Source organism: Parachlamydia sp. AcF125 (genome assembly GCF_018342475.1).
GTDB lineage: Bacteria > Chlamydiota > Chlamydiia > Chlamydiales > Parachlamydiaceae > Parachlamydia.
Window position 1 is genome coordinate 288,358 of sequence record NZ_JAEMUD010000002.1, and the last position, 57,671, is coordinate 346,028.

The window sequence follows — 57,671 nt, forward strand, 5'->3', positions numbered from 1 at the left end:
ACGCATACAGAATCGCAAAGAGTATCTTTTTCACCTAATGGAAGAAAATTGCTGGTTGGGATGAAAGTTTTCGACTTCTATCGTGCCGAAAAAGGCAACTTTCAGACAGAGGAAATTATAGAAGATGAATTCACTGAAGAGCCTATTGACACTAGCAAGAAAAGAAAATCAGATTATATAGAAGGCCAACAAGCTAGTGGTAACGATTCAGCTAAAGAAGCAGAAAAAGTTCAGTCTTTGCCCAAACAAAAAAAGAAAAAAGAGGCATAATCTACGAGAAACCTTTTATAGAAGAACTGTTTAGAAGCTAGCCTTAGGCAAAGAGAAAAAAGCGCGAACGCTCAATTAATGGGATCTTCTCATTAATTGAGCTGATTGAGGGAGAAAAATAGCTGACTGTTTTTTTAAGTAAGAAGCTAAAACAACCGTAGAAAAGGAGTGAGGAAAAGAAGGGGAAGACGTATTTCCTAGGAGTAGGCAGGTTTTTAGAGATAGATAACGTCTGATAATGCATGTTATGTTGTACAAGGGTTGTTTTTTATGGAATAAACTGCTAAAATTGTTTTCACTTTAATGACGATTGATCAAGGATTTTGCCATGTCGTTTTTAAGTTTAAGTGATGCCATAGATTTCTTTACCCATTTCCCTCACGCCGTTTGTCAGCCCTTAAAAGCTACTTTTAGTAAATTTACCCTCTATCTCAAAACTTTTATCGACATGAGGGAAAAAAAGGAATACGACATTTTCCGCCAACTTCAACATTTATCGAAAAAAATGGAGTTGACAAACGAGGAAAACAGACATTTCTTCGGCCATGTAGATAAGCTTCACTTGTTATGCCAAGACAAATTTCAGCTTAATTCCCAAGCCCAGCAAAATTTAACTCCCGACAGCGAAGAACAAAAACTTGCCCAGCTTTACAAACTTACTCGCGCTTTGACCCTTAAATGGGATTATGGAAAAACCTTTGGTGAACCGATAAACCCCCAAGACCCAGACTTTTATTTGGCAAGTAATGAAGCTATTCAAATAGAAAACGCTTATCTCTTAGCTAAAGCTAGCGAGATGGGTTATTCCCTTACTCTAAGCGCCCTAAAATTTCTTCGCCTCGCAGAAAGAAAGGAACACTTTCCCCATCTATTTGGTGACGGAAATCACTTTGAAAAAAACATTCAGATTTTTATCCGCCACACGGCTTTGCCATCTCTCTCTGAAATGGAAGACTACATCATCTTTTTTGCTAGAAGCGGTATACAAACTAAGCTAAATGAAAAAGAGATTTGCGAAATAGTTTGGAGCCGCTATATCTCGGCAGCTCTTCATCTGAAATTTGAGCGGAAGGATTTTACTCAAGGTACTGATTTTTCAAAAGTGGTTATTCTTTTGGTTTATTTCAGTTACATGCGAGGACATTTCGAAAAATACCCTCCTCAGCTTATTTTAGAGGCTTTCGAAAACTTATTTTCCGATTTAAATCATCAAAGCTTTGCTGAGATCTCCCCCTCTTTTATGCAAGACATGAAAATAATTAGCGAGCTTCAATTAAGCAATGCGCTCGATTTTTATCAAAACATGAATGCGCCTCTCAAGGTGGTTTTGTCTAAGCTCGATGTCCATATTCTTGCTCTTTGCGATACTAAAGCACGGCTACAACATAAAATCTTACGCAAATTGCAAGGGTTATCAAAAAAAACAAGCTTATCTGATAGGCAAAAAACGAGTTTTCTCCGCCATGTAGACAATCTCAACGCCCTATTTGAAGATGAGTGTATTCGACAACATTTTTGTCGCTCAGATAGGATGCTTAACTGGAAAAATTATCGCGGGTTAGCAGGAGAAGAAAAAAATGTTGCTCGCCTTTGTGAACTTTCTGAAATTTTATCTCTTAAGTGGGATTGCGGGATAGACTTTAATGAATCTGTCTCTACTCTTGGGAGCGATTTTGTTTTTGCCCATCGTGAAGCCGTTCGAATTAAAAATACCTATAGAATATTAAAGAGCTACTAGCCTATTTAATCCACCCCATTGGAGTAGTTGAAAGGCCTTTCTTCTTTGTTGAGAACTACGCGGAAAAAAGAGCTACATGATTATTTTCCATTCGCTAGCTGAAAGGTCAAAGGGTTTAAGAGTAGTGGGGTCTGTCAAAATATTTGTATAAATAAAGTGGAAGGGTAGATAAATTTTATTTTCCCTTTCAAGAGAAAATGAAGCCGTACTGAAGCGAAGCGGAGTTGCGGCAGCTATATTTACATAATATGGAGATAGACAAATGTCACTTCCTCAGAATTTTGATCTGCAAGCTGAGCTAGCTAAATGCAAGGCAGCAGACGACCTCACAGGAAAAAATAGCCTTATTCAGCGTTTGATTGGCGGCATGCTTGAACAAATGCTTCAAAAAGAAATGGATGAGCATCTTGGTTACCAAAAGCATTCTCCTCAAGGTCATCACTCAGGAAACAGTAGAAATGGCCTCTCAAAAAAACTCTTAAAGGTAATTATGGAGAAATTGAACTTGAGATTCCAAGAGACCGTAACTCGGAATTTGAACCCATAGCTGTTAAAAAGCACCAAAGAAGCATTAGCGCATTTGATGATAAAATCATTTCCATGTACGCTAAAGGCATGACAGTAAGGGACATTCAATCTCACGTGCAAGAGCTATACGGATTTGAAATGTCAGCAGCTATGATATCTAATATTACAGAGAAGGTCATTGAAGTAGCAACAGAATGGCAGGCAAGGCCTCTTCAATCCGTTTATCCGATTGTCTTCTTTGATGCTATTCACTACAAAGTTAAAGAGGGGGCTAAAGTCGTCCTAAAGGCTGCTTATACTTGCTTAAGGATAGATATTGATGGTTTAAAGGCACTACCCGACGCTATAAGGGCGGTATTTCCGGAGGTAAAAATCCAACTTTGTGTCATTCACCTGATTCGAAATTCGATAAAATATATTCCTACAAAATATACCAAGGAATTTATGGTTGATTTGAAGGCAATTTATGGAGCAAATACATTGGAATTAGCCGAGCAAAACCTTGAAAAGCTGCAAGGTAAATGGGAGAGCAACTATCCCTTAGCAGTCAAGCCGTGGGTAGTTCATTGGGATAATATCTGCACATTTTTCGAGTTTTCCACTCCCATCCGCCGTATCATTTATACTACCAATGCAGTAGAATCGCTTCATAGGCAGTTTAGAAAAGTCACGAAGAACAAAGCTATTTTCCCCACGGATGAGGCTTTGTTTAAAATGCTCTTTTTAGTAGCGCGAGACATTTCAAAAAAATGGACCATGCCCCTTCGGGAATGGAAAACAGTCATTTCGCATCTAGCACTAGCTTATGGAGACAGGCTAGGGTTTAGCAAATAGCTGAAGCGATTTACACAGAAAAATTGACAGATTCGAGTAGTGACAATAGCAGTCTCTTTTGGCATCAAGTTAGCTTTGAGAGTTTCTGAAAATTTTCCGTTGGTCTATCTAGTCGTTTCCTCCATAATGCAAGCTCTGGAGGTAGCTTTTCTATTGCTTGCTCGTAACTGAGCTCTAATGGATCAACTGAAAAGGTACTATCAGTAAAAAAACAAACTTCAGCGATTAAAGCAAATGCCTCTTTGCTCATTTTTAATAATGTATTTTTATCAATTTTTTCTAAAGTTGCGCCAACAACATCTTTGGTCCAAGCATCCCCTTCTTTGAAAGCTCGGAGGAGAGCCGCTAGCGCTTCTTTCCAAAGCTCACCTCTTTGGCTTGCTATTACTCCTAAGGCACTAACAACCCAAACTTTAATCCCCCTATCATCTTCTTTAAGCGCCTGGATGAGGGCTACTAAACCTTCTTCCAGAAGCCCATTTCTTTGCTTTATTATTGCTTCTAAAACAATAGTTGCAGACCTTTTAACTTTACTATCACCAGCTTTAAGAGCTTGGATGAGAACTACTGGTGCTTCTTTCGGAAGCTCACCTCCTTGTTTTGCTATTTTTTTTAGAGCGCTAGCTGCAGACCTTTTAGCTTTTTTATCACCTTCTTTAAAGACTTGGATGAGAACTTCTAACGCTTCTTTCGGAAACTCACCTCCTTGTTTTGCTATTTCTTTTAAGGCACTAGCTGCAGACTTTTTAGCTGTACTATCGCCTTCTTTGAAAGCTTGGATAAGAGCGGCTAACGCTTCTTTAGAAAACTCATATTCTTGCTCTGCTAGTGCTCCTAGAGCACTAGCAGCATAACCTTTAGTCACTCTATCACCTTCCTTAAATGCTTGGATGAAAACTACTAATGCTTTTCTAGAAAGTTCATATCCTTGTTTTGCTATTGTTTTTAGGACACTAGCTGCAGACCTTTTAGTTGTACTATCGTCTTCTCTCAAAAGTTGGATGAGAGCGGTTAATATTTCTTCCGGAAGTTCATCTTTTTGCTTTGCTACTGCTTTTAAAGCATCAGCAGCACAAATTTTAGTCTTCCTACTACCTTTTCTCAAAAGGTGGATGAGAGCGATTAGTATTTCTTTCGGAAACTCATCTTCTTGCTCTGCTATTGCTTTTAAAGCATTAGCAGCACAAATTTTAGTCTTCCTATTGCCTTTTCCCAAAGCCTGGATGAGAACTGATAGCATTTCTTTCGGAAGCTTACATCCTTGTTTCGCTATTGCTTCTAGAGTATTAGCAGCACAAATTTTAGTTTTCCTATCGCTTTCTTTCAAAGCCTGGATGAGAGCTGCTAGTACTTCTCTAGAAAGCTCATATCCTCGTTTTGCCATTGCTTTTAGAGCACTCGCAGCATAAGCTTTAGTCTCTCTATCGCCTTCTTTCAAAGCCTGGATGAGAACTGCTAGCATTTCTTCCGGAAACTCACTTCCTTGTTTTGCTGTTTCTATTAACCAAAAAACATTTGCTATTTCTTTTAAACCAAAAATAGCAAAAGTTTTATTCTCTTCATCATCTTCTTCTTTAAGAACTTGTATAAGAGCAGCTAACACTTCTTTCGAAAGCTCCCTTTCTTGTTTTGCTATTTCTTTTAAACCAAAAACAACAGAATTTTTATTCTCTTCATCATCCTCTTCTTTAAGAACTTGAATGAGAGCGGCTAGTACTTCTTTCGAAAGCTCACTTCCTTGTTTTGCTATTTCTTTTAAAACAAGAGCAGCAGAAGTTTTAGCCTTTTCATCATCTTCCTTAAGAACTTGAATGAGGGCAGCTAGCACTTCTTTCGAAAGCTCACTTCTTTGTTTTGCCATTGCTTTTAGGGCACTAACAGCAGAGCCTTTAGCCCAGCTATTGCCTTCTTTTAAAGTCTGTATGAGAGCTGCTAAAGCTTCTTTCGGAAGCTCAGCTCCTCGTTCTACCATTGCTCTTAAGACATCAGCAAAAGAGCCTTTAGCCCAACTATCGCCCTCTTTAAGAGCTTGGATGAGAGCTGCTAAGGCTTCTTTCGGAAGTTCAACTCCTCGTTCTACCATTGCTCTTAAGACATCAGCAAAAGAGCCTTTAGCCCAACTATCGCCCTCTTTAAGAGCTTGGATGAGAGCTGCTAAGGCTTCTTTCGGAAGTTCAACTCCTCGTTCTACCATTGCTCTTAAGACATCAGCAGCAGAGCCTTTAGCCCAACTATCGCCCTCTTTAAGAGCTTGGATGAGAGCTGTTAAGGCTTCTTTCGGAAGTTCAACTCCTCGTTCTACCATTGCTCTTAAGACATCAGCAGCAGGACCTTTAGTCTCTCTATCGCCTTCTGTTAAAGCTTGAATGAGAGCAGCTAGCATTTCTTCCGAAAACTCAGCTCCTCTTTCTAACATTGCTTTTAAGACATCAGCAGCAGAATCTTTAGTCCTTCTATCGTCTTCTTTTAGGGCTTGGATGAGAGCTGCTAAGGCTTCTTCCGGAAGCTCACCTCCTTGTTCTGCTATTTTTCTTAAAGCAAAAACAACATAACCTTTAGTCCCTCTATCGCCTTCTTTTAAATCCTGGATGAGAGCTGCTAGCGCTTCTCTAGAAAGCTCATATCCTTGTTCTGCTATTTCTCTTAAAGCATCAGCAGCAGAACCTTTAGCCCAACTATTGCTTTCTTTCAGAGCCTGGATGAGAGCTGCTAGCACTTCTCTAGAAAGCTTATATCCTCGTTCTGCCATTTCTCTTAAGGCATCAGCAGCATGAACTTTAGCCTTTCTATCGCCTTCTTTAAGGGCTTGGATGAGAACTGCTAGCGCTTCTTTAGAAAGCTCATCTCCTTGTTTTGCTATTGTTTTTAGAGCACCAGCAGCATAGCCTTTAATTTTACTGTCGCCTTCTTCAAAGGCTTGGATAAGAGCAGCTAACGCCTCTTTCGGAAGCTCACTTCCTCGCCTTGCTACTTCTTCTAAAAAATAGATAGCATGCCTTTTAGCATCAGAATCTTTTGTAGGATCCTTAAGGTGTTCAACGATCAACCATACTGTTTCCGAAGCTAAGGTTAGTCTTGTTTCCACAATATATACTAAGGTTTCCCACATATTTTTTCTTGTCTTAGGATCGAATAGCAATTCTCCGATAGTACGAGCTATTTCGGGATGATTAAGGAGGCTTTTATTGCTGAGCAGCCGTTTAAAGTCTAAATTTAGCAAGCAGAGAGACTTAATGTAATCTTTTACAAGCCCAATAAAGCCCATATACTGCTTCACTACCAGAGGATCCTGGCACTCTTCAAAACATTCCGCAATCAAATTAAGCTCGCTACTGACAGCTAAGTCTTTCGGTTGAGAAAAAAGATCGTCAAAAAAGGACTGTAGCGCATCTCTATAGCGCAGATTACGTGAGGCAGTGAGGGAAAGATAGCCGGCAATCATGCGCAAAACGAGAGCATAGCGGGACTCAAACTTGTACTTGCGTACAAATTCCTGGCATGCTTGCCTTTCTCTATTAAGGTATTGATTGGCAACTTTTGAAGCGGTTAAAAATTCTTGGAAGGTTAAGTGGATGAAATACCCTCTTTCCTCATCAGGGATACGCATAAGCCCGCAATCTGCAAGCTCTTTAGATAAAATTTTTTTGCCCCTACAGTCTTCGATTTCTTGCTTGCTTAAATACAGGGTATCGTTTTCCATAGCAACAGCGGCCATTTCCTCAAAAGCGGTAGCAATTTCAGCGACTTCTTTATTTTGGCGCAGATTTTTCTCTGACAAAATTTGCTCTTTAGTTTGTTCGGAGGGGCCTACGCCCATTCTTCTCAACAAAAACCATTGATACATCCGGTTAACTACGCGGGCATAAATCGCGCTCATCGTAAGGGGTTGCTTAGTATCAAAAACCTGGAGATCTTCGTTAAAGAGGCAACAAAGTAAGGTTAAGTTAATGGGAATCTGTGCCAGGCTTAACACCTGGGGAGAGCTGTTTAATAAATGGTAAAGTTTTTGTTTTTTCTCTTCGGCTTGAACATGGTGGAAAAATCTGTCGATATAACGCTTAATGCCTTCCTTATCAAAACCTAAAAGCTCTAACTCACAAGAGCGCTCAAAAGAGCAGCTACCAGGTCTTGAGGTGATCAGAATATGGGGAAATAACCCTTCTATCTGCTTAAAAGCTCTAGCTAAGCTTGTATTTGCTTGGGCTTTTGCTGAGAGCTCATCATACCCGTCTAAAACAAGCAGAGTGTTTTGTAGGAAAGCTGGATCATTGATGCAAGCTTCGATCACCCTGCGATCAATTTTGCCTGCATATTCTCTAGCAATTAGATCAGCTAGAGTATATTCTTTATTAGGGGGATATTTCTCTAGCGTGAAATTTCTTAAAGAAATCCAAAAAAGGCAGGTAAACATGCCTGCCCAAAGCTTCCCTTTTGCCCAATGGTAGCTGATATAGTGACAGAGGGTGCTTTTACCAATGCCAGCTATGCCTTGAATATAAATTTTTTTAGAGGCTACTTTTTTAAGAGTTTCATGTTCAAAAATTTTTTCAATTTCGATCTCTATTTTAGGTCTAAAACTCGTTTCATAAGTCAGAATACGAGCATCTCGTAAATACTCTGAATGTTTATTTAGGGCTTGGTCACGTATTTTTCTTTCTCTATTTTCAATCATGCCTAAACGTACATAAACTTTTTCTAAAGGCATTTCAAATTCGCACCCTTGCTGCTCCTTAATTCTAAAAATAGAAAGGGTATCTTGAGAAAGGTAATAGTTTTGAAGAAAGCTAACCAGCATTTGAGAGCTTAGATTTGCCCGAATTAAAGCCTGTATGAGGGCTTTATTTTCAAAAATAAGCTCTAGTGCCGTTTTTTTCTCCTTATTTGAGATATGTAGGTTGGTCCCTTTTTTTACTAAGGCAGCAATAATTTTGACATAATTCTCCGTAGCTTGATTAGAAAGACTTCCCTCTCCAATGGCAGCTAAATGCAAAGAGGTATTTCCCTCTTTGTCTTGCAAGTCCAGTTCACTTTGGTCTGCAATTTGGTTTAGCAAGTATTCCACACTCTTGGAATTTCCTTTAAATGCAGCTAAATGTAAAGGTGTTTGGCCATCTCTATTTTTAGCTTCTATAAGGGTAGAGTCATATTGCAGCAAAAGCTTAACGATATCGCCGCTATCTTTTGGTGATTGGCAAGCATGATGCAGAGCGTTATTTTGACAGCTATCGAGCTTTTTAAAATTCGCTCCCTTTTCAAGCAGGAATTGGGCTATAGATATAGCCCCTGCCCTACTAGCCACTTGCAAAGGCGTTTCTTTAACTGTCTTTCCTGCTAAGGCATTAAGGTGTAATTGTATGTTCGGTCTTTCGGCAAAGAGATAGATAAAAATGCTTTTATTTTCATGGGCAGCAAAATAATGCAGTAAGCTTTCTTTATTTTTTAACCTTTCCTCCACGCTGCCTAGATATTGATCGAGCGCTTGCCCATCAAAGCTCTCTTTGGGTATATTAAGATTGAGAGATAATTCATAAGCCGTGGCTAAATAAAAGGCGCCATGTAAACGAATTTCCTTCTTTGCTTCTTTTAAAAATTTATGCCCTTGCACAATTAAATCTTTTATGCGGTGGGGACATTTCAATCGCAGCAACTTCTTTAACCGTTTGTTAAGCTCAGTTCCTGACAATCTGGAGGGCGGCGCTACATGATTGTGAATAACAGCACTAGCTTGTATAGTCTGTTGGGCATGTGACCCTACGAATTGGCTATTTTCGGCACTGGCCTGAATGTTGACAAGCCCGGGCTTGGTTTGCAAAGCGGGATAAAGCGCCATGAATGACTCTGTCAGGCTGTGTTCACAGCAATTAGCCTCAAGAGGCCATTGTTCCGATGCACCGCTTACTTGGGATTTTTTCCCGCATACATCTGCTGCTAATTGCCGAGCTGTTTCTTCAAAAGCACCTGCCATAACGGCAGATTGAGAGTAGGCCTGCTGAACCGTGCCGCTTACCCGCGCTCCGTTTTTACCCATCACAACGCTTTTTGCATATTCGCCTAGCTGGCGGCCTGTATCTATAGCAAGCCCTTCAGTAATGGATCCAGGAGGGCAGCTACTTTGAGAGGATTTTGAAGGAGAAGGAGGGATTGGCTGAACAGCCGCGATCCTAACACCCTTATGGTTATTTTTACTCTTAGAGAGATCATAGACGGCTACAATAATATTTCCTAACACAGGAATTAGCAGCGCACCACAGCGGGCAAAGCTTTTTTGCTGTAAATAAGTATAGTAATGGCTTTTTGAAATATTTACTTTTTGCTTCGATGTAAACAGCACGCATTTTTGAAATAAATCAATCAAATTAGTGATCGTACTTATCCCGGGAATATAGTCAGATACTTGGTCTGCTTTTACTAAAAAACTAACATTTATATGCATTGTAGTTGTCTTATATTAAAAGTAACGGAGCGCCTTCTCGTTCTCAGATGCTTTTCTTTTTTAACCAAAAAAATTAGTAGTCACTTGCAATTCAGCTTCTTATTTTCGATAAAAAGAAGTAATTTTAAATCATATTTTAATTTTGATAAAGGTATAACCATCCTTACTGCTATTTCATGGTTTAATTTATACGAATAAATGATGCCCTATTATCGATACGTTCGTTTGCGATCGATTAAAAAGGCTTTATCTTTTATATCAAGGCTTTAAAGCAGCCTCTTTTGGCATTAAGTTAGTTTGTAGGCCTCTGAAAATTTTTCGTTGAGCTGAGGCTATCTAGCTGTTTCCTCCATTCGGCAAGCTCTAGAGGTAAATTTTCTGTTGCTTGCTCGTAACTGAGTTCTATTTGATTATTGGAGATATAAGTGGTCCTTTTATCTGAAATTTGAACTTTTTGGCCTTTAACTGAAAAAGCGTTCTCAGTAAAAAAACAAACTTCCGCAGTTAAAGCAAATGCCTTGCTGCTCATTTTTAATAATGCATTTTTGTTAATTTTTTTTAGAGCTTCTGCAGCAGACCCTTTATTCCAAGTATCGCCTTCTTTGATAGCTTGGATGAGAGCTGCTAATGCTTCTTCTGGAAGCCCATCTCTTTGTATTGCCATTGCTCCTAAGGTACCAGCAACATGATATTTAGTCGAACTATCACCTTCTCTGAAGGCCTGGATGAGAGTAGCTAACGCCTCTTCTAGAAGCTCACCTCCTTGCTCTACTATTTCTCTTAGGGTAATAGCAGCCCAATGTTTAGTTTCTCTATCACCTTCTCTAAGGGCTTGAATGAGAGCTGCTAGAGCTTCTTTTGGGACCCCACCTCCTTTTTCTACTATTTCTCTTAAGGTGCTAGCAATACAACCTTTAGTCCCTGTATCGCCTTCTTTAAAAGCTTGGATAAGAGCTGCTAGCACTTCTCCCGGAAGCCCCTTCCTTTTTTTTGTTATTTTTTCTAAAGCACTGGCAACATAACTTTTAGTCTCTGTATCGCCTTCTTTAAAAGCTTGGATGAGAGTAGCTAACGCTTCTTCTGGAAACCCATCTCTTTGTATTGCTATTGCTCCTAGGGCACTAGCAGCACAAAGTTTAGTCATACTGTCGCCCTCTTTAAAAGCTTGGATGAGAATAGCTAGCGCTTCTTTCGAAGGCTCATATCCTTGTTCTATTATTACTCCTAGAGCATTCGCAGCACAACCTTTAGTCTCTCTATCAGCTTCTTTAAGAGCTTGAATGAGAATGGCTAGCACTTCTTCCGGAAGCCCCTTCCTTTTTTTTGTTATTTTTTCTAGGGCACTGGCAACATAACTTTTAGTCCTTGTATCGCCTTCTTTGAAAGCTTGGATGAGAGTGGCTAACGCTTCTTCTGGAAGCCTATCTCTTTGGATTGCCATTGCTCCTAAGGCAGGAGTAGTGTAAAGTTTAGTCATACTACCGCCTTCTTTGAAAGCTTGGATGAGAGTAACTAACGCTTCTTCTGGAAGCTCACCTCCTTCCTCTATTATTGCTCCTAAGACCCTAGCAATATAACCTTTAGTCTTTCTATCGGCTTCTTTCAGGGCTTGGATGAGAATGGCTAGCACTTCTTTCGGAAGCCCATCTCCTAGTTTTATTCTTGTTCTTAGAGCTCTAGCAGCACAATCTTTAGTATCTCGATTGCCTTCTTTGAGCACTTGGATGAGAGCTGTTAACGGTTTTTTAGAAAACTCACCTCCTCGTATTATCATCTCTTCTAGGGAACTAGCAGCAGAAAGCTTGGACCAAAGATCGCCTTCTTTGGTAACTTGGATGAGAGCTGCTAACGCTTCTTCCGGAAGTTCACCTCTTTTTTCTGCCATTACTCCTAGGGCACTAGCAGCAGAACGCTTAAGCCGAGGATCACCTTCTTTGATAGCTTGGATGAGAGCTGCTAACGCTTCTTCTGGAAGTTCACCTCTTTTTTCTGCCATTACTCTTAGGGCATTAGCAGCAGAACACTTAAGCCAAGGATCGCCTTCTTTAATAGCTTGGATGAGGGTAGCTAACGCTTCTTCCGGAAGTTCACCGCTTTTTTCTGCCATTACTCCTAGGGCCCTAGCAGCAAAATGCTTAGGCCAAGGATCGCTTCCTTTGAAAGCTCGGATGAGAGCTGCTAGCCCTTCTTTCGAAATCTCACCTCCTTGCCATGCCACTTCTTCTAAAACATGAATAGCAATCTTTTTAGCTTCAGGATCTTTAGAAACCTTATATTCCTCCACACTCAATCCCACTATTTCTGAGGCTAAGCTTAATCCTGTTTGCACAATACTTAGTAAGATTCTTAGCATACTTTTCTTTGTCTTAGGATTGGATAACAACTCTTCGACGGTACGCACTATTTGGGGATGTTTAAAAATGTTTTTATTACTAAGCAATCGTTCAAAGCCTAAGCCTCGTAAATGGAGATAGTTCATATAGTCTTTTACAAGCCCAATAAAGCCCTCGTACTGCTTCACTACCCTAGGATCCTGACACTCTTCAAAGCACTCGGCAATTAAAGTAAGTTCGCTACTGACAGCTAAGTCGTGCGGTGCAGCAAAAAGGTCATCAAAAAAAGATTGGAGCGCATCCGCATAACGCCGATTACTTGAATTAGTTAGAGAAAGGCTGCCGGCAATCATGCGCAAAACAAGAGCGTAACGGGGTTCAAACTTGTAATTTTGCATAAATGTTTGGCACGCTTGTCTTTCTCCCTTGAGGTATTGATTGGCAACTTTTGAAGCGGTTAAAAACTCTTGGAAGGTTAAGTGGATAAAATACCCTTTTTCTTCAGCTTCAGGGAGGCGCATCAGTCCACAATCTGTAAGCTCATTGGAGGAGATCTTGTTACCCCTAAAGTCATCAATTTCTTGCTTACTTAGATAAAGGGTATTGTTTTTCATGGCAAAATCGGCCATTTCTTCAAAAGCTGTGGCAATTTTAGCGACTTCTTTATTTTGGCGCAGATTTTTCTCCGCCAAAATTTGCTCTTTAGTTTGCCTGGAGTGCCCTTGGTCAATTCTCCTTAAAAGAAACCATCGATACATCCAGTTTACTACGCGGGCATAAATCGCGCTCATCGTAACGGATTGCTTAGTATCAAAGAGCTGTGAATCTTCATTAAAGAGGCAGCAAAGAAGGGTTAAATTAATCGGAATTTGGGCCAGACTTAAAACCTGGGGAGAGGCGTTTAATAGATGGTAGAGTTTTTCTTTTTTCTCTTCGGCTTGCTGGTGTTTAAAAAATCTGTCGATATAACGATTGACGCCTTCTTTATCAAAGCCTAAAATTTCTAGCTCACACGAGCGTTCAAAAGAGCAGCTTCCAGGCCTGGAGGTGATCAGAATATGGGGAAATAGCTCTTTTAGCTGCTTAAAAGCAGTAGCCAAGCTTGTATTTGCTTGGGCTTCTGCTGAGAGCTCATCATACCCGTCTAAAATAAGCAGGGAATTTTGTAGAAAAGCGGCATCGTTTATGCAAGCTTCAATAATCTTAGGTTCAATTTTGCCAGCATATTCTTTTGCAATGAGGTCAGCTGGAGTATACTCTTTATCGGCGGGGTATTTTTTCAAATTCAAATTTCTTAAAGGAATCCAAAAAAGGCAGGTAAACATGCCTGTCCAAAGCTTCCCTTTTGCCCAATGATAGCTAATATATTGGCAGAGGGTGCTCTTCCCAATTCCAGCTGCGCCTTGGATGAAAACTCTTTTACGAGATTTTTTTTCCAAGCTTGTATGTTTGAAAAGCTCTTCAATTTCAATCTTTTGTTTGGGCTCGAGAATAGTTTCGTAAGTCGGAATGCGAGCATCTTGTAAGTACTCGGAATGTTTATCCGAGGCCTGGGCGAGTGTGTTTCTTTCCTTGCGCTCAATCAGGCCCAAACGCACGTAGGTTTCTTCTAAAGGAACCTTAAATTCCCACTCTTGCTGCGCTTTAATTCTGAAAATAGAAAGGCTGTCTTGAGAAAGATAATGGATTTGAAGAAAGCTAATCAGCAGTTGGAAACTTAAGTTTGCCTGAACTAAACTTTGTATAATGGCTGTCTTTTCAAATACAAGCGCTAAGGCCGTTTTTTTCTTGTAATTTAAAATATTTAGATTGGCCCCTTTTTTTACTAAGGCGGCAATAATTTCGGCATAGTCCTCTGCGGCTTGATTAGAAGGTCTCCCCTCTCCCATGGCAGCTAAATGCAAGGGGGTATTTCCCTCTTTGTCTTGCAAGTCCAGAACACTTTGGCCTGCAATTTGATCTAGCAAGTATTCCACTTTCTTCGCATTGCCTGCCAATACGGCTAAATGCAAAGGTGTCTGACCATCCCTATTTTTAGTTTCTATAAGGATAGGCTCGCTTCGCAATAAAAGATGCACAATATCGACGCCACCTTTTTGGGACCGGCAAGCATGATGCAGAGCATTATTTTGACAGCTATCGAGCTTTTTAAAATCCGCTCCCTGTTCAAGCAGAAAGTGTACGATAGACATAGATCCTGCTCTAATAGCTACTTGTAAAGGCGTTTCTTTAACTGTCTTTCCTGCTAAGACGTTAAGATGGGAGCGGATATTTGGTCTTTCGGCAAAGAGATAGGTAAAAATACTTTTACTTTCATATGCGGCAAAATAATGCAGTAAGTTTTGCCCATCTACTAACCTCTCCTCTAGCTTGTCTAAATATGCTTCGAAAGCTTGCCGTTCGTACTTATATTCTTGTATGTTAAGGGTATGATATAATTCATAAGCTGTGGCTAGATAAAAAACGCCTGGTAGAGAAGCTTTTTCTTTTGCTTCTCCTAAAAATTTGTGCCCTTGCGCAATTAAGTCTTTTATGCAGCAGGGGCACTTCAGTTCCAGCAAATCTTCTAACCGTTTGTGCAGCTCTGCTTCAGGCAATTTGGAAGATGGCGCTGCATGGTAGTGAATAACAGGGTTAGATTGTATAGACAGGCTAGCTTCCTGGCCTAAATGGATTTCCCTAGCGCTAGCCCGGACATTAATAAGCCCAGTCTTAGCTCGCAAAGCGGGATAAAGAGCGCTATACGAATCTGTAAGGCTGTGTTTATAGCAATTAGGCTCATTAAAAGACCACTGTTCGAATGAGCTATTTACTTGGTATTGTTTCCCATAGGCCTCTGCAGCTAATTGCCGAGCGGTCTCTTCTGCATACCCTGCCGCAACGGTGGATTTAGAATAGGCTTGCTGAACAGAGTTGCTTACCCTAGCTTCTCTTTTACCCATTACCAAGCTTTCTGCATGTTTACCTAGCCAACGGCCTTTATCTACAGCAGAACCCTTAGGAGTAAATTTGGGAGAGTGCTGATTTGGAGTAGAAAGAGAAACCGATTGAGCAATCGCAAGCGTGGCATCTCTCTGGTTATATTTGCTCTTAGCAAAATCATAGGTTGCTACAATAATATTTCCTATCACAGGGATTAGCAGCACACCACAACGGGCAAAGCTCTTTTGCTGTATATAGGTATAATAATGGCTTTTTGAAATATTTGCTTTTTGCTTCGATGGAAGCACCGCGCATTTTTGAAATAAATCAACCAAATTAGTGATTGTGCTTATCCCTGGGATATAGTCTGATACTTGGTCTACTTTTAATAAAAAGCTAGCATTTATATGCATTTAATTATATTACCTTAATTATTAAAAGAATAATTATATTAAAATTATATATTAATACCAATCAAAATATTTAATAGTAATGGTCGTAAAAGCAACGAGTGTAAACGACCTATCTCTGTGGTGCTCTACGCCTAAGCAAGACCTTCTAGATGGACAGGCAACAATTAATCATAAAAAAGCTTTCGATTAATGAGTGAACATCAGCTTGTGCTGCTAAAACCACAAAATTGTGTGCATACAGGTAAGATAAGAATGCCTTTTAATAACATCAATTAGTGTTCTGTGGAATGGTTAAACGGCAATGAGAGCTGTTACGCTGCCTGAAAAACTGTAGGATTGCAAGAATGCTTGGCTTAAATGCCAAAATGAGCCCAGTTTATATTCCTGAAAGTAAGGGGGGCGTCCTCGCATCCTCAAATGCTTTTCTTTTTTCGTTAAAGGAAAAGGGGTGCTCACTAGCAATTCAACTTCTTGTTTCCAATCCATGGATGGCCGCTTTCTATAAAAAGAAACAAGCTTAAGTCATAATTTGATGCATACGGAAAATTGACAAGCTCTCCATCAATATAATTTTTTTGTGAGCAATTGAGAAGACCTTATCTTTTACCTCAATGCTCTAAGAGCACGACAAAAGCAGTCCCTTTTGGCATTAAGTTCGCTCTGTAGGTCTCTGAAAACCTTCTAGTGGGCTGAGGCTATCTAGCTGTTTCCTCCATTCGGCAAGCTTCAATGGTAGCTTTTCTATTGCTTGCTCGTAACTGAATTTTAATTGGTCATTGGAGATGCAAGTGGTTCTTTTATCAGAGATTTGAATTTTTTGGCCTTTAACTGAAAAAGCATTCCCAGTAAAAAAACAAATTTCAGCAGTTAAAGCAAATGCTTTACTGCTCATTTTTAATAATGCATTTTTGTTAACATTTTTTAGCGCTTCTGCAGCAGAATCTTTAGCCCAAGCATCAGCTTCTTTGATAACTTGGATGAGAGCAGCTAACGCTTCTTCCGAAAGCTTATCTCCTTGTTTTGCTATTTCTACCAAGGCACTAGCAGCATACTTTTTATCCGAGATACAGTCATCTTTAAAATCTTGAATAAGAGCGACTACGGCTTCTTCCGAAAGCTTACATCCTTGTTTCGCTATTTCTACCAAGGCACTAGCAGTATACTCTTTATCCGAGGCATAGTCATCTTTAAAAGCTTGAATAAGAGCGACTAGAGCTTCTTCCGAAAGCTTGCCTCCTTGTTTTGCTATTTCCCCTAAAGCACTAGCAGCATACTTTTTAGTCCAGCTATCCTCAAGAGCTTGGGTAAGAGCGACTAGAGCTTCTTTCGGAAGATCACTTCCTTGCTCTGCTATTGCCTCTAGGGCACGAGTAGCGTAAACTTTAGTCGAACTATCGTCTTCTTTGGGAACTTGGATGAGAACTGCTAAGACTTCTTCTGGAATTCTGGCTCCTTGCTTTGCTATTTCTACCAAGGAACTGGCAACATACCTTTTGTCCCAGATACAGTCAGCTTTAAGGGTTTGGGCAAGAGCGGACAGAGCTTTTGTGGAAAGCTCACCCCTTTGTTTTGCTATTTCTACTAAGGCTCTAATAGCAGGAGTTGTAGCCGGATTATCGTCTTCTTCAAGAGCCTGGATGAGAACTGCTAGGGCTTCTTCCGGAAGTTTGCCTCCTTGTTTTGCTATTTCTTCTAAGGCTCTAGCAGCATAATTTTTAGCTGGATTATAGTCTTCTTCAAAAGCTTGCATGAGAACTGCTAGGGCTTCTTTTGGAAGCTTGCCTCCTTGCTGTGCTATTTCTTCGAAGGCTCTAGCAACAGAACTTTTAGTCACACTATCGCCTTCTGTGAAAGCTTGAATAAGAGCGAATAGAGCTTTTGGGGAAAGCTCGCCTCTTTGCTGTGCTATTTCTCCTAAGGCACTAGCAGCATAATATTTAATCATATCATTGTTTTCTTTGAGAGCTTGGGTAAGAACTGGTAAGATTTCTTCCAGAAGCCCATCTTCTTGCTTTACTATTTTTCCTAGAACACTAGCAGCATAATATTTAATCATATCATTGTTTTCTTTGAGAGCTTGAATGAGAGCCGCTAGCGTTTCTTCTGGAAGTCCATCTCCTTGTTTTACTATTGCTCGTAGGACACGAGCAGCATAGTATCTAGTCTTATTATCATCTTCTTTGAAGACGTAGGTTTCTTCCGGAATTTCCCATCCTTGTTCTGCTATCCCCACTAGGGGCCTAGCAACAGGGTATTTAGCTTCATGATCGGCTTCTTTAAGAGCTCGGGGAAGAGCGACTAGAACTTCTTTCGGAAGCTTACCTCCTTGTTCTGCTATTCCCACTAAGGCCCTAACAACAGAGCATTTAGTTTCATGATCACCTTCTTCAAGAGCTTGGGTAAGAGCGGCTAGAGGTTCTTTCGGAAGCTCACCTCCTTGTTCTATTATTCCCGCTAGGGCCCTAGCAACAGAGCATTTAGTTTCATAATTACCTTCTTTAAGGGCTTGGATGAGAATAGTTAACGCTTCTTCCGAAAGCCCTCCTGCTTGCTTCGTCATTGACGTTAGAGCAATAGCGGCAAAATGCTTAGTCTCTCTATCGCCTTCTTTAAGGGCTTGGACGAGAATAGTTAACGCTTCTTCCGAAAGCCCTCCTGTTTGCTTCGTCATTGCTACTAGAGCAATAGCGGCAAACTCTTTAGTCTCTCTATAGCCTTCTTTAAGAGCTCGGGTAAGAACAATTAATGCTTCTTTCGGAAGCTCCTCTCCTTGTTCTACTATTTCTCCTAGAGCACTAACAAACCCCATTTTAATATGCCCATTTTCTTCTTTGAACGCCTCGATGAGAGCCGCCAACGCTTTTCTAGAAAGCTCATCTCCTTGTTTCGCTATTATCGTTAGAGCAAAAGCAGCACAATCTTTAGTATCTTCATCGCCTTCTTTAAGAACTTGGATGAGAGCAGCTAGCACTTCTTCCGAAAGCTCGCCTGCTTGTTTTGCCATTGCTGCTAGAAAAATAGCGACAAAATCTTTAGTATTTCTAGTGCCTTCTTTAAGGGCTTGGATAAGAATGGCTAAAGCTTCTTTCGGAAGCTCCCCTCCTTGTTCTGCTATTTCTCCTAGAGCACCAATGAACCAACTTTTAACATATCTATTGCCTTCTTTGAACGCCTCGATGAGAGCTGCTAATATTTTTCTAGAAAGCTCATTTCCTCGTTTCGCTATTGCCTTTAGAGCACAAGCAGCATCATCTTTAATCCAAGCATCGCCTTCTTTGAGCCTTTGAATGAGAATTGTTAGTACTTCTTCAGGAAGCTCACCTCCCTGCTCTGCTATTGTCTTTAGGGCACTAGTAGCATAACCTTTAGTCGAACTATCGCCTTCTTTGAGAGCTTGGATGAGAGCAGCTAACGCTTCTTCCGGAAGTTCAGCTCCTTGCCTTGCTAGCTCTTTTAAAACGTCGATAACATACCTTTTAGCTATAGAACCTTTGAGAACTTTAAGTCGCTTAACAATCAATCCCACTATTTCTGAAGCTAAGCTTATCCTTGCTCTCGCGGCACCTAGTAAGATGTTTAGCATATTTTCTCTTGCATTACGATCGGATAACAATTCTCCGATAGTACGTACTATTTCGGGATGGCTAAAAAGTTTTTTATTGCTAAACAATCGTTCAAAGTTTAAGCCTAGCAAACAGAGAGACTTCATATAGTCTTTTACAAGCTCAATAAAGCCATCGTACTGCTTCACTACACTAGGATCTTGGCATTCTTCAAAGCACTCTGCAATTAAAGTAAGTTCGCTACTGACAGCTAAGTCTTGGGGTGCAGCAAAAAGATCGTCAAAAAAATTTTGGAGTGCATCCACATATTGACGATTACCTGAAGTGGCAAGAGAAAGACATCCGGCAATCATGCGCAAGACGAGAGCGTAGCGGGGTTCAAACTTGTAATTGCGCACAAATGTTTGGCACGCTTGTCTTTCTCCCTTAAGGTATTGATTGGCAACTTTTGAAGCGGTTAAAAACTCTTGGAAGGTTAAGTGGATAAAATACCCTTTTTGTTCAGCTGCAGTTTCCTCTTTAGGAATACGCATCAACCCACAATCTGTAAGCTCATTGGATGAGATTTTGTTGCCTCTAAAGCCTTCGATTTCTTGCTTGCTTAAATAAAGTATATCGTTTTTCATTGCAAAGTCGGCCATTTTTTCAAAAATGGCGGCAATTTTAGCGACGTCTTTATTTTGGCGCAGATTTTTTTCCGTCAAAATTTGCTCTTTAGTTTGGTCTGATTTACCTTGATCAATTCTTCTCAAGAGAAACCATTGATACATCCAATTCACTACGCGTGCATAAATTGCCGACATCGTAGTGGATTGCTCAGTATCAAAAACATGTGAATCTTCATTAAAGAGGCAACAAAGAAGGGTTAAGTTAATCGGAATTTGCGCCAGGCTTAGCACCTGAGGAGAAGTATTTAATAGACGGTTAAATTTCTGCTTTTTTTCTTCAGCTTGAACATATTTAAAAAATCTGTCGACATAACGCTTAACCTCTTCTTTATCAAAGCCTAAAATCTCTAGCTCACAAGAGTGTTCAAAAGAGCAGCCTCCAGGCCTTGAGGTAATCAGGATATGGGGGAATAGCTCTTTTAGCTCTTTAAAGGCTTTAGCAAGACTGGTGTTCCCTTGGGCCTGTGAGGAGAGCTCATCATACCCATCTAAAACAAGCAGGGTATTTTGTAGAAAAGTGGGTTCGTTTATACAGGCTTCGATCACCCTGCGATCAATTTTGCCGGCATATTCTTTTGCAATTAGGTCAGCTGGAGTATACTCTTTATCGGGGGGATATTTCCTTAAAGTCAAATTTCTTAAAGGAATCCAAAAAAGGCAAGCAAACATGCCTGCCCAAAGCTTTCCCTTTGCCCAGTGATAGCTAATATAGTGGCAGAGGGTGCTCTTCCCAATGCCAGCAGCGCCCTGAATGAAGACTCTTTTACGAGCTTTTTCTTCAAAGCTTTTATGCTCAAAAAGCTTTTCGATTTCAATCTTTTCTTTGGATTCCCCAATAGTCTCGTAAGCCGGAATGCGAGCATCTTCTAAATGCTCGGAATGTTTATCCAGGGCCTGGTTGAGTGCGTTTCTTTCTTTGCGCTCAATCATGCCTAAGCGCACATAGATTTCTTCTAAAGGCGCTTTAAATTCCCACTCTTGGCTTGATTTAATTTTGAAAATAGAAAGGGTATTTCGAGAAAGGTAATAGTGTTGAAGAAAGCTAACTAGAATTTTTGGAGTTAGTTTTGCCTGAACTAAAGCCTGTATGAGGGCTTCATTTTCAAAAATAAGCATTAAGGCCGTTTTTTTCTCCTTATTTAGGAGATGTAAGTTGGCCCCTTTTTTCACCAATGTTTGAATAATTGCGCAATAGCGATCTTTTGCCTTAGCAGCAGATTTACCCCACCCCATGATTGCTAGATGCAGAGAGGTATTTCCCTCTCCATCTTGTTGATCCAGCTGGAGTTGACCTGAGGTTTGGCCTAGCAAGCATTCAACACATTTTTGATTTCCCGCAAGTGCAGCTAAGTGTAAAGGCGTTTTGCTATCGCTATTTTTTGCTTCTATAAAAGTAGGGTCATATCGCAGCAGGGTGCGGACGAGATCAGGGCAATCTTTTTTTGAAAGACAAGCATGGTGTAGGACATTATTTTGGGAGCTATCGGGCTTTTTTACATCCGCCCCTTGTTCAAACAAAAAGTTTGCGATAGATATAGACCCTGCCCTAATAGCCACTTGTAAAGGCGTTTCTTTAACTGTCTTTCCTGCTAAGGCATTAAGATGAGAGTGTATATTTGGTCTTTCGGCAAAGAGATAGATGAAAATACTTTTACTTTCATATGCGGCAAAATAATGCAGTAAATTTTGTCCATCTGCTAGCCTCTCCTCTAACTTGCCTAGGTATTCATCGAAAGCTTGCCGTTCGTACCTATATTCTTGTATGTTAAGGGTGCGATATAATTCATAAGCCGTGGCTAAATAAAAGACGCCATCTAAAGAAATTTCCTCTTTTACCTCTCTTAAAAATTTATGTCCTTGAGCTATTAAATCTTTTATGCAGTGAGGACATTTCAGTTGCAGCAATTCCTTTAACCGTTTGTTAAGTTCTATTCCTGATAATCTGGAGGGCGGGGCTGTACGAGAGTAATTAAAGGCAATAGCTTGCACAATCAGCTGAGCATTTTCCCCTACTAACTGGGGGTTTACAGCGCTAGCCTGGGGGTTAGCAACCACAGGGTGAATTCCCAAAGCGGGATAAAGCGCCATGAATGATTCTGTAAGGCTATGTTCACGACAACTAGCCTCAGGAAACCCTTGTTCCGAAACGGATCCTGGAGGGCAGCTACTTTGAGAGGATTTTGAAGAGGAAGGAGAGATTGGCTGAGCAGCCGTAGGCGTGGCTACTCCCTTTTGGTTATGTTTGCTCTTAGCAAAATCATAGATTCCTATAATAATATTTCCTATCACCGGAATTAGCAACACAACACAGCGAGCAAAGCTTTTTTGCTGTAAATAGGCGTAGTAATGGCTTTTTGAAACGTTTGCCTTTTGCTTCGATGGGAGTACCACGAATTTTTGGAATAAATTAACTGAATTAGTGATTGTACTTATCCCAGGGATATAATCAGACACTTGGTCTGCTTTTAATAAAAAGCTAATATTTGTGTTGCACATTGCAATTATCTCAGCAATTAAATAAATAATTTATTATATAACAAGATAAATATTAATGGCAAATAGCATTTAACAAAATAATTACATAGACAGCGAGCGCAGTAAATAACCTGCCCCTATAGTGCTCCCATCTAAACAGGACCACCTAGATGGACAAGCGCGAAGAGCCCTTAAAATGCTTTTTTCAAACGGCTATCTAAATAAAGTAGAAACCGCCGCTTAATGGTTCAATTTTATAAGACAATTCCATGAGTAAAATAACATGGCAGAGCGAACGATGTCTTCGTGGTGCAAGAATGGTTGCATAAATTTAACAAAGAGTATTCAGTAAATTCAATTTATCTCTCCTCCTCTCTCCTTTTAAAGGAAATGTAAAGCAATTTTCTTCTTTACCGAGAGTATCTTTGGATAATATCCTTTTTTAATGCTTATATTGTAATAAAAAACACAAACATTAACACACTATTTGAATTTTATTTATTTATCTATTATTAATGTTATTAAACTAAAAAGGATAAAATAATGCATGAACGCACTCGTAATTTCATTTATTGCCTCCGCTTTTTCGGCATTATCAAACCTATTTTTCCGAAAGAATACCGTAGACTCACAGCAGGGTAGCCCAAGTGGATTTTTGGTTTTATTTTATCTAATCGCCTTCCTGACAGCCCTCTTTTTTTATCCCTCCATTTGGTCTTCCCCCCTTAACTTTGCCATTTTGGCAATTGGAGGATCGGTAGGAGTATTAAATATTGCCTTAATGCACCTCACCTCGCGCGCTTTAAAATATGGACCTGCAGGTCTTACCTTCGCCTTTCAAAATTCTGGCGCTATTTTCCCCGGTTTTTTGCTTTTTTTGATTTTTGGGACTAGCTGTGGCTATTCCTGTAGTATTTTCCAATTGTTAGGGATGTTGTGCGTGGTTGGAGGACTGTTTATAGGGGCAAGAAAAGAATCATCGCACTCAGCTAAAAATTCTTCTAAGTGGCTGATATACGCCCTAGGTTGCTTTGCAGTGCAAATCCTTGCGCTAACTTTAATTCAGGGGCGAAGCATTTTATTTCAGCAGGATGAAGGGCCTGTTAGTTTTTTTTCTGCCAACGAAATGGACGATATGTGGTTTATGCCTGCGCAATTTGGCACAGCCTTTATCCTTCAATTTGCCCTTTTTTTAAGGGAAAAAAGACCTTTTAATCAAGCGGAAGTCATTTACGGGTGTTTAAGCGGAATTGCAAACTTTGCAGCCACATGTCTTATCCTTTTTGCCACTAGGTTGGCGCTGCCTTTTGAAAAAAGCATGCTATTTCCCTGTTTTTCGGTGGGAACATTTTTATTGTGCAATATGTGGGCAAAAAAATTATACAAAGAAGATTTCAATTTTTTAGCAAACGGCCTGTGTGGTTTAGGAATTTTTATGGGAATTTTACTTCGGTAATCTAAAAAAGCGCCTGCCGCCTTTAATTCGATAGGTAGAAATAAAACAACCCCTAACAAAATCGCTCTTAAAAGCTGCCTACCTTCCCTGGCTCTGCGGGCACAAAAATAGGCTGGGGATGGACTACTACTGATTATTTGGAGAAGCAAGGGCTTCTCTTTTCTCAATGAAATCTTCTCTTCTCTTAATAACCCCAATCATACCATCAAGAAAAACATTTATATCCTTGTATGCTTCTCTGCTTTTTTTATAAAGGGTGAAATTTTTTCTCACAAACCTTTCGATATCTTCAATTTTAGGATCAAAATAGATAGGATAGTTGTTTAAAAGGCTTTCTACATACTCTTTAGGGGGTAACCATCCTCCCTTGTATACGGCATAAGAACGCGCCAGGTATTTAGCAAAGCTATTTTTGTTAACGTAAATAGTCTGTTTTTCTTCTGTGCCTTGAATGTTTGCTTGAAATTCTGAAGCAAAGCCCAGTAAAGTCAGAATTTTTGCTAGCCAGCCTTCATAGATTTTGAAAGAGACCCCCTTTAAAACAGCCTGATTAGGATCTTGATTTTCATAAAATAATGAAACATCGTAAGTATTATCAGTGAAATACGTTCTACCGTTTGCAATTGCTAAATGAACCATACATGATACTTTGGTAAAAATTGAATTAAGAAGGCAACTTAACAAATTTACTAATTTTTTTCAATCCGCCCACTTGCCTTAACAAATTATTTAAGCAGATATTTTCAAAAAGTTTGTCACAATTTAATTTAGAGGTCAATTGTTTAAATTCTCTTTACGCAAAGAGCATTTTTTTCTTGATAAACATCAAAATTTAAGAAAAAATACTAGGCTATCTAAATGTCCGTATGGAGCCACAAGATGCCCTCTCTTTTCGCCTCTTTTTCATGGGTGACTTTTGCTTCCCAAAAATCCCCTAGTGTGGCAGCTAAGTTTTCTTATATAAATTTGGGCTATTTAGTTGCAACTAATGATGCAGTTTTTCAAAGGAAGCTTGGTACACCGATAAAAATGAGAGGACACACAGCAAAATTTCACCCAGGCGAGCCTATCACCTCAAAGCGCAATTATTCTTATTACTTGGATAAAATAATGGAGTCTTCCCCATGTTGAAAGCATTTTTTTCAAATAAATTCCCCAAGCTCTTTTTTTATATTTGTCTGTTTACTTTTTTGATTGTGGGAATTAAAAAAGCTTCTAAGCTTGCACCTCAATACATCCCCCTTCCCTTCATAGCGGGATTAGAGAAAAGGATGGAGCCCTCAGATCTTTTAAAAGCGGGATTAAACAAACTAAGCGATCAAGAGCTTAGCTTTTTAAACCAGTGGATTATTAATCATCCCCTGCCTTTATTTTGCGGAAAAAAAGTCGTTACAAAGCCCTCTGAACTTGAATGGGTATATACGTCTCGAAGTTTACAGGATACTCCCTCCCAAAAGTATTTTTTGAGTGTGGGAGCGATTATTCAAAATGAAGCTATCTACTTAAAAGAGTGGATTGAATATCATAAACTTTTGGGAGCCGAGCATTTTTGGATATATAATCATTTAAGTACTGACCATTATTTAGAAGTTCTAGAACCCTACATCCGTTCAGGCGAGGTAGAACTTATTGAATGGGGTGTAAAAAAATTTCCGGCATGCCAACTTACAGCCTATGAAGATTGCCTTAAACAAGCTAAAGATCGAACAGAGTGGCTAGCTTTAATTGATGTGGATGAATTTTTTGTCCCTCATCAACACCCCTCGATGAAGGCGTTTTTAGCTGAATTTGAGCCATTTAGCCAAATTTTAATCAATTGGCAACTTTTTGGCACTTCCAATATTCAATCTCTCCCTAAAAATGCCTTATTAACCGAACATCTAACCTATAAATTCCCCGCTCATTTTGTGGATCCAAGCTGGAATGGAAATCAATATGTAAAAGCTATTGTGAGGCCTTCTCATGTGGAGTTTCCTGTGGTAAGTTGTCATTATTTTCATTTAAAACCCCACTGCACGACTGTAAATGGAGTAAAGCAAATTGTGCCTCCTAATACCACAGTTTCTGAGATCCATGTAGAAAATATTCAATTAAATCACTACTGGTTTAGAACCCTGGATTATTTTCATCAAGTTAAAATAGGAAGGCGCCAGGGTGTAGGAGAAAAGTATCCTGCTGAAAAGGTAGACTATCTTTTGAAAATGGGACATGCGGAGCAAGATTTTAGCATTCAACGTTTCCTTCCTAAGCTTAAAGAGGTTTTATGAACTCCCTTTATTGCTTATTTATCCTCAGACTCATTTTTTGCTCGTTCTGCCTTCAGGCCACGCCCTACGTGGTCCCTGTCATGACTGGACAGCTAGGCAATCAATTGTTTCAAATTGCGGCTGCCACAAGTTTGGCGCTTGAGCACCACGCCAAAGTGACCGTTCCCGATTTGAAAAAATTAACCACCCTGGGAATTCCAGAAAATCGTCGATTTGTATTGTGGCGCTTAGAGACAGTTGAACCTAAAGTTCCCCTCCATTCTTTCACTGAAGCGAGTTTTGCCTATGCGCCTATCCCCTATCAGCCAAATATGCAACTTAAGGGTTTTTTTCAGTCTGAAAAATACTTTGAAAAACATAAAGAAGAAATTATCCAATTGTTTGCTCCTTTGGAGAGCATAGAAACCGATTTAAAAAATCGTTATCCCGATGTTGTTTATCACCCTTGTTCAGTGGCCATTCACATACGGACTTATGCAGATAGCGATCCCCAACACCGCTATTACTATTTAAATGGGAGATCCTATGTGGAAAAGGCTTTATCTTTCTTTCCTGAAAGTGCTTATTGCCTTGTATTTTCCGATAATATGGAGTGGTGTAAAAAGGAATTAGCCGAAATTCGCCCAAACTTGCATTTTATAGAAGGGGAATCCTACATTCATGATTTTTATTTAATGTCGTTTTGTAAACATAATATTATTTCAAATTCTACCTTTTCTTGGTGGGCTGCCTATTTAAATTCTAATCCTTACAAGATTGTCATAGCGCCAAAAAAATGGTTTACTCCAAAAGTGGGCCATGATACGCGGGATTTAATTCCTGATAACTGGTTTACATGCGATGATTAAGCGCCCCTTGCGGTAAAAAATTTGATCCCTTTTCTGTAAGCTGTGCAGGGTGAACTTTCTTTCTCTCCCTTCTTATCCTTTTTGGATAATCTAACCGCCACGATTGTAACGGTGTCCATTTTGCAAAAGCTTATCAAAGACCCAAAAAATCGCCTTTTAATAGGTGGCGGAATTGTGATTGCAGCTAATGCGAGAGGAGCCTGGCCCCTATTGGGGATGTAACCACCCCCATGCTTTGGATTGGAAGGCAGATCTCCACCTTACAAATCATTAAAGCTCTCTTTCCTGTGTTTGACTTTTTTTATAAAAGGAGCACTTCCTGACACCTTTTTAGTCGGCGAAAAACCGCAGATGAGCCCTCTTTCCCTTTCTATTTTAATTTTGGGTCTTGGAAGCCTAATTTCCGAGCCTATTTTTAAAGTTGTGACGGGATGGCCCCTTTTATGGGGAGGATTTTTGGATTAAGCCTTTTATGGACTTTTACCGACCTTGCTTATCGCAAAGAGCCCTATCATCCTTTAAAAACAAGCGAAATAGCTTCCAAAATAAACATATCGGGTATTTTATTTTTTCTAGGTATCCTTTTAACTGTCAATTCTTTAGAGACTTTCCATTTGCGGGATCGGCTAGCTCATTGGTTAGATCGCTATTTTCATTCCACCGCTCTACTTGTTGTCAGCTGTGATTGGGATTGCGTCTTCTTTAGTCGATAATATTCCCTTAGTCGCAGCATCTATGGGGATGTATGACATCCACCTGTACCTCGCCGACTCTTCATTTTGGCAATTGATTGCCTATTGTGCTGGAACAGGCGGCAGCTTACTGATTATTGGCTCTGCGGCATGAGTCATTTTATTGACAATGGAAAAAGTAAGCTTTTCAGATTATTTGAGAAATATCACATTGCCCGCTTTTATAGGTTATATAGCCGGCATATTGACTTATTTTTTAGTTTCTTAATTGTATTATTAATTTTAATTTGTTAAGCTAACGTTATGAAATTAACTCACAATTAAGAGGCGATAAATGGGTACACCACTTCTAATCATCCTTGCAATTCTAGCACTTTTAGCCCTATCGGGAATTGGGATCTATAACCGCCTAGTTGCCTTGCAGAACCAAGTGAAAAATGCTTGGAGCCAGATAGATGTTCAACTACAGCGCCGCTATGACTTAATCCCAAACTTGGTCGAAAGCGTCAAAGGGTATATGAACTATGAAAAAGGGACTTTAGAATCTGTCATTCAAGCTCGCAATACGGCTTCTGCGGCAAGAGAAGCTGTCGAAAAAGGTGGAGGACCTACAGGAAGCGGATCAATTAAGCAACTCCTGGGAGCAGAAACAGCTTTAAAAGGGGCTCTAGGGCATTTTTTTGCTTTGGCAGAAAACTATCCCCAGCTCCGAGCTAGCGAAAATATGCAACAACTTCAAGAAGAGCTTAGCTCTACCGAAAATAAAGTGGCTTTTGCTAGGCAAGCATACAACGATCAAGTCATGCTCTACAATATCACCCAGCAGACATTCCCTGCAGCCCTTTTTGCTACCCTATTTGGGCACCACCCTGCGGAACTTTTTGAAATTCAAGACACGGAAGCAAAAAAAGCTGTTAAAGTTTCATTCTAATTAAATAGAAAGCTTTGAGTCTTTTCTCGTAAAAGGAGGCTATTTTCAGGAAAAATAGCCTAAAATCAAGAAGAAAAGTGTCCACAGCTAAGATGAATAGAGGGTCTAAAATATGAACTTCTGGGAAGCGCAGCGTAGAGCTAAATCGAAAACGTCTCTGTATGTAGGCCTATTTGTGATTTTAACCTTTTTGGTGGCGGCAGCCAGCGAATGGGCTTTCCGTTCGTTTGCTTCTTCATCTACCGGTTTTTCTTTTCCTTTTTTGGGATTTTTCTTCTTATTGATGACATTTAGCGCAGCTGGCTATCAATACGCGATGTTTAAAAGTTTTGGGGGAGGCTATGTAGCGGAGTCTATGGGAGCGCGGCGCCTAGATCCTCATACAAATCATCCCAAAGAAAAGCAGCTCTTAAATATTGTGGAAGAGATGGCTTTAGCGGCCTCTCTTCCTGTGCCGGCCGTCTATATTTTACCTGCCAAGCCTATCAATGCATTTGCGGCAGGCTTAACCCCTGATAACTCGGCGATCGCCATTACAGAGGGAGCCCTTCAAACTTTAAATCGGGATGAAATTCAAGGCGTTATAGCCCATGAGTTTGGCCATATCTATAACGGCGACATGCAAATCAACATGCGACTTGCGGCGATGGTTATGGGGTTTTTCTTTGTCTTTTATCTGGGAATGCGCCTACTCTCTATATCTGGCAGCACTCATCGCAGGGAAAAAGAGGGAGAAAGAAAAGGAGGTAATCCGATTGCGATTGCAGCGGTCATTTTTCTTTTTGCCGGCATTTTTACTTGGATATTTGGGTCCATTCTAAAAGCTACCGTTAGCCGCGAAAGAGAATATCTGGCAGATGCTTGCGCTGTCCAATTTACGCGCAATCCGGATGGGATTTCGAGTGCCTTAAAGAAAATCATGCGCGAACACTACACCGCCATGCCAACTCAGGGGATGGCCTACTCCCACCTCTATTTAGATAACCATGGAGGGCTAAGCTCTCTCTTTGCCACTCATCCCCCTCTTGAAAAAAGAATCAAAGCGATTGAAGGTCAAACTTACATGCCAGAAGAGTGGAAAGAAAATGTAGAAGCCTCTGCTAAGCACGCCTAGTAAGCATAAACCTCATTATTAGGTTTTTTAAAGGCATTTTTTGCAACCGTTCTTTTTTACTAACCTGACGCCAATTTAACGTAAGGGCAGCTTAAGTATAGGCTAAAAGGGCTTAATTCTTTTTTTCTTCGTTCGAAGAGAGTAAGCTCTGTTTATTGGATTCAGTTATTGCGGATGAGCGTTCTTAATTTCTTGAAATTTCTATGCTACCTGTTCTTTTTCTTTGGCTTCTTCGCCCTCCTTAAACTTGGTTTCATTGATAACTTTTTTATTAATTCATCGGCAATTTAATCTAGCAAGTACTCACATTTTTTGCTTTCCTGCCAATGACGCTAAACGTAAAGGTGTCTGGCCTGCGCTATTTTTAGCTTTTATAAGGGAAGGGCGCCGCATTGCAGCAAAAGCTTAATGATATCGACGCAAACTTTTTGCGTGCGACAGGCATGGTATAGAACATTTGTCCATCAAAGCTGTCTTCGCCTATACTAAGATTGAAATTATAATTCATAGGCGGTGACTAGGTAAAAGGCACCATGCAGAGAAACTTTTATTTTAGTTTCTCTTAAGAATTTGTGTCCTTAGCCTGGGGGTTGGCAAAACCCAGGCCTAGTTGGCAAATCGGGATAAAGAGCCATAAAAGGCTCTTTAAGACCGTGCTTGCAGGAAGCAAGCTCAGGAGAACACCGACCTAATAGGCCACTTAGTTCGCCGTTTTTCTCTTAGATTGTTGTCGTTTTCTTTTTTCATAAGAACCTGCAATAACTAGAGCAACAGAATCATCTTCTTGTTTAGCATCTCTCGCTTCTGCCCTTTTCTCACCTCTCACCTCACTTTTTGACTTTCCCTTTTGGTGACGCCCTATATCTTTAGCTACTCCTTCTCTTCGGCTAGAAACCTCTTCTTCTTCATCTGTATAACTCTCTTCTTCACTAGATTCTGGAGCTTTTGGAGCTTGGAGAGTTTTTAGATTAGAAAGAGGAACCGAAGATTCTGTTTCCTTTTTTTCTTCAACTTTATTTAGCAAAGGAGTATTTGGATCTTGCCCCCATAGGTACCCTTTTTTCTTTAGCCTAGCAGCATAGACCAGGCCGATTAATTTAGTGCAAGTTGATAAATAGAGACTTTTTTCTTCTTCAAAATTAAGCTTTATGCCTTCACTTTGGAGTAATTCACGTGTTTTTTTAAACTTATCACCATCTGAAATCCCAGAGTTTGATTTGATATGCTGGATAATTTTTGCTTGGGTATTTATAAGGGTTAATTCTTTTTCCCCAAAAGTGGGATAAGCATTGTGCCCTATCTGTTCAGATCGAAGGTAGGTAAATTTAGGCAAGCCCTCTATTATCATCCCCCTGGCTAAAAGCTTGATGTCCTTCCTATCGAGCGCCTCCTTGTGTCCACTAAAAATGAGGTTAAAAAGCCGCTGACCATACTTAGCTGTATTATAAGCTATCTTCTCTGCAGAAGACCCATCTTCATCTACTACTTGTTTAGTATGCAAGAGTTTAAAGCCAGCTTGCTGAAGAGCCGAGCCTAGTAAAGTTTGCTTTGAAATATGAAGATTTTCAAAACCCTTTTGGCCATTAACCACATGGTACACAGCCGAGCGGCATACATACGCCTCATAGGCAAATGTGCTGGCTAGAATTTGAGCGTAATGGTGCTTTACTTGCTGCCGAGCGGTTTTTAGGATATTTTCACGCAAAGATTTTTTTAAATCTTTGTAGTCTTCTTTATATGCAGCGCAGTTTATTTGTAAGTTTTTAACAACTTCTTGGATAATCGGATGAGTACTTGTCTCATCTAATTTTTCTAATGCACCTAATTCCTTAACTAATTCTGACTTTTTTGCTTCCAATGCAACCTTTAAAGGCTTTTTCTTACTCTTTAAAGCCAAAATTTTCTCATAGCACTCAGTACATTTCTCTAAGTACTCAAAATAGAGCCTGTTGAGAGCCGCAATTTTAATATCTTCTTCTTTTTCTTCGGGGTTCAGTAACTTTGCGGACAATCCTAATGGCTCTTTTCCTCGCTCCTTGTTCTCCAATGCATCACGCTTGTTCTTTAATTCTTCACAATGGTGCTCATATAACTTTTCTATCCGTTGAAAAATGTTATCATAGTCCTGCTGACAAGCAGAAATAAGAACATCGTGTTGCTGTTCAGGAAGCCGCCTAAGCAGTTGTATTTCAAGTATATCTTTTAGCTCTTCCTTAGCTTGCTCTTTAAATTTTTGCCATTCCCCTTCTTCTAAGCTATCACGCAGAGAAAACAAGCTTGCTGCCATTTCTTGCACGTGTTTATTATATTTATGCTCTTTAAAAAAATTGTTAAATTTTTTTGGAGAAAAAAGTCTCTTCGTGAGAACTAAGGGGTTATTTTCTTCCTCATGCTCGTGAAATTTTGGATAATTTTCTTCATCTTTGGCAAGTGTATCTGTATAGGCATTCGAATCTCGATGTATAGAGGAGGTTATACCAAATTCTCTTTCCGAAAATTTATAAAAACCCTTGATGACCCGGTTAGTAACCCTTCCTGCAAAATCTATGCCTTCACCTTTAGCTATTTTGACTGCCTTCTCAAAAAAAAAGCTATCACCTTCAAACGTAGTTAGAATAGAGGTGTCAACATCCGAGGTTAATGCACGGCTTCCTGGGGCATGAATTTTAATCACGCACTTTTGTGCTTCTTCTGGACCTGTAGGCAAATGATCTGATCTCTGCTTGACTACAAACTCGTACCATTTAGCGGTAAAGATATACTCCCCCTTAGGAGTCTTTTGGGGAGTACCTGCTATTCTTGCTTCTAAATTAAAGTCCTGGGGGGGAAATATCTTTGAAATTGCTGTCTTGTAGCTGACATAGTCGAATAGACCGCGCGCCTTAATAGCTTTTTGCATTTCTTGAGTGGCTAGCTTTTGAGGCGTGCCTCGTTGTATAGCATCCAAATAATCTGATATACGCTCTTTCCACACTTTACCTTCCAAATGTCGAATGTCATCATGACAGTGACTAGAATGTTGAATATTCATATAATAAGCTCTTTGGTTAATGCATTTCTGTTTTTCGGAGCAAATGAGTTCTAAAAATCGAGAAAGGGGAGATTAATCTATTCCAATTCCTAGATCCGTTTATCAGCCAAACTAATTAAAATTTAAGTTTCATGCAAGTTTTTTTTAGGTTGGTCTAGGACTTATTTATTCCATATTGACTTCACAAAATTCCTGTTAGTACTATACAGTAGTCCTTTTTTGAAATTCACTGGGATAGTTCCAAATTATGAATTCCTGCAAACAAATTAAAACAAAGAGAGAATCTTTTCCCCCTATTTCTTTAGCGATCGGAGATGATCTTGAACCGCTTCAGGCTCCCAATAACATTTTCATTAAGCACACGTTTGCTGGAAAGTTGGCAGTTATTTTGCTTATCCTTCTTTTTTTGGGCATTTGCGTCTTAGCATGTAATCTCTACGTCCCTTGATACTCACTATCAGGCCATACATTTAAAACGGTACAGATGATTACTACCTTTCTTATCTACTACAACTTGCGCCTTTAAGGTGTGTTTTTATTTTTCCTGAATAGAAAAGCTTTTGCTTTTTCTGGGCTTTCAATAGACACTTTTGTGGCATCGATCAAGAACAACTTTATATTCAATGTCGCTCTTTAAGAGTGCTTTAAAGATCGGTAAAGCAAAGTCTGGATGCTTAATCACCGCGCCTTCAGCCACTTGGCTATTTTATAGGTACTGCTTTTGCTCACACCATAATTTTGATTTATATGAAAAAAAGACAAAGGAGGGTTTGGGATTAATTGCCGCTGTAGTATTAATTATAAGCAGAAGGGGCAAAAAGAATGGCCACAGCTCAAAGCAAGCAAAAGATGGGTTCTTTTGCTTGCTTAAACCTTTCACTTTCTTTGAATTTTCATATGTTCGAAGTATTTATAGCGCTCCACAAAAGCCGAGGCAATATTTGTCACCGCTTTGGCTATTTGAACCTGGGCATCAAATAAAGGGGTAATGACAAGGCTTTGTTTTTCCCAAGTAATGGCTTGTAGGCGCGTCTCTTTATCCAGAAAAACACGCTCTAATTGAACATTTTCAAACAAGCGCCCCTCGCAAAAAACCGCAAGTCCCCCTTCATGGGGATAAAGCATGACTAACACGTGGAAAAAAGGTAAAGGATTGGAAGAAGCGCCTGGATTTAAGATGGGAGAGAGATTCCCTTTGGCAAAAATGTCCGCTACAATCTTTTTTAGGGCTTCTTCTGAGGCTGAGCCTGTAAAATTTGCAGGCTTGATCACTTCGACAGCAATGCCTATTTTATCCGTTAAATTGTACAAGTGATCGCTCCCCGCCCATACCGAGTTTTTTAAAGCCATGACTCCCGGAGAAGTGTAAAGGAGCTCGTTTTTACCGCTCGGTTTGTCGGGAGATTTTTCTTGGGAAGAGGTTTGCTGAGCTTTGGCCGAAGGCGTGGCAGCTTTCTCCGGAAAAGAGTTTTCCGCAGCGGATAAGCCTGGCGCGCCGCAAACAAAGTTCCCTATAAGAATCAGGAAAAAGAATATGGGGCAAATGAGAGATTTATAAGCTATCATCGATCTATCCCTATTTTTGGTCGCTAATGGTTAGAGTGTTTTTTCATTCAATAGGTGAAACGAATTAACAAAATAATCAAACTTTGTAGGAGAATGATCTAATTTTTTTGACACACACGTTAAAACGTACAGCACCCTATCTACAATAAAGGCCTTTGCCTGAATTTCAACTTCACCATTTTGAATGGTAAAGTCTAAAGATTGTAAGTGTTGAAAAAAGCCATTTTCCATACTTTTTAACACATTTTCTGTGCTGGCGTTCACCATGTTATTCATGATGGAAGTTAAAAGAGGTGCTTGCTCCTCTGGAGTATCAACTTCATTAAAAGTAATTAAACTAATCATGTAAACATCCCCCGAGCTATCCTCTGCAGCATACATGTCGTACTCGCGAAGTTCCTTTGTTTTGGGGTCGACCAATTTTTCAGTGGCATGTTGGGGTTGCTTAGGAAATTTCGCTTCAAATTTTCCTGAAGGAGATTTAAAATTCAGCCAGGAAATTTCTGCAGAAGCAGGGTTAACCTCTTTTGTAATAGGAAGAACTTCGTAAGAATCTTTTGCATAATCCACCAAAAGATACGTGACTCCCGCAGCGGCGAGAATTGCGAATAAAAAGATCATTCTTGACATTGGTATTTCCTTCAAGTTGCCCACGAACATTTACACTAAGTTAAATTTTTATATAGAGCTCATGCTGTATTTATACAATAAAAATCTCTTGCCTACTTTAAATTCCCCGCTTAAGCCTACGGGCTGCTGGTTTTTTAATAGCCTGCAATTAAGCACACCTTAAAGCTTAAGCCAGTGGCCTTAAAAGCTCGTATTGCAAAGTTAAAGGAGCTTGATCCGTTTCATCCCTCGGTCCAAAAAATTGGATGGCCCCCGGGTCACAATACAGGTCTTCCACCCTCCACTTCTCTCTTTCCTGAGAAAAAATAGAAAACGGTTTTCCCTTTAAGTCGACAAGAGCTTTTTGAATAACGGGTTTCACCTCTCCCTCTCTTTCTTCCATCGCCAACATTTTAGTGAGTGGCGTTCCCCCGATCCCCCATTGTTCAACAGGTAGGATTAAGTCTGTCACACAACTCATATACCCCGTTAATTTGGAATTAACGAGTAAGGCAGCGACATGACCCAGCGCATAGCAGTATTGGCTATCAAAGTTGGAAGGCAGACATGAGCGCCCTTCATATCCATAAAAAAGAGGTTGGGCATTGAAGCTTCCTGAATAAGAGCCCCTTTTTTTTCTTTCAGCTAAGGCTTGAGCGACAAGCGTAATTAACAATCTTTCGGTTTCAATTTTAGCAACTTGCACATTTCCGTGGGGATCCCGCTCTCCTAATAATTGCAATTGGATATCTTGGGGTAAGAGGGAAAAACACGCTTGCGAAGGAGTGCTCAACTTCGGGAGAATGTATTCGATTTTATCGCTTGCTTTTGGGCGAGCTTCCATTTCTTTTAGATGGGGTAAAGAACTTGCTAAAAGCTTATTTAATTCTTGAATGAGGGTTTTGATTTCGGGAATAAACTCTATCAGCCCTTCGGGAATCAAAATCACCCCATAGTTTTTCTTTTTCTCAGCTCGCTGACAAATCAGATCTGCAATTTGGCAAACAATCTCCTTGAGAGTTTTGTGTTGAGCGGCTATTTCCTCCCCTATAAAGGCTAAATTTGGATGAGTTTTGAGCGCGCATTCAAGCGTAATGTGCGAGGCAGATCTCCCCATCAATTTAATAAAAAAATAGTATTTTTTAGCAGATAAGCAATCTGTAAGAAGACTTCCAATAGCTTGTGAAAATGTCTTGCAGGCTGTATCAAATCCAAACGATACTTCGATAGATTCATTTTTTAAGTCGCCGTCAATTGTTTTAGGCACGCCTACCACACATGTTTTACACCCTTTTACCAAGAAATATTCAGCTAAAAAAGCCGCGTTGGTATTGGAGTCATCCCCTCCCACGATCACCAGCCCATCTAAATGTAATCCTTGGACAGTTTTCAGGACCGCTTGAAATTGATCGGGAGTTTCAATTTTTGTACGGCCAGAACCTATAAGATCAAACCCTCCCAAATTTCTATAATGATCGATAAGGTCGGCAGTTATTTCGATAAACTGATTTTGGATAATTCCACCTGGGCCATTTAAAAAGCCATAAACAGTGCTGGCTGGATTTAATTTTTTTAAGGCGTCGAACAGACCACTCACGACATTATGCCCGCCAGAAGCTTGCCCGCCTGAAAATACCACTCCTACTTTTAGAGGCTTATGTGTTTTATTTTCCCCTACCACAAATCGCAAAGGTTTTTGATCGATCGTTTTTGGAAAACGTTGAATAATAGGAGAAGCAAGCTGCGGCGCTTTCTGATTAGGTTCGAAAAGAGGAACGAGACAACTTAATGGCTGCAAAATTTCTGGTAATCTGGGCAAATAGGCTAAACGCTTCTTTTGCAATGAACTATGCATACGCATGAAAAATACCCCTTATAAAGTCCTTTTAAACCATGTTAGCGTTTCCTCAATGGCTAAACGCTGCTCTTCTGTATGGGAAAAATCGTGATCGCTATTTGGCAGCTCCACAAATTTAGATTCAGCTTCGCTATTTTCGCGATGTTGCCGGTATCTTTGCGCCTGAGCATTGGTGATAATGAGATCTTTTTTTCCTTGAATATGCAGTAAAGGCACTTGGCGAAGATTAACAAGCTCAGGCTCCAGGCGCAGTTGAAATAGCTGCTCATAAAAAGCATAGCTAGCTTTTTTTCCATTGACCTTCATGAGTTCTTCTTTTTGAAGGGGATCTGAAATAGTTTGCAGCAATTTCCATTTTTCTTTCCACTCTTCGGCACTAAACAAGGGAGCCCATAAACAGATCGTTTTAAACGCATGGGTATGGCTAGCCAATAAAACCGCCAAAGCTCCTCCTAAAGATCTTCCGAGCAATCCTAAACGAGCAGGATGGATTAACGGGTCTTTTTGTAAAAACTTTAAACCCGCCTTTGCATCGCTTAGTAAATTTTCAAAGTTGACTTCTTCAAAATTTCCTTCACTATCTCCACATCCCCTAAAATCAAGGCGAAGAGTGGCAATGCCTTCTTTTGCTAAAAGTTGCGCCAGGCTAACATAGAGATGGTGGCGGCCAAGCTTATTCCCTCCAAATCCGTGGCAAATGAGAACCCCCGGATAGGGTGGAGAGACTAAAGGGCGGTGTAAAATGCCAAATAACTTATTCTCCTCATTTGATAAAACCACAGCTTCGCGTGTTTCAGTTTTCTTCATAGAATCCCGTAACGTATGGATGTTGATAAATCTGTTTTAGCATTCCTCAAGGTTTACAGCAAGAATACTTACGCCTCTTATTTTTTAGTTGCCAAAAAGAGCTCCTATGCCTTAATGCATGTAAATTTAATCAAGATCCTAAGGATATCCATGCATGCAAACCCCGCGATCGATCAGGCAAGCTATATTTTTGCCGGAATTATGCTAATAGTAAGTTTTTATTTATTTTACAACGACACACAGCTTTTTTGGAAAAGTCTCTTTGCTGCTTTACTGGCAGCTTCCCTATTTTGGGTTAGCTATGTACTTGTACGCTGGCTCTTTTTGGCTTTAAAAAGATAAAGGAAATGAGAGATGAAAAGCTATTTTTCCTTAAAATGGAGTACATACGCAAAATTTTTTTTCTGCCTCTTTTGCTTGCTAGATAGCCTATTATTTTCTGTTTCTGAAACAGGCCTACAATTAAAAAAAGCATTTAAGCAATTGTGTGCAGAACCTAAGCTCACTCCGGAAGAAAAAACATTTTTTTTAGCAAAAAAGGCAGCTGAGCTCGATTGCCCTTTTGAACGGATCCCCACGCATGATTCTACAGTTTTTCAATATTTTTATGAGGGTGATTGGAAACTTTTAGATACCTGGCATAACACTTGCTATTTGCAGCTAGATAATCACTCCTTGGCCTCTTTCGAAGAGATTGCAGACGATCCTTTTCTGGTATTGAGAACAAAGATGGGCGGCCCTTCTGCAAATTTTAGTCTTTCTGATTCCTGGAATAATTTAGCTCATTTCAAAATTATCGAGCACCATGATTGGCCCTCTATGCCTGAAGGGTGGGAAAACGTGAATTTGACGCTTGATAATGGCGTAGAAGAGGGCCTTAATACTTCTCCAGTTGAAGTCTTAGGCTTTGATAAGTTTTTTACGCTTTCGACAAATAGATGTGAGGCTATTTGGTGGCAAATAACGTCTGATAAAAATTTCGACTTTTTAATCCCTAACTTAAATCAAATTCAGATTTCCAATGAAAGCATTGAACTTGATCCCCTTTGTCAAACATTTTTAAATCCTGAGCAAGAGTATTTTATTCGGATAAAAGGCCTTCAAAATGGCATGTGGAGTAATTGGACAAACCCTTTTAAATTTCACGTCACCAAACCTTTGCAAGTCAAGGACGTCGAATTTTCCAAAAAGGATAAAGAGTGCTATGAATTGAGCTGGCAAGCTGAGGAAGATTCTTCGACCCACTATTGGATTTTTGGATCCAATGCGTTAGATTTTGTGCCCCCCATTTACGCCTCTGCAGAGCAAAATATCGATTACGCCCTTTTTATCTCCCAAGAAAACCACATCCAAATTGATCCTCAGTACGCATTTTACCGCGTTATCGCCGAAAGAGATGGAATTTACGCGGTGCCTTCAGAGATCATCCGCATTTACGATGAACACCTGCGCCATCCGCGAACTTTGCTGCAAATTGACAAACATAGCGGAATAGCGGATCGAAAAATACTCGCTGCGCATGGAGAAACCGATCATTCGCGCCCAAAAAATCCAAAACCTGCTCATATTTCTGATCATGTGTGGCAAGCTGTCTTTCCCTATCTGCTTCCCGAAAATCACCCGTTAAAAGGGCCATTAGATCGCATTTTTTCAAAATCTCGGGCCTTATCGAATGTCAGATCTTTAAAACAAGCGGGCTTTTACTGGACCAAAAAAGGAAGCTACAGCGCCATCTACCCCACTAGGCATAAAAAAATAAAAGGGTACTTTATCAAGATTATGACGGATGAGCAAGAAAACGAAGATTGGAAGAATTGGATAAGCCGCATCTACGGAGCTCAAGCAACCCAAAAAGCTATTGACGAATTAGGCTATCAATCTCTTTTAAAGGTCCCCAAAAAATACATCTATGTCCTTCCGCATTATCCTTCACCTACCTCTTCCTGCAAGAAAAGAAAAAATTTCATCCTTCTTTCCGAAGACATGGGAATTGTGGAGAGAGGAAAAAACAAAAAAATGTTTCGCAAAAAAATCACCAAAGCTCATTTGAATGCCATTTATAATGTGGTGACGAAAGTGGGATTAAAAGATTCTCTGTATTATAACAACATCCCTTGGGCTAAAGATGGACGTTTAGCTTTTGTTGACACGGAACATCACCATGCTTGGCCTGTGCTATACAACCGCTTTTTTAAGCTGTTATCACCAGAGATGCTCAGCCACTGGAAGGCTTTGATTCAACATAAAGGACCAAATTTTTGAGAGTTTAAGCAGCAGACAAACCGAACGTTTGCTAAAAATGAGGGCGAGAAGCACTGGAACGATAAAAGCCCTCCCTCCTTTTAATAAGCCCTTGTCTGCAAGGAATAGCTCCATTTCTTAAACCCTTATTAAACTTTAAATATGAACGATAAAGAGGCTAAGTCCTAATTGCTTTTGAGCTAAATCGAGTTATTGTTAGTTTTATAAAGCTTTTGAAGAATAATATCATGAAGAGAGGCATACGGTTGTTGTTCTTTAATTTTTGCATGTTAAAAAATTTTTAATTTCTTTCGTTTCTCCACTCAGATATCCTTGCATAAAGGCAATGGGAACCCTTTTATTTTAGCAACTCTCTTATTTTCTCCGTTTTCGAAGGAAAATTGCACATTTAAAACACTTTTCCGCCTGCTCACGCGTACTCTGAGTAAATAGGGTACGCCCTCGCGCAAAAAAATACCTCCTTGCCTGCTCTCAATTTTTCCCTTTTTCATAACTCTTAATAAATAAATTAAAATTTATAATTTTAGCACATTTACTTTATAAAGTTATTATTATAAAATAAAATTTATAAGGTTTATTTAATTATTTAGTATCGAGGTATTCTATGGGAACTGCCGACAATAATGGAATTTATCCTAGTTTAGTTAAAAAGTTTGAATTACCTCCTAGTGAGGCTAAACAACCGGCAGCAGAACATGCAAGAGAGTCTATAAGTTTGGGCCGCAAATTTAAGGAAATTCTAGAAAGCAGCGTCTTATCTAGCTTAGTAAGTAAAACAACACAATCTTTCAAACGCCTCTCTTCTTTATCTTCGCAACGCACAGGAAACCAGTCACTTAGGACTGAAAGCCCCCTATCTGCTCCGCCTAATCAAGCAACAAAATCACCAAAATCTCTTCCCCCTCTCCCTAATCAGGTAGCAAACCAGGGACAAATTGCTAGACCACAGTCTTCTCCGCCCAAGAAGCCTCTCCCTCCTCTCCCTAATCAGGTAGCAAACCAGGGGCAAATTGCTAGACCGCAGTCTTCTCCGCCCAAGAAGCCTCTCCCTCCTCTCCCTAATCAGGTAGCAAACCAGGGGCAAATTGCTAGACCGCAGTCTTCTCCGCCCAAGAAGCCTCTCCCTCCTCTCCCTAATCAGGTAGCAAACCAGGGGCAAATTGCTAGACCGCAGTCTTCTCCGCCCAAGAAGCCTCTCCCTCCCCTCCCTAATCAGGTAGCAAACCAAGTATCTGAAAATCGCTCATTTATGCTTATGAAGTCAACGACCACTGTCGTTAACCAACCTCTCAGTCAATCAGCACCCGATATTTCAACTCGACGTAGGCTACCGCCCGCAAAACCTTTGCCACCCATTCCTAAAATTACCCAAATTCTTGAAAGAAGCTCAGTAGGAGCTCTTATTTCTAATCACTCTAAAGAAGCTAGCAATGAAAGAGAGAAAGTACAAGAATCGCACAGTATGAAGCTTGAAAGTATTGCACCAAAAAAAGAATCAGTAAAATTCATACCTGCTCAATTAACTCCTCAAAGTGAAATTGATGCTGTTTCGCCAAAATCAGTAGCTAAATTATCCGAATTAATCAAACGACAACCTTTAGATAAAAAACTCGTAAAAGAGTTTGCTGAGGTATTGCATCGTGAAACGGATGCTCATTATAAAAATCTTGATATAGAAGAATTAACAACTACAAAAATTGAAAAGGTTTCCTCTTTTCAAACAATTGTTAAATATGCAGAGGAAATATCTTATTCTATTGGTAACCAAATTCTTGAAGAAAAAGACGTCAATAAAAGAGCTGCTATTTTTTCTTTCTACGCTGAAGTGGGAAAAACTGCTGCTGAACTAGGAGATTTTTGTGTAGCCCTAGCAATTGCTTCAATCTTTACTAGCACCCCCGTCGAGAGATTGAACCAGACAATAAATGTAATGCCACAAGAATCTAAGGAGGCATATGAACTTCTAAAAAAATTAATTAACCCCTCGGGCAATTTTAATAATTTGCGCTTAGCAGAGAGCGAATTTAAGGAAAGGACGGGGCAGGAACCTTTGCCAGCTCCCACAAACTTAAGCAAGGGTTTTACTGCGTTAGGAGAAAGTGGAGGAAACAATAGTCAAGTTATTGATAAGCTCCTCAGCCCTTTAATCGCTATAAAACAAGCTGAATCAACTCCTCCACCCCCTCAAAGTGCCACTATTCTAAACAGGCTTTCATTTAAAGAATCGAAGGAACTAAATAATTTTATTAAAGAAAATAACAAAAAACTTAAAGCTTTGGCTAAAAAATTTGGAACGGAAAGCGCTAAAGTTAAGCCCTATAACGAGCATATTAGCGAATACCTTTATTCCCTTTCGTTAAAAAGAGAACCTCGAAAACGATAGCTATATCAAAATAGAATGGCCTCTAGCTCAATTTTTTGGAGGCCCTCTTTTGAAGCCAAGTAAATTTCATGGGGTTGTATTGACGAACATAGTTTATTCATTCCCTCCTGATAGAGGGTGATAAAATCGATTGTATGTAAAGAGGCCAGCATTTGAATAAAAGCTGGAGAGGGGCGCTCATCTAAAACATTCACTAGTACCTTCCAATTTTCTCTATGGCGTAACCCTTGAATAGCCTCAAAGAGAGCGGGACTAAATCCATCCTTACTCGACAAGCCTATGATTGCAAGGGATTTGCCCCGCAAAACTTCTTGCAGCGCAAAAAAATGGTATTCATTAAACACTTTATTATCCACATCCAACTCTAATAAGCGATGAGCTAGATCGCATAGGGTTACTCGGGCACAACCAAAGCGCTCAATGGCAATTCCTGCCGCCACGTTGGATAGCTGCGCTGCCTCATCTAGCGGTAAGCCAGAAGCTACCGAACATGCCAGAATTGCCAATACCGTATCTCCTGCTCCTGTCACATCTTTAACTTCACGAACAGCCACGGGAAAATCTTCCCGCTTTCCTGTGGGATAAAATAAAGAAATCCCACATTCAGAGCGTGTGATCATTAAAACTTCAGCCTGAGTTAATTTGAGAACCCTTTTTGCCACCTCATCTAAAGAAGAACCAAAAGGAAGATTAACAGCTTCATAGGCTTCTTTAAGGTTAGGCTTAAGGATGGTAGAGCCTTGATACTTAGCAAAATCGATCCCCTTAGGATCTGTAATTACAGGAATCCCCCGTGTTTTTGCTTCAGTCATTAAGACGCTTAGCAGTGTAGGAGACAAAAAACCTTTGCCGTAATCGGAAACAGCCACGACTTTGACATCTTTTAAAAAAGAGGAGAGCTTTTCAATGATTTGTTGTTCTAGCATTTCGGGAATGGGCAAAAGGCTTTCGCGATCGATTCGCACAATTTGTTGGTTTTCTGCAACCACGCGGTTTTTAACAGGCGTGGAATAACCCGCTTGGACGAACAAGCCTTCTGTAGAAATCCCTTCGCTTTGAAGCGTTTGAATGAGCAATTCTCCCGCTAAGTCTTCCCCCATACGCCCTACGGCCATGACGTTTGATCCCAGCGACAGTAAATTTAAAGCCACATTTCCAGCGCCTCCAGGGCGATGTTCTTCCCTTTCGACTTGTATCACCGCCACAGGAGCTTCGGGAGAAATACGACGAGCTTTTCCCACGGTGTAAGTGTCTAGCAGAAAATCTCCAATGACTAAGACTTTTTGATTAGAAAGTTGGCTAATAGAACCTGTTAACCTCACCATCTTTTCTCCGGACGTAAATAATTTTGGACATAATCTATCACGGCTTTTTCAAGTGGCTGACACTCTGCTATGCTTCCCAAAGCCTGGCGCGTTTTGGTCATATCTGCGCAGGTATAATTTTGATACTTCCCCTTTAAATCAGCAGGCATATCGATATACTCGATATTTTCTGGAAGATTTAAAGCTTTAAAAATTGCTCTAGCTAAATCATTCCAGGTTTCAGCTTTTCCCGTGCCGATATTAAAGATTCCTGCGGCCTCGTTTTCCAAAAAGGCACAAGTCATGCGCGCTACATCTTTCACGTAGACAAAATCGCGCTGTTGCCCCCCATCTGCAAACTGAGGATCGTTCGACTTAAATAACCGGATTTTCCCTTCTTTTACAGCCGTAGGGACCACATGCATAATCGTCGAAGCCATGCGCCCTTTATGCCATTCATTGGGTCCAAACACGTTAAAATATTTCAAGCCCACGATTTTATCAAGAATCCCTTTTTGAGCAGCCCAAAGATCAAAAAGGTGCTTAGAATAACCGTACATATTGAGTGGGGCTAATTTTTGCAACTCGTGATGGCTATCTCGAAAGCCTTCTGCTCCGTCCCCATAGGTCGCCGCAGAAGAAGCATAGATAAATCGATGGTTATGCTGGAGGGCATATTCGGCTAAATTCACGGTAAAGCGATAATTATTTTCTAAAAGGTAACTGGCATCTTTTTCGACAGTACTGCTGCAGGCCCCTAGATGAATAAAAGCCCGAATGAGGTGTTCTTTTCCTTTAAGCCAATCAAAAAGTTGATGTTTGGGGATAATATCGATAAATTGCTTGCCGACCAGGTTTTTCCACTTCTCGCTCGTTCCAAGCTCGTCCACCACGGCAAGATTGCGCAGCCCCTTGTCATTTAAATGGCGTAGCACGCATGAGCCAATAAACCCCGCTCCCCCAGTGACTACAACCAGCTGATCATCATATATTTGCATGCTTTTCCTTAGAAATAAGTCGCCCGCTTTTGCTCGAAAAATTAGGATTGTAACAAAAAGCTTAATTGATCCAAATTGTTTGTTTTTATACTGCCAGAAAAAAAAGAGAGCTGATTTTATAGGGTCTGATAAACTTGCCTAGGCACCCATTAGCTTTTAGTTGAAAAATATTTCAAAAATATTTGCTTTCGCAATTGAATCCTTGCTAAAGCGAGAAGCTATTCCGCTTTAGCCATAAAAATTTGCTTAGTCTTTTTCTTTTCCTTTGACGGGGTCGCTCAAGGACAAGCGTTGATTGATAGCCAAACTAATTTTTTGCTCAACTTTTTTTAAATGTTGATTCATCGCAATTTTTAGTAACTTTGTATAAAGGTGAAAAGGGATGGCATCCCAATTAACCTTTTTTTGATCGGAGGTTTCTTCCGTTAAATTTTCCAAACGCTCTGCTGCTATTAAGCATGGAATAAAAAAGTCTTCTACCGCATATAGCTCGCTAGCTACGATTAAGTGTTCCACTGATTCTGCCTGCAGGTGCGGACGTTTCTTTAAAAACTCATTGATTAAATCCACGGAATAATTAAATAAGTCGCTTATTCCATATTCATGAGACATTGCTAAAAGCTCGAGACGCCCTTCTAAATCTTTAAAGGGAAGATCTGTTTGGCCTTCATAAATGAATTGAACTAAACCTTTAACACCAGCTGCGGAATAAGGGACTTCAATGACTTTGCTTGAAGCCTCTTTAAAATCTCCTTTAAGCATATTTTTAAAGTAATCGCACTTAAGCTTTAAAAGAAGCGAATGAGCTGGAATTTTTTCCCCATGAGCGCTGACAAACACCACATCTGTTTCTGTCGCCGTTTTAGCAAAAGCTAAAAGAGATTTACTGCATCCAGCTGGATCGTATTGGTAATGTTTTTTAATGGCTTTTGTATCTTCAAAGAGATAAGGATTTTGAGGCGTCCACCAGAAGCGTATTTGTGCGCTTCGTTGTGTTGGCCCGCTTCCCTGTATTTTCAAAAATTCTGGACCCCAGGCATGCACGCTACTGCTAGCTGAGAAGTGCACGAGTTGTAGTGAAAAGCCTATCTCATATTTTCTATTCAAGAGCTCTCCCACCATGTAAGCCCCCTCTTCATCTAAGTTGTATGATTCCTCGCAGAGGAACTTCAGCTTCTGCTTTTTTATCGAGATGAAACATTCCTGGCATGCTTTATCTACTCTTTGCACAACCAAGGGCACAAAATCTTGATACTTTGAAGCATAAGTAGGCTTAATACGCCTTTTTACATACGTATCAATTGAAGAAAGATCCTGTGAAGTGACAAACTCTAGATTACTAGGTAACATTATTCCTCCTGTTAATTAATATGGTTAAAACCATTAAGTTAGCTTATTAAAATTTATAAAGTAAATCACTAAAAACCCTGGAATTCTAAACCTGCAATTGCCTGCTGTAAGCGCAAATAATATGCCTGCTCACCTAGCTATCTTTTACTAATCACTAAGCTGCAGCTTAGGCTTTTAGCCTATTTTTCAGACTTTAGGTGAAAAAGCATTTAAGCTAAGATTTTCTAGGACCCATTCAATGGTCTGATAATCTCTTTAAGCTATTCATCTGTATAAATAATCAGAGCTAATGGCAAAAAACTTTCCCTTAATCCCTTAGCTAAATAAATTAAATCGGGCTAGGTATGCGCTTTTTGGCAAGCAAACCACTCCCCTGTTCTTCCAAAACTAGTCATCACTTCATCATGGGCCAATAACGTCTGATAATCCTTTACTAAGTTTTGCAATTTTTGCAAAAACTGAGGGCGGCACATCCGCATTCCTCCCGCTCCTTGAGCCAGACACAGCTTTTACCGCCTTTGCTTTTTTCTTCGAGCCATTCATCTTCTAAACGAATAGCGGGATAAGGAGCAAAATGCACTTTGAAAAGTAAATCTTAAAACGGCGCAGTAAAGAGTAGCGTTTAATATCCCTTTGCCACCTGCTCAGCAGGCTCAGGCATAAACACACGAAAATGATATACTCTAGCTGTAAAGCTTGGGCATAAATGGCTTCTGCTATGTAGGGATGAGGTGTCCGTGAAGATTTATTCACCAGCTAAAAATACAATTTTCTGGGATTAAAAAGGCCCCTTCCTCTTTTACAATTTTCAAAGGGGCAAAGTCTGTTTCATTTGAGTAAATGGGTGCCAAATACATGAATTATGCCTAGTCACCTTTAGCAAAAAGTATGGAATGCGCACCGTAAATTTTCAGGGGGATTGATTCAAGCGGCTCTATTATCGCCTGGGCATTCATCCTATTTTTGGGGCCATTCATCACTACGCCTAAAAAGAGGAACCCCTGCGCTTCGCAAACACTCGACGGTTATCAGGGGGTGATTAATCGTTCCCAAAGAAGTAGAAGCCCTAATTCATACAGGGATTTGCAGGAAAGGGAGCAAATCCAAAAAGGTTTGGCGTGAATTGAGAGGAACTAGGATTCCTCTGCCCCTTCTAGGATGAGAGGTGGTAGGGAAGTAGGGGGAATTTTAATCCCATTCAGATCAATTTCCAGGCCTTTAAGCTGCTTTTAATCCATTAAGTTAAAATGGCTTTTGCCAACATCTGTTCCGGTTCCTGTCACAAAAAATTGAGAAGGAAATAGGTTAGGTACGGGTTATCCTACTTTAGCCACAACTCATTCTGCCAGCGGGATTAACTCCTGTTTCATTAGATAGGAATTGATTTCTTGGATGATTTCTTGGATGTCATGGGGAAGTTTAAGATCTCGGGATATTTTTCCCAAATTTTTTAAATGGGCTGCCCACAATTTTTTAAGTGACTCAAGGCCTACTTCGTCAAAGTCTATAAGTTCAAGCTTTGTCTCTCGATGCTCAAATGTGCTTTTTAGGGAGGCACCCAAAGCCAAGGGCTGTATCACGTGAGATTGCCGAATTAACAAATAGAGATCATGGTAGTCTTTCATGCGGCTATTGATCGCCCCTTTGGAAATCACAGTTTCCAATTTTTCGGCAAAAATGGTTTCCAGCGGATAGACCAATAAGGAGATCTCTCTTTCAAATAGAGGCTTTCCTCTATATTCAAAAAGGGAAAACTCGCGGCTAGTGGGTTGCACGATATCCCCTATTCCCACGTCGATATGAATGTGATCTTTCATGCGTCCAAATTCAGCTTTCAAGCTCACCCGATAACCCGGATATTCCATATGGGGTTGCTCTAGGAGGGCTAAATCCTTATAGGAAAAAGAAAATCCATCATCGGAGATGGTCGCTAAAATTTCTTGGATTGCCTCTCGGATTTCTTCTTCCTCAGCATGCATGTGGGTAAGTAAGAAATCGAGATCGGTCGTTTCGCGGCCGATTTCAATCATGTAGGCAAGCAGAAAACCCCCTTTAAAAACAAACTTACGGGTATGCTTAGAGCGAGCTAAGCGCGCTAAAAAGCGCTCTAAAAGTAGCTTTTTCCAACATTCGTTAAAATGAATTCCTCTTTCTTTGGCAATTGCTTGCAGCCGGTCTTTAAGCGCTTGTTCATTCATGTGGCGGCCGTAATAAGGTAAGGACCGATAGGGAATCTGAGTTTTCTTGCATAACTTTGCAGTTTTTTTAAGTCGAGGCGTTCGCCCCCTTTTTTGGCCAGGGCCATTTTCAGAGCCTTGATCGCAGTTTCCCTAGCGAGAAGCCTAAAAGAATCGATGATGGTGCGCTCACGATCAAATAAGGGGGCTCGAATGTCTCCTATCTTTGCCTCCGTTTTGCCAAGCTCTAGATTGCGCAATCGCACAATCTTGACATCCTCACCTCTTTTAATCGAAGTGCTGTGAGATACGGCAATCCAGTGCTGGCGAGGGATTTCTTCAGTCAAATGGTAAATGGCTAAAGCTGAAATCAAACAAATGACTCCTCCAGGGATAGAATTCACAGCTTCAATCAGATCCTCCCATTGAAAATTTTCCAAATTTCCTTGGTAATCAGCTCCCTGATAAATACCTCTTCTTAACCTTTTAACCTCTCCCTTTTTAATATAATAAGCCAGCCTTGCAGAAGAGACTCCATATTTTTTGGCTTCTTGGGCCGTGAAAGAAGGTTTAGATAGAAGGGGCTGAAGGGCAGTAAGGCAAGACGATTTTTTCATGTTTAGTCTCCTGCTCTTAATTTAACAGAAACACCCAATAACTACAATTGGGTTTTTCTATTAAAATTTTAAAGCTGCTTCCCCTTAAACTAGAGGCTTTTGTTCGCCCTGCTTTCAAGAAAAATTCAAAGTGGGCGCCGATCCCCTTTTTATCTGCCCTTTCTAACTTGGGAATTTTGAATGCCCGCATTACTCGCTCTCTCATACTCCTACTTACTTGGCTTTCGGGTAATAGCCTAGAATTATAGCTCTTCACCTTGCTAAGGGACATTTAGCACATCTTTGATAGAGAATATGCCTTCCTGCTAGGCTATCCGTGTTTGCCCTACGCACCTGCCTGACGATCCATTTTAGATCGATCGTTAGCAAACAGATAGTTAAAAAAAGCTTACCCTTCTCTTTGCACGCTTAAGATGGGGCCCTCTCAAATAGATTGAGTGAGGTGTCGCCTTAGTGCGCCAACTATCTCTTTTAGCAAGGCAATTTTTTCACGAAAAAACTCCCCTATGCTATTGCGTAGCTTAGATGGTTTAGCGGGAGTAATTAAAAGGATGCGGCGGCATTTATGATATTGCTCTAGATTAGAAATACTTTTTGCAACTTTGAATGCTTTCAATCGTTGCCCGCTACTTTTTAATTCTACAGAAAGATTAAAAAGAAGAGCGTCCTTAATCTTTTCATCAGATAGGAAACTTGCAATTTCGAGCGTCTTATCAAATAGACCCTTACTCATCACGAGTCTTGCGCCTTTTAGAATGCAATCTTCTAAGTCTCTAGAAACTTTAAACACCTCATTAAAGATCCAAGGGAATTCTAAGTTTTTGGCATGGGGTGCTAGCTCGCGTTCTAACCTGCTGCTAGGCTCATACCCCCGAAGGTGTATTACTCCTAAAAATTTGATTTTTTCGCAAAAAATTAAATCTCTTAGTTGGGAAAACGTAGTGGCTTTTGAAAAATCAAGATGATCCTTTATATTGACTAAATCTTTTACAACTTTTTGCCAAAAGTTGTCGTCAGGGTCAGGGGCTGGTGTGTTATTTTCTTCGTCCACAAGAGGAGGGAGAATTTGGCGATTGCAATAGGTAATGGCCGATTGAATAAAAGCACGGATAGCGAGCGTTGCTCGTCTTTTAGCCACCTCTACCGTGGCCTCATTCCATCTCCAGTTGACCTCCGAGCAGCTTTCATAATCTATCCATGCCAGTTTACTCAATATAAGATCGAGCAATTCTAGAGGAAGGGCATCCATTTCAGGAAATAACTTTAAAGATTTAATTTTATCAATTATCCTGTCAAGAGCCTGTTCCTTTCCTTTTACCAGTGTTTGACATTTAGCTTTAAGTTTTTCAATTACGTCGATTAACGCAACTTGATCTTTGGTCTGTAAATACTTTTGATGTTCTTCTGCAAATTTAGCGACTGATTGAGCGACTCGTGCAGGAGAGGTCTGTGCAATATGGATGGTAGGGATAAGGGAGACAACCCACTTTAACCAGCTAACCAAAGTGGAATCTTGCTTAAGAGATCCTTCTAATTTTGTATTGAGATAGAGATGCTCGGTATTGCTAATTTCTTTTATTTTTTTTAATTGAGATTCGAAACTTTGCTGGGGATTGTTAACTTGAAAGGACATGCGTGTCTCCTTTTCTATGGAAAAAACCATAGATTTTGACCATTTTACACAATTTCAAGTAAATTGGGAAGAATAGCGAAAAGATTAGAAGGCTTCAAATCTTCTCATGCCTTTACTCTCCGCATCTTTGAAGCTTATCCGTGAAGAATACCTGGCAGCCGCTTAAAGGTAGAGAACTAGCTACACCTAGTCCTAAGGCTTGGCAAGGTTTGCCATAGCTTTATGGTTATACTCCAAACAATTGGACAATTCTTTTCAAGGAATACAAAAATACCCATTTAGCCCTAAGAAAGCACATCTCTTCTTAGGGTAGATTGCCTATTAACCGGCATGCAGGGCAGCAGCAAAAACGGGTGTTTTTTTTCAGGCCACTCTTTTCGGCATGCGATAAGTTGCTAATTTTTTTTTCGCAATTTCCCTTAAATTGAGGGAGAAGCGATAGCGCAATACTCCAAATTTTTCTTCCTCCCCTATTTTATGCATTCCTATTTTTTTTAAAATTTTCACTGAGGCAGGATTATCGGGCCTAGCGGTTGCTCTAATTTCTTCTAGAGGCTTGCCCCCTAAAGTATACCCTTCTTTAATAATTGCAGGAGCATATTCTTTTACCAGCGCAGTGACCGCTTCTGTTCCAAATCCCTGATCCCAATATTGCTTCCTGAAAAGGTATGCAAGCTCGGCTTGTCCTGCTGCCCCCCCGTAGCCGATTACGACATGGCCTATAAACTCATCTGTGTCCTTTTTAAAGACTGCTAAGCCACTAAAGGGATTATTTTGATGCCAGCGTTTTACCCACACCTCTTTGATACGCTTCTCTATATCTTGCCTGGTTTTAGTCTGCCCCGTAGCAAATTTGGCCATCACTTCCTTATCCCCAAATAAAGCAGCGAAGGAATTACAATCTTCTTCAGAAGGCTCCACTGATCTAATATGTAACCTCTCAGTCTCAATTGTAACAGCCAAGACGCCATGTTCATCTACAAAAAAGCTCACTTCGGAACTTCCCCGATAGGTATGGGTACTTGAATAGGTATACGTATTTGAATAGATAGGCGTACTTAATATGTCTATCGCTAAACTCATAAGGACCTCCAAAGTTAAATTTTAAATAGGAGCCAAAAAAAACTTAATCATTTCAAATTAATTAATTGTTATCGATAATATTGTCAAATTTAAAAAGAAAAAAATCTCAAAATAAATTTATTAATGGCCACCTGTCATTTAAAAAGTCTTTAAGAAAGTTTATTTGTATATAATTCCCTAAGCAATCTAGTACGGCCCGGGACTGTAACGTCAAAAAGGCTCTCTTGGCTTCGAAAAGATTCTAAAACCATAAGAATGTAGCCAAAAAACGGCACAATATTGGATTAGCAAAAGGTTTAAGGTAGGCTTGAATTTGTTAACGCTTAGGGATTAATCGCGCGAGAAAACGAATTTAATGCGAAATTATTAAAAATGTTTCTCAAAAAGATAAATCTTTTGGTTTCTGGTTCTCTTTCCGGTTTATTTCAACCTGTACCATTTTTTTTATAATGGTTTTAATTTCTTGAGTCATTTTATCTTCTAAAACGTTTAGAAAAAAGCCTGCCGTATTTCTCACATAAGCATTTAAAGGCATTTCATACATAGGGACTTTATATTTTTCCCTAAGTTTTTTTTCAAATTCTCGATAAGCATCTTTAGCCAATCGATGAGCAGCCAATGAAATTTCGAATGATAAATCACAGGGAAGTTCGCTAAATAACTTCTTAGCTATGTTTGCCACCTTAGTGGTCATGTAGTCTAGGGCTATTTCATTCTTTAAACCACTAGCTCCATTTGAAAAATCAAGATAAGCATCATATAAGTTAGATGGATGGTGTACCTGCATAAATATTATCTCCTTATTTTAGCCACAACCGTCTCTGTAGTTTCGTAATAAATAATGTTTCCTTTTTTAGTAAAAAACAATATTTCCTCTTTGATCATTATTATTAAGAAATTGAGGGAGTTTAACCTACTCGGATATTCTCATACGCCCCTGTTCTTGTAAAGTTTTTGTAGGATTGCTCAAGTTTTTTCAGCTGGCTTTTTGCATGCGCGACTAAACGAGAGAAAAGGCTTCAAAAAAATCTATTTTTGGATAATCTCAAAAGCAACCTTGTATGAAACTGTAACACCAATAGGGCTTTCTTGATTCCAAAGGCCCGAATGGCTTGTTGCAAGGCAGAAGGAGAAGGCTGTTTACTTGAGAAAGAGGTTGAAGCCCCAGTCTTTTGGAGATGGCGGAAAAAATGCAAGGCAGAAGGGTGAGTTAACGCCAATTTAACGCAAGCCAGCCTTCCGCTATATTTTAGGAGATAGATTTATTGAAAAAGGGCCTTATTTCTGTTAGGAATTTTGTTTTTCTCAGAACAACCCTAACAAAAAAAGGCCTAAAAATGGATGAGCTGGCGATTATCGAATTGTTTTGTCTGCTGGATGATTTCTGCCAAAGATTTCAAAAAATGTGCGCTCAAAAATGCATTCAGTACACTAAGCAAAAAATTCGGAAAAGAACTTTTAGAATCTCTCTTAGCGAAGTATTAACCATCCTGTTGTTATTTCATCGTTCTAATTACAGAACCTTTAAAAATTTTTATCTCAGTCACTTAAAAGTCACTTTAAAGCATTTGTTCCCAAAGCTTGTTGGATATTCGCGCTTTGTGCAACTAACTTCAGAAGCTTTTTTCCCGATGTTTTGTTTTACCCAAGAACGTCAAAGAAGATGTGAAGGCATCTTCTTTCTAGATTCCACCGTATTAACTAGATCTCTTGCATAGCTTATCATTTTGGATAAAATAGTAAAAATTTTAGGGAGATTTTTACTATGAAGTAAGAAAGGTTGAAAGAATTCAAGGACGAGGAATTTCATCGGTTAACAGGAGTGAAAAAGCAAACCTTTGAAAAGATGATAGGTATTTTAAATGAAGCTGAAGCAAAGAAGAAAGCTCGGGGCGGTAAACCGAACCATCTTGAGATTGGAGGATCGGCTACTGGTGGCCCTTGAATATATGCGAGAATATCCGCTTATTTCCATGTAGCAGCCTCTTATGGAGTTTCAGAAAGTGCCTGCTATTGCAACATTCGTTGGATTGAAGATACTCTCATTAAGCACGCTGATTTTGCTTTACCTGGTCGTAAAGAGCTCTTAAAGAGTGATATTGAGTAAGAGATAGTGCTTATGGATGCCAGAAACGCCTATCGAACGCCCCAAAAAAAATAAAGGCATTACTACTCCGGAAAAAGAAAAAGCATACCATAAAAAGTCAGGTGGTGATGAATAAAAAGAGTCAAAAAATTATCTGCACGGCCTTTTCTAATGGGAAAAATATGATTTTCGGCTGTTTAAGGAGTCCAAAATACGCATGCATCCAGGGATTAAAATGCTCACAGATACTGGCTATCAAGGGCTTCAAAAGATTCAAGCGCGTAGCGAATTGCCTATAAGAAGAAAACTGAAAAAAGCTCCCTTAAGCAAAGCAGACAAGAAAAACAACCAAAAATTGGCTAGTGAACGCGTGTTGAATGAGAATGTGATTGGCATGCTTAAGCGTTTCAAAATCATTGCTGATCGCTATCAAAATCGACGAAAAAGATTTTGCCTACGATTTAACTTGATCGCAGGAATCTATAATTGGGAGTTACAAAATTAAGGTTATGCAAGAGATTTAATAAATTTCAAGAAATTGGGAAACGCTCATCCACAACATTTGATAATATCTCCTTAGTTATGCAAGGAAAGGCGTATTAGTTGGCACAATCAAGATTTTTTAATTGAGTACTCTAACCTGCCAAAAAATAGAAAAAGATCCTATTCTAAATTTATTTTTACAAAAAAATGATAAGAAATAAGCCAAAGGATTTTTGCTTTGATCCTTTGGCTTTGATATTTTGTTACTTTTTTTCTTAATTCAGCATCGACTACATAGTATACAAAAAACTATGATAAGTTATTTTTCAAACTTTTGCAAAATAATCCCTTACCTAATTGAAATCAAACTTTTAAGAAAATATCCTTCAAGCGTTTTGGAATAAGGCTTCTCGGCCAGATAATACAGCAGCTCCTAACATTGCTCGGAATAAGGATTTTTTTAAATCTATGTCTAAATCGGTTGAAACTCTGGATAGTACTTGCTGCATTGGCATGTAGGGTCCCATATTAAATCGGGCCCTTATTCTTAACAATGGATGATACCGTGCCCCCGGCACAGAGGAACTTATATTCTTATCGAAGAACAACCAGCTTAGGAAATCAACGAGATCGCCTATAACAGAAAAATCAAGCTTTTTTTTCATAATGCCAATACGTTCGTCCCAATCTTTACCGCCGTAGATGTCTCTAATTTTTTGAATCTTATTTTGTATAGATGCTATGAAATCATCTGTCGACTCGAAAAAACTCTCCCCAGAATAAAATACATCGTCAATTACCTCTTGTTTTTCACTGATTTTTTCTAGGTCTTTTAGCTTCACTAGCGCATTGTATATTTGATCTAACTCATCACAGCAAAGATCAATCACTTCTCCGATCTTTTTCTGCTCTTCTTCTCTCAGTTTACTCCGTTTGACTAATGTGTAAATACCGTACGGTATCCCGACTGGAATAGTAAGGAGGACTGTTGCCCAAGGTGGTAATTTAAATTTCTCTTCTATTGAATCTATCGCTGATTGATGATCTTTCTGGAGATGAGCCCATCTCTCTTCCGCTTTTTGTGGATCTTCCGGAAGGGATCCCAATAAGCCCATCACGTAGTCTCGAAGCCGAACTGCTTTTTGATTGAGCTTTGCAACTGTTTTTTTAGGGACCTTGACTTCTACCTCTTTTAATACTTTGTTGATAAAAGAGATATTGAGGGTACTAATGATGGAGCTGATGTACTTTTTGATACAACTACCTAAAATTCCCTTGTCATAGTTGCGAACAAGACGAGGATCGATTTCTGGCAAGTGTAAAAACTGTCCGATTTCCGGATTCGACTGGGAAAAGGTGGTATTAATTAAGCTAGTCTCTAGCACACTTCGTACAAAAACTTTAAGATTTTCAAACTTTATGTTGTAATCTTTTAGATTTTCCATCTCTTGCTGCAGGTTGTCCTTAAACCGATCTTCTAATAGTCTTTCATCATCAGGATCTAAGCGTTGCTGAGAACACACATAGATCGGTCCCCTTTTCAAGTTCTCAGAAAAGGCTGCAAAGCATGAGGATAAATGACTCGTATCTTCTAGTTTATCAAATCGGATGATCTTTTCTAAGCCAATTTCCTTTAATAGTTCCTCTTCTTTCTTTTGGAGTCTATTGCGACTATCTGTTTTGGGGTCCGTGTCAGGCAATTCCATCTGTTGTCTTTGCTCTTTCTCTTGCTGCATCTTAGCAAGTTGTTGCTGCATTTTCTCTATCTTAGGTTGTAATTCCGGCATATCCAGAGCGGCAAGTGTTTCGATGGATGCACGAAGTGCAATCTCTTCTGGAGTGGGTTTTAATAACTTTTTCTTCTGTTTCTTCTCTATTGCTTGAATTTGAATAAAATCAGGATCTTTGGAGTATTTTGTGATTCCTAATAGACAGTCGCTGTTATTCTTGAGTAAACGCTCCAGACGAGACCTTAGTTGATTTACGGCTGCAAGCCTGCCTTCATTATTTGTGATCGCCTCGAGGACCAATACTTGAGGATTGTATTTTGTGATCAGCGCTTTTAGAGCACACTCCATCCCTAAAGAGATGAGAGACCCATTAGTATCGTCAAAACCGGGAAAATCAATGATGGCCCAATCTTGGACGATTTCAATGGTTGGGAGAAATGTACATGAGGCTGCTCCAGAAAATCCAATAATCTGTTGCCGATCACTTTGTGATTCGTAGTGGACACCTTTTAATATCATCGGGTCTCCTCTTAGGAAACATAACGTGGTCGACTTGCCGGCTCCTGAGTGGCCTAATAGGAATAAAATACGAGAGCGATCCGCAGGAATAGATTTTACGACTTTTTGAATGATTGCTTCTCGAGTTTCCAAGACGATATGGGATAAGAGAGAAAAGGGGATTTCTTCAATTTTAGATCGTCGTTCGTTACGACTGAAAAGAGCTCTCATTTGAAGGAGATGATCGTAGAGGTGAATGTAGCCGTTGTCGAGTAGTTCATCCAAATAAGCTGGATATGACAAAGGATCGCATTTTCTGAGCTCTTCTAAATCAGATTTTCTTTGTGCGATCACTCTCTTTAGCTGCTCGTAATCTTGAAGTTTCTTTTTCTTTCGTTGCAAGATTTTGTTCACTTTTTCAGTACGGTTGGGCCCTATCAAAAATTCCACATCTTCATCGAACTGATCTGGGGAAAAGCAATAGGGAAGCTCCTCGGCAATAGCTTGAAAGGAATCGGATCTAACGTTACGCTGTACGCTTTTAAAATACTGATCGATTTGCCACTCTGAATCTGAAAAGTGTTGTAAGTGGTAGAGTGAAATCAAATCCTGCGTGCTAATTGTTTTATTAGAAACAATCTTTTTAACTTTTCCTATAATTTTTTGGAGGGCATGGTGGCTATTCCGCTCAGGTATCTGTTCAATTTGCCTCTCTAAGAGATCTACAGCCTGATAAATTTGGTTGATCTCTTCCACATCGTGTCGACAAAGGAGCCCTTTTGCTAAAATCTTCTCAATGGCTTCCACTCCTTGTTCTATTATTCGAATAGGAGGGACAGATGTTCGCATTTGGCTGCAATAGCCATTATCGTGCATTCTTATATTATAGTGAGTCACCTTATTCATACTGATTTTCCTTTTGGGTTGAATTGATTAGCCGCCACACGCTTTGTCTTACTCTTTTCAAGTTGCAAGGTGATATAGCTTGGATGTTCATAGATTAATCCTTCGTCAATATGGTCTTTGCTAGCCTCGATTTGCCTGGATAGGCTTGCCTCAAATGCCGATACTTGAGACGGTAATAGAGACTGGCTTTCCATGTCTCCGTTTTTCCTGGCCTGTAAGATCCCATATATGCAAAACGCTTGCACCTGGTAATCCAACATTTGTCTAAACCAAAGTGTGACGGCAATTTTAATTTCAAAAGCACCCATCAATGATGTTTCTTGGAGCATTGTTTCGTAAGCTGAGAGTAGCTTCATGCCATCCGCATTAGGCTCAGAAAAAACACGCGATATTCTGATATGTGCTTTCCAAAGTTTCTTTTCTGCTTCATCAAGTTGACTTTCGGTCAGGGTAGCTTTATAGAGCTTATGCTGATGTCTAATATCTTGGATGCTGGCGATAGAATCTTTTATCTCTTGAAATAAGGAAGTCCATGAGAGTTGGGCATTAAACTTGTGCAGTTGTTCCAGGATTTTCACACTATTGTCATACGTTGCTTTAACGGTATCTGCTAGCTCATCTACTTTTGCATCCAGCTGCTCGCTTTGTTGTTGAATTTGATGATATGTAGCGATCCCTACTATACTCCAGGCCGATCCTGTTAGACGCTGAATTTGAGGAATGATGACTTTGTTGAAAACAGGGGGAGTTTTAATACCAAATAGAGCGATATGACTCGTGATAAAACCTTTTACAAAACCGTTGA

General features: G+C 39.9%; 32 protein-coding genes and 3 pseudogenes (2 of these 35 only partly in view). 13 read left to right on the top strand and 22 right to left on the bottom strand.

Going from position 1 to position 57,671, the window contains the following annotated elements; genetic code table 11:
• From PARA125_RS05370 to PARA125_RS05385, 3 genes and pseudogenes are all read left to right on the top strand, one after another.
• Window positions 1-270 carry the final stretch of an F-box/WD repeat-containing protein gene (locus tag PARA125_RS05370; protein ID WP_213157701.1) on the top strand. The gene continues 1,599 nt to the left of window position 1, outside the view, so 270 of the gene's 1,869 nt are visible here — the last part of the coding sequence; its start codon lies off the left edge, out of view; the stop codon is at window positions 268-270.
• 328 nt (window positions 271-598) lie between these two features.
• The gene (locus PARA125_RS05375) at window positions 599-2,008 is read left to right on the top strand and encodes a hypothetical protein (RefSeq protein WP_213157702.1); all 1,410 of its coding nucleotides are present in this window, start codon (window positions 599-601) and stop codon (window positions 2,006-2,008) included.
• Window positions 2,009-2,270: 262 nt separating this feature from the next.
• Window positions 2,271-3,370: pseudogene (locus tag PARA125_RS05385) on the top strand (IS256 family transposase).
• Window positions 3,371-3,434: 64 nt separating this feature from the next.
• Here the strand turns inward: PARA125_RS05385 and PARA125_RS05390 are convergent.
• From PARA125_RS05390 to PARA125_RS05405, 4 genes are all read right to left on the bottom strand, one after another.
• Complete coding sequence (locus tag PARA125_RS05390) at window positions 3,435-9,803, bottom strand: ankyrin repeat domain-containing protein (protein WP_213157705.1); 6,369 nt, start codon at window positions 9,801-9,803, stop codon at window positions 3,435-3,437.
• 292 nt (window positions 9,804-10,095) lie between these two features.
• Window positions 10,096-15,471 (bottom strand): HEAT repeat domain-containing protein, encoded by a 5,376-nt coding sequence (locus tag PARA125_RS05395; RefSeq protein ID WP_213157706.1) that lies wholly within the window; start codon window positions 15,469-15,471, stop codon window positions 10,096-10,098.
• 291 nt (window positions 15,472-15,762) lie between these two features.
• The gene (locus tag PARA125_RS05400) at window positions 15,763-15,957 is read right to left on the bottom strand and encodes a hypothetical protein (RefSeq protein WP_213157707.1); all 195 of its coding nucleotides are present in this window, start codon (window positions 15,955-15,957) and stop codon (window positions 15,763-15,765) included.
• A gap of 163 nt (window positions 15,958-16,120) precedes the next feature.
• Window positions 16,121-22,198 carry a HEAT repeat domain-containing protein gene (locus PARA125_RS05405; RefSeq protein WP_213157708.1) on the bottom strand — a complete coding sequence of 2,026 codons (6,078 nt, stop codon included), beginning with the start codon at window positions 22,196-22,198 and terminating at the stop codon, window positions 16,121-16,123.
• 526 nt (window positions 22,199-22,724) lie between these two features.
• Here PARA125_RS05405 and PARA125_RS05410 point away from each other — a divergent pair.
• Window positions 22,725-23,633 carry a hypothetical protein gene (locus tag PARA125_RS05410; RefSeq protein ID WP_213157709.1) on the top strand — a complete coding sequence of 303 codons (909 nt, stop codon included), beginning with the start codon at window positions 22,725-22,727 and terminating at the stop codon, window positions 23,631-23,633.
• Between the two features lie 126 nt (window positions 23,634-23,759).
• On the opposite strand, the gene PARA125_RS05415 is transcribed toward PARA125_RS05410, so the two are convergent.
• Complete coding sequence (locus PARA125_RS05415; RefSeq protein ID WP_213157710.1) at window positions 23,760-24,272, bottom strand: hypothetical protein; 513 nt, start codon at window positions 24,270-24,272, stop codon at window positions 23,760-23,762.
• A 485-nt stretch (window positions 24,273-24,757) separates the two neighbouring features.
• Here PARA125_RS05415 and PARA125_RS05420 point away from each other — a divergent pair, with 485 nt between their 5' ends.
• The 5 genes from PARA125_RS05420 (at window position 24,758) to PARA125_RS05440 (ending at window position 29,485) form a co-directional block, all read left to right on the top strand.
• Entirely contained in the window at window positions 24,758-25,900 is a 1,143-nt protein-coding gene (locus tag PARA125_RS05420; RefSeq protein ID WP_213157711.1) for a glycosyltransferase family 92 protein, read from the top strand.
• Window positions 25,897-26,748 (top strand): alpha-1,2-fucosyltransferase, encoded by an 852-nt coding sequence (locus PARA125_RS09970; protein ID WP_213157712.1) that lies wholly within the window; start codon window positions 25,897-25,899, stop codon window positions 26,746-26,748. The genes PARA125_RS05420 and PARA125_RS09970 overlap by 4 nt, the downstream gene beginning before the upstream one ends.
• A gap of 443 nt (window positions 26,749-27,191) precedes the next feature.
• Complete coding sequence (locus tag PARA125_RS09805; protein WP_249274212.1) at window positions 27,192-27,461, top strand: hypothetical protein; 270 nt, start codon at window positions 27,192-27,194, stop codon at window positions 27,459-27,461.
• 313 nt (window positions 27,462-27,774) lie between these two features.
• Window positions 27,775-28,371, top strand: coding sequence for a LemA family protein (locus PARA125_RS05435; RefSeq protein WP_213157713.1), 597 nt, complete (start codon window positions 27,775-27,777; stop codon window positions 28,369-28,371).
• 112 nt (window positions 28,372-28,483) lie between these two features.
• Window positions 28,484-29,485, top strand: coding sequence for a M48 family metallopeptidase (locus PARA125_RS05440; protein ID WP_213157714.1), 1,002 nt, complete (start codon window positions 28,484-28,486; stop codon window positions 29,483-29,485).
• 700 nt (window positions 29,486-30,185) lie between these two features.
• On the opposite strand, the gene PARA125_RS05445 is transcribed toward PARA125_RS05440, so the two are convergent.
• The 6 genes and pseudogenes from PARA125_RS05445 to PARA125_RS05465 form a co-directional block, all read right to left on the bottom strand.
• Window positions 30,186-32,516: a hypothetical protein gene (locus tag PARA125_RS05445; RefSeq protein WP_213157715.1), complete on the bottom strand. Its 2,331-nt coding sequence runs from the start codon at window positions 32,514-32,516 to the stop codon at window positions 30,186-30,188.
• 226 nt (window positions 32,517-32,742) lie between these two features.
• Window positions 32,743-33,275 (bottom strand): annotated as a pseudogene (locus PARA125_RS10165) (transposase family protein); the annotation flags it as partial.
• A 117-nt stretch (window positions 33,276-33,392) separates the two neighbouring features.
• Window positions 33,393-34,082 carry a hypothetical protein gene (locus PARA125_RS05450; RefSeq protein ID WP_249274213.1) on the bottom strand — a complete coding sequence of 230 codons (690 nt, stop codon included), beginning with the start codon at window positions 34,080-34,082 and terminating at the stop codon, window positions 33,393-33,395.
• Between the two features lie 30 nt (window positions 34,083-34,112).
• On the bottom strand, window positions 34,113-34,712 hold the full coding sequence (locus PARA125_RS05455) for a hypothetical protein (protein WP_213157716.1): 600 nt from the start codon (window positions 34,710-34,712) through the stop codon (window positions 34,113-34,115).
• A 166-nt stretch (window positions 34,713-34,878) separates the two neighbouring features.
• Window positions 34,879-36,552 carry a diphosphate--fructose-6-phosphate 1-phosphotransferase gene (locus tag PARA125_RS05460; RefSeq protein ID WP_213157717.1) on the bottom strand — a complete coding sequence of 558 codons (1,674 nt, stop codon included), beginning with the start codon at window positions 36,550-36,552 and terminating at the stop codon, window positions 34,879-34,881.
• 12 nt (window positions 36,553-36,564) lie between these two features.
• A complete protein-coding gene (locus tag PARA125_RS05465) occupies window positions 36,565-37,356 on the bottom strand; it encodes an alpha/beta hydrolase family protein (protein WP_213157718.1) in 792 nt (263 codons plus the stop codon).
• 150 nt (window positions 37,357-37,506) lie between these two features.
• Here PARA125_RS05465 and PARA125_RS05470 point away from each other — a divergent pair, with 150 nt between their 5' ends.
• The 3 genes from PARA125_RS05470 to PARA125_RS05480 all read left to right on the top strand — a co-directional run bounded on the left by PARA125_RS05470 (window position 37,507) and on the right by PARA125_RS05480 (window position 42,001).
• Window positions 37,507-37,698, top strand: a complete 192-nt coding sequence (locus tag PARA125_RS05470) for a hypothetical protein (protein WP_213157719.1) — start codon at window positions 37,507-37,509, stop codon at window positions 37,696-37,698.
• A gap of 12 nt (window positions 37,699-37,710) precedes the next feature.
• Window positions 37,711-39,618: a hypothetical protein gene (locus PARA125_RS05475; protein WP_213157720.1), complete on the top strand. Its 1,908-nt coding sequence runs from the start codon at window positions 37,711-37,713 to the stop codon at window positions 39,616-39,618.
• Between the two features lie 604 nt (window positions 39,619-40,222).
• A complete protein-coding gene (locus PARA125_RS05480; protein ID WP_213157721.1) occupies window positions 40,223-42,001 on the top strand; it encodes a RasGEF domain-containing protein in 1,779 nt (592 codons plus the stop codon).
• A 5-nt stretch (window positions 42,002-42,006) separates the two neighbouring features.
• Here the strand turns inward: PARA125_RS05480 and PARA125_RS05485 are convergent, their stop codons facing one another.
• The 9 genes from PARA125_RS05485 to PARA125_RS05525 all read right to left on the bottom strand — a co-directional run bounded on the left by PARA125_RS05485 (window position 42,007) and on the right by PARA125_RS05525 (window position 51,950).
• Window positions 42,007-43,326, bottom strand: a complete 1,320-nt coding sequence (locus PARA125_RS05485; RefSeq protein WP_213157722.1) for a bifunctional heptose 7-phosphate kinase/heptose 1-phosphate adenyltransferase — start codon at window positions 43,324-43,326, stop codon at window positions 42,007-42,009.
• Complete coding sequence (gene rfaD, locus PARA125_RS05490; RefSeq protein WP_213157723.1) at window positions 43,320-44,303, bottom strand: ADP-glyceromanno-heptose 6-epimerase; 984 nt, start codon at window positions 44,301-44,303, stop codon at window positions 43,320-43,322. Before rfaD ends, PARA125_RS05485 begins: the two co-directional genes overlap by 7 nt.
• Window positions 44,304-44,549: 246 nt before the next feature.
• Window positions 44,550-45,653 carry a BTB/POZ domain-containing protein gene (locus PARA125_RS05495; protein WP_213157724.1) on the bottom strand — a complete coding sequence of 368 codons (1,104 nt, stop codon included), beginning with the start codon at window positions 45,651-45,653 and terminating at the stop codon, window positions 44,550-44,552.
• A gap of 338 nt (window positions 45,654-45,991) precedes the next feature.
• The gene (locus tag PARA125_RS09810; protein WP_249274214.1) at window positions 45,992-46,132 is read right to left on the bottom strand and encodes an aminotransferase class III-fold pyridoxal phosphate-dependent enzyme; all 141 of its coding nucleotides are present in this window, start codon (window positions 46,130-46,132) and stop codon (window positions 45,992-45,994) included.
• An 858-nt stretch (window positions 46,133-46,990) separates the two neighbouring features.
• Window positions 46,991-47,851, bottom strand: a complete 861-nt coding sequence (locus PARA125_RS05505; RefSeq protein WP_213157725.1) for a nucleotidyl transferase AbiEii/AbiGii toxin family protein — start codon at window positions 47,849-47,851, stop codon at window positions 46,991-46,993.
• Complete coding sequence (locus tag PARA125_RS05510; RefSeq protein WP_213157726.1) at window positions 47,848-48,447, bottom strand: type IV toxin-antitoxin system AbiEi family antitoxin domain-containing protein; 600 nt, start codon at window positions 48,445-48,447, stop codon at window positions 47,848-47,850. The genes PARA125_RS05505 and PARA125_RS05510 overlap by 4 nt, the downstream gene beginning before the upstream one ends.
• A gap of 424 nt (window positions 48,448-48,871) precedes the next feature.
• Complete coding sequence (locus PARA125_RS05515) at window positions 48,872-50,080, bottom strand: hypothetical protein (RefSeq protein WP_213157727.1); 1,209 nt, start codon at window positions 50,078-50,080, stop codon at window positions 48,872-48,874.
• Between the two features lie 363 nt (window positions 50,081-50,443).
• Entirely contained in the window at window positions 50,444-51,163 is a 720-nt protein-coding gene (locus PARA125_RS05520) for a GNAT family N-acetyltransferase (RefSeq protein ID WP_213157728.1), read from the bottom strand.
• Window positions 51,164-51,542: 379 nt separating this feature from the next.
• The gene (locus PARA125_RS05525; protein WP_213157729.1) at window positions 51,543-51,950 is read right to left on the bottom strand and encodes a hypothetical protein; all 408 of its coding nucleotides are present in this window, start codon (window positions 51,948-51,950) and stop codon (window positions 51,543-51,545) included.
• 993 nt (window positions 51,951-52,943) lie between these two features.
• Here PARA125_RS05525 and PARA125_RS05530 point away from each other — a divergent pair.
• Window positions 52,944-53,754 (top strand): annotated as a pseudogene (locus PARA125_RS05530) (IS5 family transposase).
• Window positions 53,755-54,118: 364 nt separating this feature from the next.
• Here PARA125_RS05530 and PARA125_RS05535 read toward each other — a convergent pair.
• Window positions 54,119-56,866, bottom strand: a complete 2,748-nt coding sequence (locus PARA125_RS05535; RefSeq protein WP_213157730.1) for an NACHT domain-containing protein — start codon at window positions 56,864-56,866, stop codon at window positions 54,119-54,121.
• Window positions 56,863-57,671 carry the 3' portion of a hypothetical protein gene (locus tag PARA125_RS05540; RefSeq protein WP_213157731.1) on the bottom strand. 1,267 nt of this gene lie beyond the right edge of the window, so the window shows 809 of its 2,076 coding nt (coding positions 1,268-2,076); its start codon lies beyond the right edge, outside the window; the stop codon is at window positions 56,863-56,865. The genes PARA125_RS05535 and PARA125_RS05540 overlap by 4 nt, the downstream gene beginning before the upstream one ends.

Coding starts and splice junctions, on each gene's coding strand:
- PARA125_RS09805 (WP_249274212.1), top strand. CDS start 27,192: ATGGGGAGGATTTTTGGATTAAGCCTTTTATGGACTTTTACCGACCTT.
- PARA125_RS05410 (WP_213157709.1), top strand. CDS start 22,725: ATGAACGCACTCGTAATTTCATTTATTGCCTCCGCTTTTTCGGCATTA.
- PARA125_RS05400 (WP_213157707.1), bottom strand. CDS start 15,957: ATGGATTGGAAACAAGAAGTTGAATTGCTAGTGAGCACCCCTTTTCCT.
- PARA125_RS05395 (WP_213157706.1), bottom strand. CDS start 15,471: ATGCATATAAATGCTAGCTTTTTATTAAAAGTAGACCAAGTATCAGAC.
- PARA125_RS05525 (WP_213157729.1), bottom strand. CDS start 51,950: ATGCAGGTACACCATCCATCTAACTTATATGATGCTTATCTTGATTTT.
- PARA125_RS05435 (WP_213157713.1), top strand. CDS start 27,775: ATGGGTACACCACTTCTAATCATCCTTGCAATTCTAGCACTTTTAGCC.
- PARA125_RS05470 (WP_213157719.1), top strand. CDS start 37,507: ATGCATGCAAACCCCGCGATCGATCAGGCAAGCTATATTTTTGCCGGA.
- PARA125_RS09970 (WP_213157712.1), top strand. CDS start 25,897: ATGAACTCCCTTTATTGCTTATTTATCCTCAGACTCATTTTTTGCTCG.
- PARA125_RS05375 (WP_213157702.1), top strand. CDS start 599: ATGTCGTTTTTAAGTTTAAGTGATGCCATAGATTTCTTTACCCATTTC.
- PARA125_RS05460 (WP_213157717.1), bottom strand. CDS start 36,552: ATGCGTATGCATAGTTCATTGCAAAAGAAGCGTTTAGCCTATTTGCCC.
- PARA125_RS05450 (WP_249274213.1), bottom strand. CDS start 34,082: ATGATAGCTTATAAATCTCTCATTTGCCCCATATTCTTTTTCCTGATT.
- PARA125_RS05495 (WP_213157724.1), bottom strand. CDS start 45,653: ATGTTACCTAGTAATCTAGAGTTTGTCACTTCACAGGATCTTTCTTCA.
- PARA125_RS05510 (WP_213157726.1), bottom strand. CDS start 48,447: ATGAAAAAATCGTCTTGCCTTACTGCCCTTCAGCCCCTTCTATCTAAA.
- PARA125_RS05505 (WP_213157725.1), bottom strand. CDS start 47,851: ATGAATGAACAAGCGCTTAAAGACCGGCTGCAAGCAATTGCCAAAGAA.
- PARA125_RS05415 (WP_213157710.1), bottom strand. CDS start 24,272: ATGGTTCATTTAGCAATTGCAAACGGTAGAACGTATTTCACTGATAAT.
- rfaD (WP_213157723.1), bottom strand. CDS start 44,303: ATGCAAATATATGATGATCAGCTGGTTGTAGTCACTGGGGGAGCGGGG.
- PARA125_RS05465 (WP_213157718.1), bottom strand. CDS start 37,356: ATGAAGAAAACTGAAACACGCGAAGCTGTGGTTTTATCAAATGAGGAG.
- PARA125_RS05535 (WP_213157730.1), bottom strand. CDS start 56,866: ATGAATAAGGTGACTCACTATAATATAAGAATGCACGATAATGGCTAT.
- PARA125_RS05420 (WP_213157711.1), top strand. CDS start 24,758: ATGTTGAAAGCATTTTTTTCAAATAAATTCCCCAAGCTCTTTTTTTAT.
- PARA125_RS05390 (WP_213157705.1), bottom strand. CDS start 9,803: ATGCATATAAATGTTAGTTTTTTAGTAAAAGCAGACCAAGTATCTGAC.
- PARA125_RS05515 (WP_213157727.1), bottom strand. CDS start 50,080: ATGTCCTTTCAAGTTAACAATCCCCAGCAAAGTTTCGAATCTCAATTA.
- PARA125_RS05455 (WP_213157716.1), bottom strand. CDS start 34,712: ATGTCAAGAATGATCTTTTTATTCGCAATTCTCGCCGCTGCGGGAGTC.
- PARA125_RS05480 (WP_213157721.1), top strand. CDS start 40,223: ATGGGAACTGCCGACAATAATGGAATTTATCCTAGTTTAGTTAAAAAG.
- PARA125_RS05440 (WP_213157714.1), top strand. CDS start 28,484: ATGAACTTCTGGGAAGCGCAGCGTAGAGCTAAATCGAAAACGTCTCTG.
- PARA125_RS05445 (WP_213157715.1), bottom strand. CDS start 32,516: ATGAATATTCAACATTCTAGTCACTGTCATGATGACATTCGACATTTG.
- PARA125_RS09810 (WP_249274214.1), bottom strand. CDS start 46,132: ATGCGGATGTGCCGCCCTCAGTTTTTGCAAAAATTGCAAAACTTAGTA.
- PARA125_RS05475 (WP_213157720.1), top strand. CDS start 37,711: ATGAAAAGCTATTTTTCCTTAAAATGGAGTACATACGCAAAATTTTTT.
- PARA125_RS05485 (WP_213157722.1), bottom strand. CDS start 43,326: ATGGTGAGGTTAACAGGTTCTATTAGCCAACTTTCTAATCAAAAAGTC.
- PARA125_RS05520 (WP_213157728.1), bottom strand. CDS start 51,163: ATGAGTTTAGCGATAGACATATTAAGTACGCCTATCTATTCAAATACG.
- PARA125_RS05405 (WP_213157708.1), bottom strand. CDS start 22,198: ATGTGCAACACAAATATTAGCTTTTTATTAAAAGCAGACCAAGTGTCT.